At 57.4% G+C, this 54887-nt stretch carries 68 protein-coding genes (2 of these 68 cut by a window edge); 54 read left to right on the top strand and 14 right to left on the bottom strand.

The window, feature by feature from the left end; translation table 11 throughout:
- The 31 genes from tuf to bfr form a co-directional block, all read left to right on the top strand.
- A protein-coding gene (gene tuf / locus AWM69_RS00820) for an elongation factor Tu (RefSeq protein WP_131655137.1) crosses the window boundary here: on the top strand, window positions 1-430 show its end. Its footprint begins 764 nt before the window's first position; 430 of the gene's 1194 nt are visible here — the last part of the coding sequence; the start codon falls outside the window, past its left edge; it ends in the stop codon at window positions 428-430.
- Window positions 431-573: 143 nt separating this feature from the next.
- A complete protein-coding gene (rpsJ, locus tag AWM69_RS00815; RefSeq protein WP_003186070.1) occupies window positions 574-885 on the top strand; it encodes a 30S ribosomal protein S10 in 312 nt (103 codons plus the stop codon).
- 81 nt (window positions 886-966) lie between these two features.
- A complete protein-coding gene (rplC, locus tag AWM69_RS00810) occupies window positions 967-1602 on the top strand; it encodes a 50S ribosomal protein L3 (RefSeq protein WP_003444377.1) in 636 nt (211 codons plus the stop codon).
- A 12-nt stretch (window positions 1603-1614) separates the two neighbouring features.
- A complete protein-coding gene (gene rplD / locus AWM69_RS00805) occupies window positions 1615-2217 on the top strand; it encodes a 50S ribosomal protein L4 (protein ID WP_047277894.1) in 603 nt (200 codons plus the stop codon).
- Window positions 2214-2513 carry a 50S ribosomal protein L23 gene (rplW, locus tag AWM69_RS00800; RefSeq protein ID WP_003444375.1) on the top strand — a complete coding sequence of 100 codons (300 nt, stop codon included), beginning with the start codon at window positions 2214-2216 and terminating at the stop codon, window positions 2511-2513. The genes rplD and rplW overlap by 4 nt, the downstream gene beginning before the upstream one ends.
- 14 nt (window positions 2514-2527) lie before the next feature.
- Entirely contained in the window at window positions 2528-3352 is an 825-nt protein-coding gene (gene rplB, locus AWM69_RS00795) for a 50S ribosomal protein L2 (RefSeq protein WP_048378425.1), read from the top strand.
- Between the two features lie 16 nt (window positions 3353-3368).
- The gene (rpsS, locus tag AWM69_RS00790; protein ID WP_003232420.1) at window positions 3369-3644 is read left to right on the top strand and encodes a 30S ribosomal protein S19; all 276 of its coding nucleotides are present in this window, start codon (window positions 3369-3371) and stop codon (window positions 3642-3644) included.
- Window positions 3645-3657: 13 nt separating this feature from the next.
- Window positions 3658-3990 carry a 50S ribosomal protein L22 gene (gene rplV / locus AWM69_RS00785; protein ID WP_003444373.1) on the top strand — a complete coding sequence of 111 codons (333 nt, stop codon included), beginning with the start codon at window positions 3658-3660 and terminating at the stop codon, window positions 3988-3990.
- A gap of 13 nt (window positions 3991-4003) precedes the next feature.
- A complete protein-coding gene (gene rpsC / locus AWM69_RS00780; protein WP_003176422.1) occupies window positions 4004-4690 on the top strand; it encodes a 30S ribosomal protein S3 in 687 nt (228 codons plus the stop codon).
- Window positions 4691-4702: 12 nt separating this feature from the next.
- Window positions 4703-5116 carry a 50S ribosomal protein L16 gene (rplP, locus tag AWM69_RS00775; protein ID WP_003186052.1) on the top strand — a complete coding sequence of 138 codons (414 nt, stop codon included), beginning with the start codon at window positions 4703-4705 and terminating at the stop codon, window positions 5114-5116.
- Window positions 5116-5307 (top strand): 50S ribosomal protein L29, encoded by a 192-nt coding sequence (rpmC, locus tag AWM69_RS00770; RefSeq protein ID WP_003444371.1) that lies wholly within the window; start codon window positions 5116-5118, stop codon window positions 5305-5307. Before rplP ends, rpmC begins: the two co-directional genes overlap by 1 nt.
- Window positions 5308-5309: 2 nt before the next feature.
- Window positions 5310-5576 carry a 30S ribosomal protein S17 gene (rpsQ, locus tag AWM69_RS00765; protein ID WP_003176419.1) on the top strand — a complete coding sequence of 89 codons (267 nt, stop codon included), beginning with the start codon at window positions 5310-5312 and terminating at the stop codon, window positions 5574-5576.
- Between the two features lie 23 nt (window positions 5577-5599).
- Entirely contained in the window at window positions 5600-5968 is a 369-nt protein-coding gene (gene rplN / locus AWM69_RS00760; protein WP_002555479.1) for a 50S ribosomal protein L14, read from the top strand.
- Window positions 5969-5979: 11 nt separating this feature from the next.
- Window positions 5980-6294, top strand: coding sequence for a 50S ribosomal protein L24 (rplX, locus tag AWM69_RS00755; protein WP_042561341.1), 315 nt, complete (start codon window positions 5980-5982; stop codon window positions 6292-6294).
- 22 nt (window positions 6295-6316) lie between these two features.
- Entirely contained in the window at window positions 6317-6856 is a 540-nt protein-coding gene (gene rplE / locus AWM69_RS00750) for a 50S ribosomal protein L5 (RefSeq protein ID WP_003186044.1), read from the top strand.
- A gap of 13 nt (window positions 6857-6869) precedes the next feature.
- Window positions 6870-7175 (top strand): 30S ribosomal protein S14, encoded by a 306-nt coding sequence (gene rpsN, locus AWM69_RS00745; protein ID WP_218725565.1) that lies wholly within the window; start codon window positions 6870-6872, stop codon window positions 7173-7175.
- A gap of 212 nt (window positions 7176-7387) precedes the next feature.
- Window positions 7388-7780: a 30S ribosomal protein S8 gene (gene rpsH / locus AWM69_RS00740; protein ID WP_019409907.1), complete on the top strand. Its 393-nt coding sequence runs from the start codon at window positions 7388-7390 to the stop codon at window positions 7778-7780.
- A 12-nt stretch (window positions 7781-7792) separates the two neighbouring features.
- Complete coding sequence (gene rplF / locus AWM69_RS00735; RefSeq protein WP_003444365.1) at window positions 7793-8326, top strand: 50S ribosomal protein L6; 534 nt, start codon at window positions 7793-7795, stop codon at window positions 8324-8326.
- A gap of 10 nt (window positions 8327-8336) precedes the next feature.
- Entirely contained in the window at window positions 8337-8687 is a 351-nt protein-coding gene (rplR, locus tag AWM69_RS00730) for a 50S ribosomal protein L18 (RefSeq protein ID WP_003444364.1), read from the top strand.
- Window positions 8688-8690: 3 nt separating this feature from the next.
- A complete protein-coding gene (gene rpsE / locus AWM69_RS00725; protein WP_003186035.1) occupies window positions 8691-9191 on the top strand; it encodes a 30S ribosomal protein S5 in 501 nt (166 codons plus the stop codon).
- Between the two features lie 2 nt (window positions 9192-9193).
- Complete coding sequence (gene rpmD / locus AWM69_RS00720; protein ID WP_003444363.1) at window positions 9194-9370, top strand: 50S ribosomal protein L30; 177 nt, start codon at window positions 9194-9196, stop codon at window positions 9368-9370.
- A gap of 3 nt (window positions 9371-9373) precedes the next feature.
- On the top strand, window positions 9374-9808 hold the full coding sequence (gene rplO, locus AWM69_RS00715) for a 50S ribosomal protein L15 (RefSeq protein WP_048378424.1): 435 nt from the start codon (window positions 9374-9376) through the stop codon (window positions 9806-9808).
- Window positions 9809-11137, top strand: coding sequence for a preprotein translocase subunit SecY (gene secY / locus AWM69_RS00710; protein ID WP_131655138.1), 1329 nt, complete (start codon window positions 9809-9811; stop codon window positions 11135-11137). It begins immediately after the preceding gene.
- A gap of 28 nt (window positions 11138-11165) precedes the next feature.
- Window positions 11166-11282 carry a 50S ribosomal protein L36 gene (rpmJ, locus tag AWM69_RS00705; RefSeq protein WP_002555468.1) on the top strand — a complete coding sequence of 39 codons (117 nt, stop codon included), beginning with the start codon at window positions 11166-11168 and terminating at the stop codon, window positions 11280-11282.
- A 129-nt stretch (window positions 11283-11411) separates the two neighbouring features.
- Window positions 11412-11768, top strand: coding sequence for a 30S ribosomal protein S13 (gene rpsM, locus AWM69_RS00700; protein WP_016779184.1), 357 nt, complete (start codon window positions 11412-11414; stop codon window positions 11766-11768).
- 30 nt (window positions 11769-11798) lie between these two features.
- Entirely contained in the window at window positions 11799-12188 is a 390-nt protein-coding gene (gene rpsK, locus AWM69_RS00695; protein WP_002555466.1) for a 30S ribosomal protein S11, read from the top strand.
- 18 nt (window positions 12189-12206) lie between these two features.
- Window positions 12207-12827, top strand: a complete 621-nt coding sequence (gene rpsD / locus AWM69_RS00690) for a 30S ribosomal protein S4 (protein ID WP_003444359.1) — start codon at window positions 12207-12209, stop codon at window positions 12825-12827.
- 22 nt (window positions 12828-12849) lie between these two features.
- Window positions 12850-13851 carry a DNA-directed RNA polymerase subunit alpha gene (gene rpoA, locus AWM69_RS00685; RefSeq protein WP_003176403.1) on the top strand — a complete coding sequence of 334 codons (1002 nt, stop codon included), beginning with the start codon at window positions 12850-12852 and terminating at the stop codon, window positions 13849-13851.
- 42 nt (window positions 13852-13893) lie between these two features.
- A complete protein-coding gene (gene rplQ, locus AWM69_RS00680) occupies window positions 13894-14280 on the top strand; it encodes a 50S ribosomal protein L17 (protein ID WP_003444357.1) in 387 nt (128 codons plus the stop codon).
- Window positions 14281-14453: 173 nt separating this feature from the next.
- Window positions 14454-15902, top strand: coding sequence for a catalase (locus AWM69_RS00675; RefSeq protein WP_218725564.1), 1449 nt, complete (start codon window positions 14454-14456; stop codon window positions 15900-15902).
- A gap of 155 nt (window positions 15903-16057) precedes the next feature.
- Complete coding sequence (gene bfr, locus AWM69_RS00670) at window positions 16058-16522, top strand: bacterioferritin (protein ID WP_218725563.1); 465 nt, start codon at window positions 16058-16060, stop codon at window positions 16520-16522.
- A 127-nt stretch (window positions 16523-16649) separates the two neighbouring features.
- Here bfr and uvrA read toward each other — a convergent pair whose 3' ends face one another.
- A complete protein-coding gene (gene uvrA / locus AWM69_RS00665; protein ID WP_218725562.1) occupies window positions 16650-19484 on the bottom strand; it encodes an excinuclease ABC subunit UvrA in 2835 nt (944 codons plus the stop codon).
- 196 nt (window positions 19485-19680) lie between these two features.
- Here uvrA and AWM69_RS00660 point away from each other — a divergent pair, with 196 nt between their 5' ends.
- A complete protein-coding gene (locus AWM69_RS00660) occupies window positions 19681-21072 on the top strand; it encodes an MFS transporter (protein ID WP_218725561.1) in 1392 nt (463 codons plus the stop codon).
- 9 nt (window positions 21073-21081) lie between these two features.
- Window positions 21082-21606, top strand: a complete 525-nt coding sequence (locus AWM69_RS00655) for a single-stranded DNA-binding protein (protein ID WP_048378419.1) — start codon at window positions 21082-21084, stop codon at window positions 21604-21606.
- A gap of 96 nt (window positions 21607-21702) precedes the next feature.
- Here the strand turns inward: AWM69_RS00655 and AWM69_RS00650 are convergent, their stop codons facing one another.
- Complete coding sequence (locus tag AWM69_RS00650; RefSeq protein WP_218725560.1) at window positions 21703-22893, bottom strand: MFS transporter; 1191 nt, start codon at window positions 22891-22893, stop codon at window positions 21703-21705.
- 112 nt (window positions 22894-23005) lie between these two features.
- On the opposite strand from AWM69_RS00650, the gene AWM69_RS00645 reads away from it, so the two are divergent.
- The 4 genes from AWM69_RS00645 (at window position 23006) to AWM69_RS00630 (ending at window position 28182) form a co-directional block, all read left to right on the top strand.
- Window positions 23006-23914 carry a LysR family transcriptional regulator gene (locus AWM69_RS00645; protein WP_218725559.1) on the top strand — a complete coding sequence of 303 codons (909 nt, stop codon included), beginning with the start codon at window positions 23006-23008 and terminating at the stop codon, window positions 23912-23914.
- Between the two features lie 202 nt (window positions 23915-24116).
- Complete coding sequence (locus tag AWM69_RS00640; RefSeq protein ID WP_218725558.1) at window positions 24117-26231, top strand: mechanosensitive ion channel family protein; 2115 nt, start codon at window positions 24117-24119, stop codon at window positions 26229-26231.
- 144 nt (window positions 26232-26375) lie between these two features.
- On the top strand, window positions 26376-27260 hold the full coding sequence (locus AWM69_RS00635; protein WP_131655145.1) for a sugar nucleotide-binding protein: 885 nt from the start codon (window positions 26376-26378) through the stop codon (window positions 27258-27260).
- Window positions 27253-28182, top strand: a complete 930-nt coding sequence (locus tag AWM69_RS00630; RefSeq protein ID WP_131655146.1) for an NAD-dependent epimerase/dehydratase family protein — start codon at window positions 27253-27255, stop codon at window positions 28180-28182. The genes AWM69_RS00635 and AWM69_RS00630 overlap by 8 nt, the downstream gene beginning before the upstream one ends.
- 53 nt (window positions 28183-28235) lie before the next feature.
- Here the strand turns inward: AWM69_RS00630 and AWM69_RS00625 are convergent, their stop codons facing one another.
- The 5 genes from AWM69_RS00625 to AWM69_RS00605 form a co-directional block, all read right to left on the bottom strand.
- Window positions 28236-28934, bottom strand: a complete 699-nt coding sequence (locus AWM69_RS00625; protein ID WP_218725557.1) for an OmpW family protein — start codon at window positions 28932-28934, stop codon at window positions 28236-28238.
- Window positions 28935-29102: 168 nt separating this feature from the next.
- Complete coding sequence (locus AWM69_RS00620; RefSeq protein WP_218725556.1) at window positions 29103-29633, bottom strand: DUF3299 domain-containing protein; 531 nt, start codon at window positions 29631-29633, stop codon at window positions 29103-29105.
- Between the two features lie 10 nt (window positions 29634-29643).
- Window positions 29644-30909, bottom strand: coding sequence for an ABC transporter permease (locus AWM69_RS00615; RefSeq protein ID WP_131655149.1), 1266 nt, complete (start codon window positions 30907-30909; stop codon window positions 29644-29646).
- Between the two features lies 1 nt (window position 30910).
- Entirely contained in the window at window positions 30911-31621 is a 711-nt protein-coding gene (locus AWM69_RS00610; RefSeq protein WP_048378411.1) for an ABC transporter ATP-binding protein, read from the bottom strand.
- Between the two features lie 83 nt (window positions 31622-31704).
- Window positions 31705-32286, bottom strand: a complete 582-nt coding sequence (locus tag AWM69_RS00605) for a DUF2796 domain-containing protein (RefSeq protein WP_131655150.1) — start codon at window positions 32284-32286, stop codon at window positions 31705-31707.
- 134 nt (window positions 32287-32420) lie between these two features.
- On the opposite strand from AWM69_RS00605, the gene AWM69_RS00600 reads away from it, so the two are divergent.
- Entirely contained in the window at window positions 32421-32762 is a 342-nt protein-coding gene (locus tag AWM69_RS00600; protein ID WP_131655179.1) for a hypothetical protein, read from the top strand.
- A gap of 172 nt (window positions 32763-32934) precedes the next feature.
- Here the strand turns inward: AWM69_RS00600 and AWM69_RS00595 are convergent, their stop codons facing one another.
- Genes AWM69_RS00595 through AWM69_RS00585 form a run of 3 tightly spaced genes read right to left on the bottom strand, consistent with a single transcriptional unit; the run spans window position 32935 to window position 34980 of the window.
- Window positions 32935-33813 (bottom strand): co-chaperone YbbN, encoded by an 879-nt coding sequence (locus AWM69_RS00595; RefSeq protein WP_218725555.1) that lies wholly within the window; start codon window positions 33811-33813, stop codon window positions 32935-32937.
- A 31-nt stretch (window positions 33814-33844) separates the two neighbouring features.
- Window positions 33845-34534 carry a methyltransferase gene (locus tag AWM69_RS00590; protein WP_218725554.1) on the bottom strand — a complete coding sequence of 230 codons (690 nt, stop codon included), beginning with the start codon at window positions 34532-34534 and terminating at the stop codon, window positions 33845-33847.
- Window positions 34531-34980 (bottom strand): YbaY family lipoprotein, encoded by a 450-nt coding sequence (locus tag AWM69_RS00585; RefSeq protein ID WP_048352674.1) that lies wholly within the window; start codon window positions 34978-34980, stop codon window positions 34531-34533. Before AWM69_RS00585 ends, AWM69_RS00590 begins: the two co-directional genes overlap by 4 nt.
- 137 nt (window positions 34981-35117) lie before the next feature.
- On the opposite strand from AWM69_RS00585, the gene nrdR reads away from it, so the two are divergent.
- The 10 genes from nrdR to AWM69_RS00535 all read left to right on the top strand — a co-directional run bounded on the left by nrdR (window position 35118) and on the right by AWM69_RS00535 (window position 42778).
- Window positions 35118-35582, top strand: coding sequence for a transcriptional regulator NrdR (nrdR, locus tag AWM69_RS00580; RefSeq protein WP_162199342.1), 465 nt, complete (start codon window positions 35118-35120; stop codon window positions 35580-35582).
- Window positions 35579-36712, top strand: coding sequence for a bifunctional diaminohydroxyphosphoribosylaminopyrimidine deaminase/5-amino-6-(5-phosphoribosylamino)uracil reductase RibD (gene ribD / locus AWM69_RS00575; protein ID WP_218725553.1), 1134 nt, complete (start codon window positions 35579-35581; stop codon window positions 36710-36712). The genes nrdR and ribD overlap by 4 nt, the downstream gene beginning before the upstream one ends.
- A gap of 46 nt (window positions 36713-36758) precedes the next feature.
- Window positions 36759-37418 (top strand): riboflavin synthase, encoded by a 660-nt coding sequence (locus AWM69_RS00570; RefSeq protein ID WP_048378405.1) that lies wholly within the window; start codon window positions 36759-36761, stop codon window positions 37416-37418.
- 16 nt (window positions 37419-37434) lie between these two features.
- On the top strand, window positions 37435-38526 hold the full coding sequence (ribBA, locus tag AWM69_RS00565; protein ID WP_048378404.1) for a bifunctional 3,4-dihydroxy-2-butanone-4-phosphate synthase/GTP cyclohydrolase II: 1092 nt from the start codon (window positions 37435-37437) through the stop codon (window positions 38524-38526).
- 91 nt (window positions 38527-38617) lie between these two features.
- On the top strand, window positions 38618-39094 hold the full coding sequence (gene ribE, locus AWM69_RS00560) for a 6,7-dimethyl-8-ribityllumazine synthase (RefSeq protein WP_003444275.1): 477 nt from the start codon (window positions 38618-38620) through the stop codon (window positions 39092-39094).
- Window positions 39091-39591: a transcription antitermination factor NusB gene (gene nusB, locus AWM69_RS00555; protein WP_048378403.1), complete on the top strand. Its 501-nt coding sequence runs from the start codon at window positions 39091-39093 to the stop codon at window positions 39589-39591. Before ribE ends, nusB begins: the two co-directional genes overlap by 4 nt.
- A 15-nt stretch (window positions 39592-39606) precedes the next feature.
- The gene (gene thiL / locus AWM69_RS00550) at window positions 39607-40566 is read left to right on the top strand and encodes a thiamine-phosphate kinase (RefSeq protein ID WP_218725552.1); all 960 of its coding nucleotides are present in this window, start codon (window positions 39607-39609) and stop codon (window positions 40564-40566) included.
- Between the two features lie 381 nt (window positions 40567-40947).
- Entirely contained in the window at window positions 40948-41565 is a 618-nt protein-coding gene (gene ribA / locus AWM69_RS00545; protein ID WP_218725551.1) for a GTP cyclohydrolase II, read from the top strand.
- Window positions 41562-41981 carry an MFS transporter gene (locus AWM69_RS00540; protein ID WP_218725550.1) on the top strand — a complete coding sequence of 140 codons (420 nt, stop codon included), beginning with the start codon at window positions 41562-41564 and terminating at the stop codon, window positions 41979-41981. Before ribA ends, AWM69_RS00540 begins: the two co-directional genes overlap by 4 nt.
- Window positions 41981-42778, top strand: a complete 798-nt coding sequence (locus AWM69_RS00535; protein ID WP_218725549.1) for a cobalamin-binding protein — start codon at window positions 41981-41983, stop codon at window positions 42776-42778. Before AWM69_RS00540 ends, AWM69_RS00535 begins: the two co-directional genes overlap by 1 nt.
- A 45-nt stretch (window positions 42779-42823) precedes the next feature.
- On the opposite strand, the gene AWM69_RS00530 is transcribed toward AWM69_RS00535, so the two are convergent.
- The 4 genes from AWM69_RS00530 to AWM69_RS00515 form a co-directional block, all read right to left on the bottom strand.
- Window positions 42824-44713, bottom strand: coding sequence for a TonB-dependent receptor domain-containing protein (locus AWM69_RS00530; protein WP_218725548.1), 1890 nt, complete (start codon window positions 44711-44713; stop codon window positions 42824-42826).
- Between the two features lie 96 nt (window positions 44714-44809).
- Window positions 44810-46708, bottom strand: a complete 1899-nt coding sequence (gene dxs / locus AWM69_RS00525) for a 1-deoxy-D-xylulose-5-phosphate synthase (protein WP_218725547.1) — start codon at window positions 46706-46708, stop codon at window positions 44810-44812.
- A 131-nt stretch (window positions 46709-46839) separates the two neighbouring features.
- Window positions 46840-47727 (bottom strand): (2E,6E)-farnesyl diphosphate synthase, encoded by an 888-nt coding sequence (gene ispA, locus AWM69_RS00520; protein ID WP_048378396.1) that lies wholly within the window; start codon window positions 47725-47727, stop codon window positions 46840-46842.
- Complete coding sequence (locus AWM69_RS00515) at window positions 47724-47966, bottom strand: exodeoxyribonuclease VII small subunit (protein ID WP_048367754.1); 243 nt, start codon at window positions 47964-47966, stop codon at window positions 47724-47726. The genes ispA and AWM69_RS00515 overlap by 4 nt, the downstream gene beginning before the upstream one ends.
- Before the next feature lie 390 nt (window positions 47967-48356).
- Between AWM69_RS00515 and tssA the strand changes: the two genes are divergently transcribed.
- The 6 genes from tssA to tssG all read left to right on the top strand — a co-directional run.
- The gene (gene tssA, locus AWM69_RS00510; RefSeq protein ID WP_218725546.1) at window positions 48357-49913 is read left to right on the top strand and encodes a type VI secretion system protein TssA; all 1557 of its coding nucleotides are present in this window, start codon (window positions 48357-48359) and stop codon (window positions 49911-49913) included.
- A 31-nt stretch (window positions 49914-49944) separates the two neighbouring features.
- Window positions 49945-50451: a type VI secretion system contractile sheath small subunit gene (gene tssB, locus AWM69_RS00505; RefSeq protein WP_048378394.1), complete on the top strand. Its 507-nt coding sequence runs from the start codon at window positions 49945-49947 to the stop codon at window positions 50449-50451.
- A gap of 28 nt (window positions 50452-50479) precedes the next feature.
- A complete protein-coding gene (gene tssC, locus AWM69_RS00500; RefSeq protein ID WP_131655158.1) occupies window positions 50480-51955 on the top strand; it encodes a type VI secretion system contractile sheath large subunit in 1476 nt (491 codons plus the stop codon).
- 13 nt (window positions 51956-51968) lie between these two features.
- Window positions 51969-52376: a type VI secretion system baseplate subunit TssE gene (gene tssE, locus AWM69_RS00495; protein WP_218725545.1), complete on the top strand. Its 408-nt coding sequence runs from the start codon at window positions 51969-51971 to the stop codon at window positions 52374-52376.
- A gap of 69 nt (window positions 52377-52445) precedes the next feature.
- Entirely contained in the window at window positions 52446-54233 is a 1788-nt protein-coding gene (gene tssF, locus AWM69_RS00490; protein WP_218725544.1) for a type VI secretion system baseplate subunit TssF, read from the top strand.
- Window positions 54197-54887 carry the 5' portion of a type VI secretion system baseplate subunit TssG gene (gene tssG, locus AWM69_RS00485; RefSeq protein WP_048378390.1) on the top strand. Its footprint extends 317 nt past the window's final position, so the window shows 691 of its 1008 coding nt (coding positions 1-691); the start codon lies at window positions 54197-54199; its stop codon lies beyond the right edge, outside the window. The genes tssF and tssG overlap by 37 nt, the downstream gene beginning before the upstream one ends.

Raw genomic sequence — 54887 nt, 5'->3', positions numbered from 1 at the left:
TGTTACCACTTGCACCGGCGTTGAAATGTTCCGCAAGCTGCTCGACGAAGGTCGTGCAGGCGAGAACTGCGGCGTTCTGTTGCGTGGTACCAAGCGTGACGACGTTGAGCGTGGTCAGGTTCTGGTTAAGCCAGGCACTGTTAAGCCTCACACCAAGTTCACCGCAGAAGTTTACGTTCTGAGCAAGGAAGAAGGCGGCCGTCATACTCCGTTCTTCAAAGGCTACCGTCCACAGTTCTACTTCCGTACAACTGACGTGACTGGTAACTGCGAGCTGCCAGAAGGCGTTGAAATGGTAATGCCAGGTGATAACATTCAAATGACTGTTACCCTGATCAAAACCATCGCAATGGAAGATGGCCTGCGTTTCGCTATCCGTGAAGGCGGTCGTACCGTCGGCGCTGGCGTCGTAGCCAAAATCATCGAGTAATCGATGATTGCATGAAAAAGCCCCCGCTCAGCGGGGGCTTTTTTTATTGAGTTGACACCTAGTGGGGTCGTCTATAGAATTGCGCCTCCTTTTAACGGGCGTATTGCGCTCGGTGGGAATAGCAATCTGGAGTCTGAAATCCAATGCAAAATCAGCAAATCCGTATCAGGTTGAAGGCTTTTGACCATCGCCTGATCGACCAATCAACCCAGGAAATCGTGGAAACCGCGAAACGTACTGGTGCTCAAGTGCGTGGTCCAATTCCACTGCCTACCCGTAAAGAGCGGTTCACCGTTCTGGTCTCCCCGCACGTCAACAAAGACGCGCGTGACCAGTACGAGATCCGTACTCATAAGCGCGTACTGGACATCGTCCAGCCAACGGATAAAACCGTTGATGCACTTATGAAGCTTGATCTTGCGGCCGGTGTGGAAGTGCAGATCAGCCTCGGCTAAGACTTGGGTCTTAGTCGTGTAACGCTCTGAAATGGGCGGCCATAGCGGGTGAAAGCCCCGTACACTCATGAGGTTTACAACATGACTATTGGTGTAGTCGGTCGTAAATGCGGTATGACCCGTATTTTCACCGAAGAAGGTGTCTCCATTCCGGTCACGGTCATTGAGATCGAGCCGAATCGCGTCACCCAGTTCAAAACTGAAGAAACCGATGGCTATCGTGCAGTGCAAGTCACTGTCGGCGAGCGTCGCGCTTCGCGCGTAACAGCTGCCCAGGCGGGTCACTTCGCCAAGGCAAACGTTGCAGCTGGTCGTACCGTAATGGAATTCCGCCTTGAAGAAGGCGAGTACCAGGCAGGCGATCTGATCAACGCTGAAATCTTCACCGCAGGTCAGATGGTCGATGTGACCGGTCAGTCCAAAGGTAAAGGCTTCCAGGGTACGATCAAGCGTTGGAATTTCCGTGGCCAAGATAACACTCACGGTAACTCCGTTTCCCACCGCGTCCCGGGCTCTATTGGCCAGTGCCAGACTCCTGGTCGTGTATTCAAGGGCAAAAAAATGTCCGGTCATATGGGCGCTGAGCGCGTGACCGTGCAGTCCCTGGAAGTAGTGCGCGTCGACGCTGAACGCAATCTGTTGTTGGTCAAGGGTGCTGTTCCTGGCGCTACTGGCGGCAACCTGGTTGTACGTCCGGCGGCCAAGGCTCGCGGTTAAGGGGAAGCTGACATGCAATTAAATGTAAATGACGCTCAAGCGATCGAAGTTTCCGAACTGACATTCGGCGGCGAGTTCAACGAGACGCTGGTTCACCAAGCAGTCGTGGCCTACATGGCCGGCGGCCGTCAAGGTAGCAAGCAGCAAAAGACCCGTTCCGACGTTCGTGGTGGCGGTAAGCGCCCTTGGCGTCAGAAAGGTACTGGCCGTGCTCGTGCCGGTACTATCCGTAGCCCAATCTGGCGTGGCGGTGGTACTACTTTCGCAGCTCGTCCACAGGATCACTCTCAGAAGCTCAACAAGAAGATGTACCGCGCAGCAATGCGTTCCATCCTTGCTGAACTGGTGCGTACTGATCGTCTGGTCGTGGTTCAGGACTTCGCAGTTGAAGCGCCGAAAACCAAAGATCTGCTGAACAAACTGAATGGCATGGGTCTGACTGATGTCCTGATCGTGTCTGAAGTTGTTGATCAGAACCTGTACCTGGCTGCTCGTAACCTGCCACACGTTGATGTACGTGACGTGCAAGGTTCCGATCCAGTTAGTCTGATCGCATACGACAAGGTGTTGATCACCGTGTCGGCCGTGAAGAAATTCGAGGAGCTGCTGGGATGAACCAGGAACGCGTATTTAAAGTTCTGCTTGGCCCGCACGTTTCCGAGAAGGCTACGGTTCTGGCAGACAAGAAAGGCCAGTTCGTTTTCAAGGTTGCTACAGATGCAACCAAGCTGGAAATCAAGAAGGCCGTCGAAAGCCTGTTCAGCGTGAAAGTTGAGCGTGTTACTACCCTGAATGTTCTGGGTAAGAGCAAGCGCACCGCTCGCGGCGTGGGCAAGCGTAATGACTGGAAGAAGGCAGTAATCTCCCTTCAGCCAGGCCAAGATCTCGATTTCAGCAGCAGTGCTGAGTAAGGAAGGGGTGCATCATGGCAATCGTTAAATGCAAACCGACTTCCCCTGGCCGCCGTCATGTGGTCAAGGTGGTCAACCAGGAGCTGCATAAAGGCGCTCCTCACGCACCGCTGCTCGAGAAGAAATCGAAGTCTGGTGGTCGTAACAACAATGGCCGTATTACCACGCGTCACATCGGTGGTGGTCATAAGCAGCATTATCGTATGGTCGACTTCCGTCGCAACGACAAAGATGGCATTCCAGCCACTGTCGAGCGTATCGAATACGATCCAAACCGTACTGCTCACATTGCTCTTATGCTGTACGCAGACGGCGAGCGCCGCTACATCATCGCCCCTAAAGGCGTGAGTGCTGGCGACCAGCTGATCGCAGGTGCCCTGGCACCGATCAAGCCGGGCAACTCGTTGCAACTGCGCAGCATTCCAGTTGGTAGCACCGTACACGGCATCGAACTGAAGCCGGGTAAAGGCGCGCAAATCGCACGTTCCGCTGGTGCTTCGGCTCAGCTGGTCGCTCGCGATGGTGTCTATGTGACACTGCGTCTGCGCTCTGGTGAAATGCGTAAAGTATTGGCTGAATGCCGTGCAACGCTTGGCGAAGTCTCGAACTCCGAGCACAGCCTGCGTTCGCTGGGTAAAGCTGGTGCCAAACGCTGGCGTGGCGTTCGCCCAACCGTTCGTGGTGTTGCCATGAACCCGGTTGACCACCCACATGGTGGTGGTGAAGGTCGTACCTCTGGTGGTCGTCATCCGGTATCGCCATGGGGCTTCCCGACTAAGGGCGCGAAGACTCGTGGTAATAAGCGTACCGACAAAATGATCGTCCGTCGTCGCAAGTAAATAGAGGGATACGACAGTGCCACGTTCTCTGAAAAAAGGTCCTTTTATTGATCTTCACCTACTGAAGAAGATCGAAGTGGCGGCGGAAAAGAACGATCGCAAACCGGTGAAAACCTGGTCGCGTCGTTCGATGATCCTGCCACAAATGGTCGGTCTGACCATCGCTGTGCATAACGGTCGTCTTCATGTCCCAGTTCTCGTGAACGAAGACATGGTTGGCCATAAACTAGGCGAGTTTGCCGGTACCCGCACTTATCGTGGGCACGTGGCAGACAAGAAAGCCAAGCGTTAAGGGGTAAGGAACGATGGAAGTAGCCGCTAAGTTGTCGGGCGCTCGAATCTCCGCCCAGAAAGCCCGCTTGGTCGCCGACCAGATCCGCGGGAAGAAGGTGGGCGAAGCGCTCAACCTGTTGGCTTTCAGCAACAAGAAAGCCGCCGAGATCATCAAGAAAGTGCTGGAGTCGGCCGTAGCCAACGCCGAGCATAACGAAGGCGCAGACGTTGACGACTTGAAAGTCGCCACCGTTTTCGTCAACGAAGGGCGTTCGCTGAAGCGCATCATGCCGCGTGCCAAAGGCCGCGCTGATCGCATCGTCAAGCGGTCTTGCCATATCACTGTCAAGGTTGCTGACAAGTAACGGAGTCGAAGAGATGGGTCAGAAAGTACATCCCATTGGCATTCGCCTGGGAATCGTCAAGGAGCACACCTCCGTCTGGTACGCAGACGGCCGGACTTATGCGGACTATTTGTTCGCTGATCTGAAGGTGCGTGAATACCTCCAAGACAAACTAAAAAGCGCGTCCGTAAGCCGTATCGATATCCATCGTCCGGCCCAAACTGCACGTATCACCATCCACACCGCTCGTCCAGGTATCGTTATCGGGAAGAAAGGTGAAGATGTTGAGAAACTGCGTCAGGACCTGACCAAGCAAATGGGTGTGCCTGTGCACATCAATATCGAAGAGATCCGCAAGCCGGAACTCGACGGTATGCTGGTTGCGCAGAGCGTAGCTCAGCAGCTGGAGCGTCGTGTAATGTTCCGTCGCGCGATGAAACGCGCTGTACAGAACGCTATGCGCATTGGTGCCAAGGGCATCAAAATCCAAGTGAGCGGTCGTCTCGGCGGTGCTGAAATCGCACGTACTGAATGGTATCGCGAAGGTCGTGTGCCATTGCACACCCTGCGTGCCGACATCGACTATGCCAACTACGAAGCTCACACCACTTACGGTGTGATCGGTGTAAAGGTTTGGATCTTCAAAGGCGAAGTAATTGGTGGTCGCCAAGAAGAACTGAAGCCACAAGCACCAGCGCCTCGTAAAAAAGCTGCTAAGTAAGGGGTACGCCAAATGTTACAACCTAAGCGTACGAAGTTCCGCAAGCAGATGACTGGCCACAACCGTGGCTTGGCATTGCGCGGTAGCAAAGTCAGCTTCGGCGAGTTCGCGCTGAAGTCTGTTGCTCGTGGTCGTCTCACCGCTCGTCAGATCGAATCAGCGCGTCGTGCACTGACCCGTCACGTTAAGCGTGGCGGCAAGATCTGGATCCGTGTATTCCCGGACAAGCCTGTAACCAAAAAGCCACTCGAAGTTCGGATGGGTAAAGGTAAGGGTAACGTGGAATATTGGGTTGCCCAGATTCAGCCAGGCAAAGTCCTGTATGAAATCGAGGGTGTTTCTGAAGAGCTGGCGCGTGAGGCTTTCGCCCTGGCTGCTGCAAAGCTGCCGCTCGCCACCTCCTTTGTTAAACGGACGGTGATGTGATGAAAGCGAATGAACTTCGTGAAAAATCCGCACAGCAGCTGAACGAGCAACTGCTCGGCTTGCTGCGCGACCAGTTCAATCTGCGCATGCAGAAAGCAACTGGCCAGTTGGGGCAGTCGCATCTGCTCTCGCAAGTTAAGCGTGACATCGCTCGCGTGAAGACTGTGCTCAAACAGCAGGCAGGTAAGTAATCATGGCTGAAGCCGAAAAAACTGTCCGTACGCTGACTGGCCGTGTTGTCAGCGACAAGATGGACAAGACCATCACCGTATTGATCGAGCGTCGCGTTAAGCACCCGATTTACGGTAAATATGTTAAGCGTTCGACTAAGCTGCACGCGCACGACGAAACCAATCAGTGCCACATCGGCGACAAAGTCACTATTCGTGAAACTCGTCCGCTGGCCAAGACCAAGTCTTGGGCACTGGTTGATGTTCTCGAACGCGCTGTGGAAGTCTAAGGACTAGGGGTCGGAGAAATTATATGATTCAGACTCAATCCATGCTCGATGTGGCCGATAACAGCGGCGCTCGCCGTGTTATGTGCATCAAGGTGCTGGGTGGCTCCCATCGTCGTTACGCTGGTATCGGTGACATCATCAAAGTTACTGTCAAGGAAGCAATTCCGCGCGGTAAAGTGAAAAAAGGCCAAGTGATGACTGCTGTTGTAGTCCGCACTCGTCACGGCGTACGCCGTGCAGATGGCTCCATTATCCGCTTTGATGGCAACGCTGCTGTTCTTCTGAACAACAAGCAAGAGCCGATCGGCACCCGTATCTTTGGGCCAGTGACCCGTGAACTTCGTACTGAGAAGTTCATGAAGATCGTCTCGCTCGCCCCAGAAGTGCTGTAAGGAGATCCGACATGCAAAAGATTCGTCGTGACGACGAGATCATCGTGATCGCCGGCAAAGACAAAGGTAAGCGCGGTAAGGTGCTTAAGGTTCTCGCTGACAACCGTCTGGTTGTTGGTGGTCTGAACCTGGTTAAGCGTCATACCAAGCCTAACCCGATGTCGGGCGTACAAGGCGGTATCGTCGAAAAAGAAGCGCCATTGCACGCTTCTAACGTCGCCATTTTCAACGGCGAAACCAACAAGGCTGACCGCGTTGGTTTCAAAGTAGAAGAAGGCAAAAAAATTCGTGTCTTCAAGTCGACCCAAAAAGCGGTTGATGCTTGAACACTGCTAGGTAGATAAGACCATGGCACGACTAAAAGAGATTTACCGGAAGGAAATCGCTCCGAAACTTAAGGAAGAACTTAAGCTTTCGAACGTGATGGAAGTTCCGCGCGTTACCAAAATCACCCTGAACATGGGTTTGGGCGAAGCGATCGGTGACAAAAAAGTCATCGAGCACGCTGTTGCTGATTTGGAAAAGATCACGGGTCAAAAAGTTGTTGTGACCTACGCTCGCAAGTCCATCGCTGGCTTTAAAGTTCGCGAAGGCTGGCCGATCGGCGTCAAAGTGACTCTGCGCCGTGAGCGTATGTATGAATTCCTGGATCGTCTGCTGTCGATCTCCCTGCCTCGGGTTCGCGACTTCCGCGGCCTGAATGCCAAGTCCTTCGATGGTCGTGGTAACTACAGCATGGGCGTGAAAGAGCAGATCATTTTCCCGGAAATCGACTACGACAAGATCGATGCCCTTCGCGGTCTGGACATTACCCTGACCACCACTGCTCGGACAGATGATGAAGGTCGCGCATTGCTGCGTGCTTTCAAATTCCCGTTCCGCAACTGATTGGAGTAGGAAAATGGCCAAGATGAGCATGAAAAACCGCGAGCTGAAGCGTCAGCTCACGGTTGCCAAGTTCGCCAAGAAGCGTGCTGAGCTTAAAGCTATTATCGTTGATCTGAACGCAAGTCCAGAAGTGCGTTGGGAAGCTCAAGTAGCTCTGCAGAAGCAGCCACGTGACGCAAGCGCTGCGCGCATGCGTAACCGCTGCCGCCTCACTGGTCGTCCGCATGGTGTTTACCGCAAGTTCGGCCTCGGCCGTAACAAATTGCGTGAAGCAGCAATGCGCGGTGACGTACCAGGTCTGGTTAAAGCCAGCTGGTAAGGCGTACAGGCAAAGTTGTCGCTGGCAGGGTCGCAAGATCCTGACAGCCGGTGACCTTGAATATGAATCAAGCCCCTATTGGGGCTTGATTCATTTCTGCCGTATGTCTAGAATGACCGGCTCGCCTGAGCCCGTGCTTTTTAAGCATTGAGTCACTCGGCGACAGTTGTAGCCGCAAGGCTAATTCTTTTTGTATCAGGAGCGTCTAGCCCATGAGTATGCAGGACCCGTTAGCGGACATGCTAACTCGAATCCGTAATGCCCAGATGGCTGAAAAGTCCGTCGTAAGCATGCCATCTTCCACGTTGAAGGTAGCTGTAGCCAAAGTTCTCAAAGACGAAGGTTACATCGCGGATTATCAGATCAGCAGCGAAATCAAACCACTGCTGTCTATCGAGCTGAAGTACTTCGAAGGCCGTCCGGTTATCGAAGAAGTTAAGCGCGTTAGCCGTCCAGGCCTGCGTCAGTACAAGTCCTCCGATGATCTGCCAAAAGTTCGTGGCGGTCTCGGTGTGTCTATCGTCTCCACCAACAAAGGTGTGATGACGGATCGTGCTGCGCGCGCTGCCGGTGTCGGCGGCGAAGTTCTTTGCACTGTGTTCTAAGGGGGGATAAGCATGTCACGCGTCGCTAAGAACCCCGTTAAGCTGCCAGCTGGTGTCGAAGTAAAATTCGCCGGCCAACAGCTTTCGGTGAAGGGTGCCAAGGGCACTCTAGAACTGAACATCCATTCGTCCGTTGAGATCGTTGAAGAAGCTGGTGAGCTGCGTTTCGCTGCTCGCAATGGCGATCAACAAACTCGCGCAATGGCTGGTACCACTCGTGCGCTGGTAAACAACATGGTCCAAGGCGTAAGCCAAGGCTTCGAGCGCAAGCTCCAGCTGGTCGGTGTTGGTTACAAAGCGCAAGCAAAAGGCACAGTGCTGAACCTGGCTCTTGGCTTCTCGCACCCAGTGGATTACGAATTGCCGGAAGGCATCACCGCTGAGACTCCTAGCCAAACCGATATCCTGATTCGGGGTATTGATAAGCAGCTGGTAGGTCAGGTGGCCGCTGAGATCCGCGGTTTCCGTCCGCCAGAGCCTTATAAAGGCAAGGGTGTACGTTACGCGGACGAAGTCGTCCGTCGTAAAGAAGCCAAGAAGAAGTAGGGCATAGCAAATGACCGACAAAAAAGTTACTCGACTGCGTCGCGCTCGCAAAGCACGTCTGAAAATGCACGAACTAGAAGTCGTGCGTCTCTGCGTGTTCCGCTCGTCTCAGCATATATACGCCCAGGTCATCTCGGCCGACGGCAGCAAAGTCCTGGCAAGCGCCTCGACTTTGGACAAAGAACTGCGTGATGCTGCCACTGGCAACATCGACGCGGCCACAAAGGTTGGCCAGCTGGTCGCTACGCGTGCAAAAGCCGCTGGCGTCTCGCAGGTGGCTTTCGACCGCTCTGGCTTCAAGTACCACGGCCGCGTGAAAGCGCTGGCTGAGGCTGCTCGTGAAGCTGGGCTGGAGTTCTAAGTTATGTCAAATAACGACCAAAAGCGCGACGAAGGCTACATTGAGAAGCTGGTTCAAGTTAACCGCGTAGCCAAAACCGTTAAAGGCGGCCGTATCTTCACTTTCACCGCGTTGACCGTGGTTGGTGATGGTAAAGGGCGCGTTGGCTTCGGCCGTGGCAAGTCACGTGAAGTGCCTGCTGCGATCCAGAAGGCAATGGAAGCTGCTCGCCGCAACATGATTCAAGTGGACCTTAACGGCACCACTCTGCAGTACGCCATGAAATCCGCCCACGGCGCTTCCAAGGTTTACATGCAGCCTGCTTCTGAAGGTACCGGTATCATCGCTGGCGGCGCTATGCGTGCTGTCCTCGAAGTTGCTGGCGTTCAGAACGTACTGGCTAAGTGCTACGGCTCGACTAACCCGGTAAACGTGGTTCACGCCACTTTCAAAGGTTTGAAAGCTATGCAGTCTCCTGAATCTATTGCCGCCAAGCGTGGCAAAAGCGTCAAGGAGATCTTCTGATCATGGCTACCGTTAAAGTAACGCTGATCAAAAGCATGACCGGCCGCATCCCTAATCACAAACTGTGCATTAAGGGTCTGGGTCTGCGTCGCATCGGTCACACTGTAGAAGTACTTGATACTCCCGAGAATCGCGGGATGATCAACAAGGCTTACTACATGCTGCGTGTAGAGGGTTAATCGATGAAACTCAATGATCTGAGTCCAGCGCCGGGTTCCCGTCGCGAAAAGCATCGTCCGGGCCGTGGTATCGGTAGTGGTTTGGGTAAGACTGGTGGCCGTGGTCACAAAGGTCAGTCCTCCCGCTCCGGTGGCACCATTGCTCCAGGCTTTGAAGGCGGTCAACAGCCGCTGCATCGCCGTCTGCCTAAGTTCGGTTTCGTTTCCCTGAAAGCCATGGATCGCGCAGAAGTGCGTTTGTCCGAGCTGGCTAAAGTGGAAGGCGACATCGTAACTGTGCAGACTCTGAAGGATGCCAACGTGATCAACGTCAACGTTCAACGTGTGAAAATCATGTTGTCCGGTGAAGTGACTCGCGCTGTCACCATCAAAGGTATCGCAGCCACCAAAGGTGCGCGTGCGGCTATCGAAGCAGCTGGCGGCAAGTTCGAGGAATAAATGGCTAAGCAAGGTGCTCTCTCAGCGCTCAGCAAAGGCGGGTTATCCGAGCTCTGGGCTCGTCTGCGTTTTCTATTCCTGGCGATTATCGTCTACCGGATAGGCGCACACATCCCAGTTCCTGGTATCAACCCGGACCGGCTGGCGGACCTGTTTCGACAGAATGAGGGGACCATTCTTAGCTTGTTCAACATGTTTTCCGGCGGTGCGCTGGAGCGGATGAGTATTTTTGCGCTGGGGATCATGCCGTACATTTCGGCATCGATCATCATGCAGCTTATGTCCGCTGTCAGCCCGCAGCTGGAGCAGTTGAAGAAGGAAGGTGAAGCTGGTCGTCGCAAGATAAGCCAGTACACCCGCTACCTCACTGTCGTTCTTGCTCTTGTCCAGGCTATTGGCATGTCCATTGGTCTGGCAGGGCAGGGCGTAGCGTTCACTGGTGACCTAGGCTTCCATTTCGTTGCAGTAACCACTTTTGTGGCGGGTGCAATGTTCATGATGTGGCTGGGTGAGCAGATTACTGAGCGTGGTGTTGGCAACGGTATCTCGATGTTGATTTTTTCGGGTATCGTCGCCGGTCTTCCGAGAGCAATCGGGCAGTCTTTCGAGTCTGCACGTCAGGGCGATATCAATATCTTCGCCCTGGTTGCTATCGGTTTGCTGGCAGTAGCGATTATCGGTTTCGTGGTGTTCATTGAGCGTGGTCAGCGTCGTATTGCTGTTCACTACGCCAAGCGTCAGCAAGGCCGCAAGGTGTTTGCTGCGCAGACTAGCCACCTACCGCTGAAAGTGAATATGGCCGGTGTTATTCCTGCTATCTTCGCGAGCAGCATTTTGCTGTTCCCGGCTTCGTTGGGTGCCTGGTTCGGTCAGTCTGAAGGTATGGGCTGGTTGCAGGACCTCTCGCAGTCGATCGCTCCTGGTCAGCCGTTGAATATTCTGCTGTTTAGTGCAGGGATTATTTTCTTCTGCTTCTTCTATACGGCGTTGATGTTCAATCCGAAAGACGTAGCGGAAAACCTGAAGAAGTCCGGTGCCTTTATTCCGGGTATCCGTCCAGGTGAGCAGTCGGCACGCTATATTGATGGCGTTTTGACTCGTTTGACTCTGTTCGGTGCTCTTTATATGACGGCCGTGTGCCTGTTGCCCCAGTTCCTGGTGGTTGCGGCAAACGTTCCGTTCTACCTTGGCGGGACCTCGTTGCTGATCGTGGTCGTGGTTGTTATGGACTTCATGTCCCAAGTACAATCGCACCTCGTTTCGCACCAGTACGAATCCCTGATGAAGAAAGCCAACCTGAAGGGCTACGGCAGCGGCATGCTTCGCTGAAGTACCCATAAGGTGAGAGGAGTTGGTGATGAAAGTTCGTGCATCGGTGAAAAAGCTGTGCCGTAACTGCAAGATTATTCGCCGCGAAGGTGTTGTTCGGGTAATTTGCAGCGCGGAACCACGTCACAAACAGCGCCAAGGCTGAGTGTGATCTGTTTGAAGCCCAGCAGCTAGTGCGCTGCTGGGTTGATTATTTGTTATTACAGCGATATTATCTCGCGCCCTATTTCTTGGCTTCCGGGGCGTAGGTAGCTGTCAATTGGAGTCCCACTGAATGGCCCGTATTGCAGGCGTTAACATTCCAGATAACAAGCACACTGTTATCTCGCTGACCTACATCTATGGTGTTGGTCGCACTACCTCACAGAAAATCTGTGCGGATGCTGGTGTAAACCCAGCCGCTAAGATCAAGGATCTGAGCGACGAGCAGATTGAGTTGCTGCGTGGCGAAGTGGCAAAGTTCACCACTGAAGGTGACCTGCGTCGTGAAGTCAACATGAAAATCAAACGCTTGATGGACTTGGGCTGCTACCGCGGTCTGCGCCATCGTCGTGGTCTTCCAGTACGCGGTCAGCGTACCAAGACCAACGCGCGTACTCGCAAAGGTCCGCGTAAGCCGATCCGCAAGTAATCGCACCAGCGAATCGACAGGAATTTAGTCATGGCAAAACCTGCTGCTCGTCCTCGTAAAAAAGTAAAAAAGACAGTGGTTGATGGCATCGCCCACATCCACGCGTCTTTCAACAACACAATCGTGACCATCACCGACCGTCAGGGTAACGCGCTTTCTTGGGCTACCTCCGGTGGTTCGGGTTTCCGCGGTTCTCGCAAGTCCACCCCGTTTGCTGCTCAAGTAGCTGCTGAACGTGCTGGTCAAGCTGCGCTGGAATATGGCCTGAAAAACCTTGACGTTAACGTTAAGGGCCCAGGTCCAGGTCGTGAGTCCGCTGTCCGTGCTTTGAACGGCTGTGGCTATAAGATCGCCAGCATCACCGACGTGACGCCAATCCCGCACAACGGGTGCCGTCCGCCGAAGAAGCGCCGCGTGTAATCCAGGAGACTGTAAAGAATGGCTCGTTACATTGGTCCAAAATGCAAACTGGCACGTCGTGAAGGCACCGATCTCTTCCTGAAGAGTGGTGTGCGCGCTATCGAATCGAAGTGCAATATTGAAGCTGCTCCAGGCATCCACGGCCAACGCCGCGGTCGCCAATCCGACTACGGCACCCAACTGCGTGAAAAGCAGAAGGTCCGTCGTATCTACGGCGTTCTCGAGCGTCAGTTCAGCGGCTACTACAAACAAGCTGCTGGCAAGAAAGGTGCAACTGGCGAAAACCTGTTGCAACTGCTCGAATGCCGCCTGGATAACGTCGTATACCGTATGGGCTTCGGTTCTACTCGTGCCGAATCCCGTCAGTTGGTATCGCACAAGTCGATCAGCGTAAACGGTCAAACCGTTAACGTACCGTCCTACCAGGTTCGTGCTGGTGACGTGGTCGCTATCCGCGAGAAAGCAAAGAACCAGCTTCGCATTGTCCAAGCTCTCGATCTGTGTGCCCAACGTGGCCGCGTAGAATGGGTAGAAGTAGACACTGAGAAGAAGTCGGGCGTTTTCAAGAACGTTCCTGCTCGCAGTGATCTGTCCGCCGACATCAACGAAAGCCTGATTGTCGAGCTCTACTCCAAGTAAGGGCTAGAAAATAGGTGCATCCATGCAGATTTCGGTAAATGAGTTCCTGACACCCCGCCACATTGATGTGCAGGTTGTCAGTCCAACCCGCGCCAAAATTACGCTCGAGCCTCTCGAGCGTGGTTTCGGCCACACCCTGGGCAACGCGCTGCGCCGCATCCTGTTGTCCTCAATGCCAGGCTGTGCAGTAGTCGAGGCCGAGATTGATGGTGTGCTCCACGAGTACAGCGCCATCGAAGGTGTACAGGAAGACGTAATTGAAATCCTGTTGAACCTTAAAGGTCTGGCTATCAAGCTGCACGGCCGTGACGAAGTTACGCTGACCTTGTCGAAGAAGGGTTCGGGGGTGGTTACCGCTGCCGATATTCAGCTGGATCATGATGTCGAGATCGTTAATCCCGATCACGTAATCGCCAACCTGGCGTCTAACGGCGCCTTGAACATGAAGCTCACCGTAGCTCGTGGTCGTGGTTATGAACCAGCAGACTCGCGTCAGAGCGATGAAGATGAAAGCCGCAGCATTGGTCGCTTGCAGCTTGACTCTTCGTTCAGCCCGGTTCGCCGTATCGCATACGTGGTGGAAAACGCCCGTGTCGAGCAGCGTACTAACCTGGACAAGCTGGTTATTGATCTGGAGACCAACGGTACACTGGATCCTGAAGAGGCTATTCGCCGTGCTGCAACCATCCTGCAACAGCAGTTGGCTGCATTCGTCGACCTCAAAGGTGACAGCGAGCCAGTGGTTATCGAACAGGAAGACGAGATCGATCCGATCCTGCTTCGTCCGGTTGACGATCTGGAACTGACCGTGCGTTCGGCCAACTGCCTTAAGGCGGAGAACATTTACTACATCGGTGACCTGATTCAGCGCACCGAAGTAGAACTGTTGAAGACTCCGAACCTGGGCAAGAAGTCCTTGACTGAAATCAAGGATGTTCTGGCCTCCCGTGGTCTGTCCCTCGGCATGCGCCTCGACAACTGGCCGCCTGCAAGTCTTAAGAAGGACGACAAGGCGACTGCCTGATCGTCGTAATCACCGAACGTTGTGTTTGGTAAGGAATGAACCATGCGTCATCGTAAAAGTGGTCGTCACCTGAGCCGCACTAGCTCCCACCGCAAGGCTATGTTTCAAAACATGGCAGTGTCGTTGTTCGAGCACGAGCTGATCAAAACGACTCTGCCGAAAGCCAAAGAATTGCGTCGCGTTGCTGAGCCGCTGATTACTCTGGCCAAGAATGATTGTCTGGCTAACCGCCGTCTGGCCTTCGACCGTACGCGTTCGAAAGCCATCGTTGGTAAGCTGTTCAACGATTTGGGCAAGCGTTATGCAACTCGTGAGGGTGGCTACCTGCGCATCCTCAAGTGCGGTTTCCGTGCTGGCGACAATGCGCCTATGGCGTACGTCGAGTTGGTTGATCGTCCAGTTGGCGGTGAAGCTGTATCCGCTGAGTAAGACGTCAGTCTCTACAAAGAACCGGGCCTAGTGCCCGGTTTTTTGTGTCTGCTCAATTATTTTTTTCTATTGAAATGCATTATTTAATGAATTTGCTGATGTAGATTCCATGGTCAATACTCCTCTTCAGCCGATTAGCCGGCAGCTTCAAGACTGACTGAGGAAGGACCAGCATGAGCCAGACCAAAACGCTTACGACCGCCAGCGGCGCCCCTGTTGCTGATAACCAGAACTCCCGATCGGCTGGCCCTCGTGGCCCGTTGCTGCTCGACGATTTTCACCTGATCGAAAAGCTTGCTCATTTCAACCGCGAAAACATTCCAGAACGTCGTGTACACGCCAAAGGTTCGGGTGCTCATGGCACGTTCACGCTGACCCGGGATATGACGCAGTACAGCAGTGCCAAGCTGTTTGACACGATCGGTAAGCAAACCCCAACCTTTCTGCGCTTCTCGACTGTTGGCGGTGAACGTGGTTCAGCCGACACTGAGCGCGATCCGCGCGGCTTTGCGCTGAAGTTTTATACTGAAGAAGGTAACTGGGACATCGTGGGTAACAACACCCCGGTGTTCTTCATCCGCGACCCTCTGAAGTTTCCTGACTTCATCCATACCCAAAAGCGTTTGCCTCAAAGCAATTTGAAAAGTGCGCAAATGATGTGGGACTTCTGGTCGCATTCTCCGGAAGCGCTGCACCAGGTCACCATCCTGTTCTCTGATCGTGGCATTCCTGATGGCTACCGTCACATGCACGGGTTCGGTAGTCATACCTACAGCCTGATCAATGCGGCCGGTGAGCGTCATTGGGTCAAATGGCACTACAAGACCAAGCAAGGCATCAAGAACCTGCCACCGGCTGAAGCCGCACGCCTTGCAGGCACTGACCCGGATTACGCCCAGCGTGACCTGTTTACTGCCATTGAGCGTGGGGATTTCCCTAAGTGGCGCGTGTGCATGCAAGTCATGACTGAAGCTCAAGCCGCAGCGCATTACGAAAACCCGTTTGATGTAACCAAAACCTGGTCCCAAAAAGAGTTTCCGTTGATTGAAATTGGCGAGCTGGAACTGAACCGCAATCCGCTGAACTACTTTGCGGAAGTGGAGCAGGCTGCTTTTGGCCCAAGTAACATGATTCCGGGTGTTGGACTCTCGCCTGACCGCATGCTCCAGGGCCGTGTATTCGCCTATGCCGATGCACATCGCTACCGTGTAGGTACCAACCACCAGCACCTGCCAATCAACGCTCCGCGAGTACCTGTGCACACTTATCAGCGTGATGGGGCAATGGCTTTTGGTAACAATGGTGGCGCTGCGCCGAACTATGAACCGAACAGCTACGCCGATGCTCCCAAGCAGGCCCCACAATACGCTGAGCCGCCGTTGGCTCTCAGTGGTGCGGCGGATCGTTACGATCACCGGGAAGACACGGACTACTACAGCCATGCAGGGGCCCTGTTCCGTCTGATGAACGACGAGCAGAAAGCGCTGCTGATCAACAACATTGCCGGTGCAATGGCGGGCGTATCCGACGACGTAGTACAGCGTCAGTTGCCGCATTTTTACAATGCCGATCCGGCTTACGGCGAAGGTGTTGCAAAAGCGTTGGGTGTACAGCGTAACTAACTCTAAGTGAGAAGCAGAACCGCCCGCAGTTGGGCGGTTTTTGCGTTTTTTAGCCCTGTTTTCTCGTCAAAATAGGGTATTTCTTGCGATTTTACCGTGACCTCTCCGCAGGCTTGGTTCAAACTACAGACTTTAAAGCAGGGAGATGTGGGGCGATGCAAGGGCACCCGGACGTAATCGATTATCTCAACACGTTGCTCACCGGTGAGCTGGCTGCACGTGACCAATATTTTGTCCATTCCCGTATGTACGAGGATTGGGGCTTTACCAAGTTGTATGAACGCATCAACCACGAAATGGAAGAAGAGGGACAACACGCTGATGCGTTGATGCGCCGGATTCTGATGCTCGAAGGCACTCCACGCATGCGTCCGGATGATCTGGATGTGGGAACGACGGTGCCGGACATGTTTGCTGCTGACCTGCGTCTTGAGTACAAGGTGCGTGCCGCACTGTGCAAAGGGATTGCGTTGTGTGAGCTGCACAAGGACTACGTGAGCCGCGACATGTTGCGCATCCAGCTGGCAGACACAGAAGAAGATCACACCTACTGGCTTGAAAAGCAGCTGGGTTTGATCAAGTCGATTGGTCTGCAAAACTACCTGCAGTCGCAGTTCTGATCACGACCAAAACCAGTGTGACTGTACCCTTTGCATAGCGAGCAAGCGTGCTACTGCCAAGTGTTGGTCAATGCCAAGAAAAGCCCCTGCCATCGAGAGATGACAGGGGCTTTTTTCATGCGCAGATTTAATCTCTGTCGCGTATCAGCAAGGGCTTCAAGTAAAAGCCCGTGTGAGATTGCGTCATTTCGGCAACCTCTTCCGGTGTGCCGACCGCAATGATCTGACCGCCTTTGGAGCCGCCTTCAGGCCCCAGATCCACCAGCCAGTCAGCCGTCTTGATCACGTCCAGGTTGTGCTCGATCACCACCACGGTGTTGCCGTGGTCGCGCAGACGATGCAGTACATCCAGCAACTGCTGTATGTCGGCAAAGTGCAGACCTGTCGTAGGCTCATCGAGGATATACAGCGTCTTGCCTGTATCGCGCTTGGACAGTTCGCGGGATAGCTTGACTCGCTGCGCCTCACCGCCTGACAACGTCGTGGCTGACTGCCCCAGCTTGATATAGGAAAGACCTACATCCATCAGGGTTTGCAGCTTACGCGCCAGAGCCGGTACGGCATCGAAGAACACCCGGGCTTCCTCGATGGTCATCTCGAGGGTTTCGTGGATGCTCTTGCCCTTGTATTTGATCTCCAGGGTTTCACGGTTGTAGCGCTTGCTCTTGCACACGTCGCACGGCACATAGATGTCCGGCAAAAAGTGCATTTCTACCTTGATCAAGCCGTCGCCCTGACACGCCTCACAGCGGCCGCCCTTGACGTTGAACGAGAACCGGCCAGGTCCGTAGCCCCGGGAGCGTGATTCCGCTACACCGGCAAACAATTCGCGAATCGGGGTAAACAGCCCGGTGTAAGTCGCAGGGTTGGAGCGAGGGGTACGACCAATCGGGCTCTGGTCGATATCCACGACCTTGTCCAGATGTTCCAGGCCTTTGATGCTGTCGTGAGCCGCCGCTTCAAGAGTGGTTGCACCATTCAGGGCTGTGGCACTGAGCGGATATAGCGTGTTGTTGATCAGTGTCGACTTGCCCGAGCCCGAAACCCCGGTCACGCAGGTCAGCAGCCCAAGCGGAATTTCCAGGTCCACATTGCGCAAGTTGTTGCCGCGGGCGCCCTTGAGCGACAACGTCAGCTTTTTATTGCGCGGTGTGCGTTTGGCGGGAACGGCGATCTTCACCCGGCCCGACAGGTATTTGCCGGTTAACGAGTCAGGGTGTGCCATCACCTCGGCGGGTGTGCCTTCAGCAACAATGTGTCCACCATGAACCCCGGCGCCGGGGCCGATATCCACCACATAATCAGCCAAGCGAATGGCATCTTCATCGTGCTCCACCACGATCACGGTGTTACCGATGTCACGCAGATGCTTGAGTGTTCCCAGCAGACGGTCGTTATCGCGTTGATGCAAACCAATGGATGGCTCGTCGAGGATATACAACACACCAACCAGGCCAGCACCGATCTGGCTGGCCAGACGAATACGCTGAGCTTCACCGCCCGACAGGGTGTCGGCGCTGCGGTCCAGTGACAGATAGTCGAGGCCCACATTCACCAGGAACTGCAGGCGCTCGCGAATTTCCTTAAGGATCTTGTCGGCAATTTCGCCACGACGTCCGGTCAGGCTCAGCGTACTGAAATACTCGGTAGCATCACCAATCGGCATGTTGGTCACGGCCGGCAGGGTTTTCTCGCCCACCCACACGTGACGGGCTTCGCGACGCAGGCGCGTGCCCCGGCAATCAGGGCAAGACTGGGTGCTGAGAAACTTGGCCAGTTCTTCGCGTACGGTGGCTGATTCGGTCTCGCGGTAGCGGCGCTCAAGGTTCGGCACGATCCCTTCAAAGGGGTGCGCCCGCTTCACGATGTCACCGCGATCATTCAGGTAGCGGAAATCAACGTTTTGGGTGCCGCTGCCATACAGAATGACTTTTTGCTTGTCGGCCGCCAGTTCACTGAACGGCACCTCGAGGCTGAAGTCGTAATGCTTGGCCAGCGCCCCGAGCATCTGGAAGTAATAAACGTTGCGCCGGTCCCAGCCGCGTATTGCGCCTTCGGCAAGGGTCAGCTCACCATTGACCAGGCGTTTGATATCGAAGAACTGCTTAACACCCAATCCATCACAGGTAGGGCAAGCGCCAGCCGGATTGTTGAAGGAAAACAGCTTGGGCTCGAGCTCACTGATTGCGTGGCCGCAGATCGGGCAAGCGAAGCGGGCGGAGAAGATCATCTCTTCGCCTGGCTCATCGTCCATCGGTGCAACCAGGGCAATGCCGTCAGCCAGCTTCAGCGCGGTCTCGAACGATTCCGCCAGACGCTGTTGCAGGTCTGCACGGACCTTGAAGCGGTCAACTACCACATCGATGGTGTGCTTCTTCTGCTTGTCGAGCTTGGGCAACTCGTCCAGCTCGCACAGCTTGCCGTTTACCCGCGCCCGTACAAAGCCCTGAGCCCGCAACTCTTCAAACACCGAAAGGTGCTCGCCCTTGCGCTCGCGAATGACCGGTGCGAGCAGCATGAGCTTGCTGCCTTCGGGCTGGGCCAACACCAGGTCGACCATCTGGCTGACAGTCTGGGCTTCCAGTGGAATGTCGTGATCTGGACAGCGCGGAATGCCGACGCGTGCATAGAGCAGGCGCAGGTAGTCGTAAATCTCGGTAATGGTGCCGACAGTGGAGCGGGGGTTGTGCGAAGTGGATTTCTGTTCGATGGAAATAGCGGGTGAAAGACCTTCGATGGTATCGACGTCGGGCTTTTCCATCATCGACAGGAACTGACGCGCATAGGCCGACAGCGACTCAACGTAACGGCGCTGGCCTTCGGCATATAAAGTGTCAAACGCCAGGGATGATTTGCCGGAGCCAGACAGTCCGGTGATGACGATCAGTTTGTCCCGTGGCAGGGTCAGGTCGATGTTCTTCAAGTTGTGGGTTCGTGCCCCACGTATCAGGATCTTGTCCACTGCGGCCTCGCTTGGCGGGCATAACGTAAACGAATGAGTATACGGATCTGTGCGAAAGCTGTGCAGGTCCTTAATGGCACGTAGTCATTATCGGCCTTTATAACTTTTGCGTGACAAAGCGTCGCGCATCCCTCGTGTGTGTGCTGTTACTCGATGGGACTGGTAGAATCGCCGCCGGTTCACATGAGGTTTTTCCATGCACGATCCCTACAGCGAACGCATGAGTGGCAGCGAGACCCGAGCAGCAGGCGGTCTGGCCCTTGTGTTTGCCTTCCGTATGCTGGGCATGTTTATGGTGTTGCCGGTTCTGGCGACCTATGGAATGGACCTGGCAGGAGCGACGCCGGCCCTGATTGGTTTGGCAATTGGCGCTTATGGCCTGACTCAGGCGATTTTTCAGATTCCGTTCGGGGTTATCTCTGACCGTATTGGCCGTCGTCCTGTGATCTATCTGGGATTGATCGTCTTCGCGTTGGGTAGCGTGCTGGCGGCGAATTCAGACTCGATCTGGGGGGTCATCGCCGGACGTATCCTGCAAGGTGCCGGTGCTATTTCTGCTGCGGTGATGGCGTTGCTCTCGGACCTGACTCGCGAACAACATCGCACCAAGGCCATGGCCATGATCGGCATGACCATTGGTTTGTCGTTTGCTGTCGCGATGGTGGTGGGGCCTTTGCTGACCCGGGCCTTTGGCTTGTCGGGATTGTTTTTGGCAACGGGCGTGATGGCGCTGGTAGGGATTGTGATCGTCATGTTCATGGTGCCGCGTTCAACCGGCACCTTGCAGCATCGTGAGTCCGGCGTAGCCAGGCAGGCCTTGCTGCCGACTCTGCGGCACCCGGACCTGCTGCGACTGGACCTGGGCATTTTTGTGTTGCACGCCATGTTGATGTCGAGCTTCATCGCATTGCCGCTGGCGCTGGTCGAAAAAGCCGGCCTGCCCAAAGAGCAACATTGGTGGGTCTACCTCACGGCCTTGTTGATTTCATTTTTCGCCATGATTCCGTTCATCATCTACGGCGAAAAGAAACGCAAAATGAAACGAGTTTTACTCGGCGCCGTCGTGACGTTGATGCTCACTGAGCTATTCTTCTGGCAGTTCGGCAATAGTTTGCGAGCGCTGGTGATCGGAACCGTGGTGTTTTTCACGGCGTTCAACCTGCTGGAGGCATCACTGCCTTCGCTGATCAGCAAGGTGTCACCGGCAGGCGGCAAGGGCACCGCGATGGGGGTGTACTCGACCAGTCAATTCCTGGGGTCGGCACTGGGCGGCATTCTCGGCGGCTGGTTATTCCAGCATGGCGGTTTGTCGGTTGTGTTCCTCGGATGCGCAGGTCTGGCTGCACTCTGGCTTGTCTTTGCTGTTACCATGCGCGAACCGCCGTATGTGACAAGCCTGCGTTTGCCGTTATCGCCTGAGGCGCTTCGCGAAGCAGGTCTGACCGAACGTCTAAAGGCTGTTGCTGGCGTGACAGATGCAGTAGTGGTAGCCGAAGAGGCTGCCATTTATATCAAATTGGACACCGAACTATTGGATCGCGCGACACTCGAGCAGTTGGTTAACCCAGCGCCGACGTGCGAAGCCTAGGAGAACGTTATGGCCCGTGGGGTTAACAAAGTTATATTGGTCGGCACATGCGGCCAGGATCCCGAAGTTCGCTACTTGCCTAACGGTAATGCCGTGACCAACCTGAGTCTGGCAACCAGCGAACAGTGGACCGACAAGCAAACCGGTCAAAAAGTCGAAAAAACCGAATGGCACCGTGTGTCGATGTTCGGCAAGGTCGCTGAGATCGCGGGTGAATACCTGCGTAAAGGTTCGCAGGTCTACATCGAAGGCAAGCTGCAGACCCGCGAGTGGGAAAAAGACGGTATCAAGCGTTACACCACTGAAATCGTGGTCGACATGCAAGGCACCATGCAACTGCTGGGTGGCCGTCCTCAGGGCGACCAACAAAACCAGGGCGGTGGTAACAACTACCAGCAATCCGCTCCGCGCCAGCAGGCTCAACGCCCTGCGCCGCAACAGCAGCCGCAGCGCGAGTCGCGTCCAGCGCCGCAACAGCAGGCAGCACAACCTGCTCCGGATTTCGACAGCTTCGATGACGATATCCCGTTCTAGGTTGCATGAGGTCAGGCTGCAGCTCACGAGCTGAATGCCCAACCCCAAAAAGGCCCGCCGCTGATTCAGCGACGGGCCTTTTTTTTGGGTGCGGTTTTACGTGCGGCGCATGAGTAACAGGGCGACCACGATTGCGAGGCCGGCGATGCCTGCCGAGATCACGCCCAATGATTCCAGCCCGAAGTGACGAATGCCCAGTCCGCCCAGAATCGCGCCCAATCCGATCCCGGCATTGGCGGCCGAGATGTTCATGGTGGCCGCGAGTGCCTGAGCCTTGGCACCTGCACGCATGACCCGAACCTGGCATATCGGGAACAGCGCGGTATAGGCGATGCCCCACACAATCAGTGCCACGATCAGCCATGCGTGTTGCGATGCCAGCGGCGTGGCAGCCAGCATGCCGATGGCCAGCAAGACCAGAAACAGTACCGTTGAGCCCAGCGGGCTCCGGTCAACCAGACGCCCGCCGAAATGATTGCCGAGCATGCCCACGGCACCAAAGCCCATCAGCCACCATCCGACTTGACCCGGCGCGATCCCCGCCAGTCGTTGCAAGGTGTCAGCCAAATAGGTGTAGGCGGTGAACATGGCGGTGAACGCCAGGGTAGAAAGCGCAACGTGAGCCAGAAAACGCGGGTCTTTGAAAATCCCGGTCTGCTTATCTCCCGTAGTGCGTTGGGGCGCTGATGGCAGCGCGGGCATAAAGAGGCGGATCAACAGGCCTATCAGCAAGCACAGGGCGGCCAGGATCCAGAAGCTCCCGCGCCAGCCTACGGAGTCCGCGGCCAGGGTGCCCAGCGGGATACCAAACACCAGCGCAGCGGAAATGCCCATATAAACGTTGGCAACGGCTTTGCCGGCATGTGCCGGACCGGCCAGTTGCCCGGCGGTTTCGCTGGCGGTGCCCCAAAACACCGGTAGCAATAGCGCTGGAATAAAACGAGCGAGTGCAAGTACCCAAATATTGGGCGCCAGGGCTGCCAGAACATTGGATGCCGCGAACACCAGCAGGATGCAGGTGAACAGTTGTCTGCGATCGATATGAGCAAGCCGGGCGGTCAGGATGGGACCGAACAGCATCACGGTGAAAGCGAACAGCGTCACCAGTTGGCCCGCCATGGCGATGGAGACACCCAGGTCATTGGCCAGCGCAGGCAGTAGACCGATGATCAGAAACTCGGTGGTCACAATCACGAATGCGGCAATGGCCATGATGGTGATTTGCAGGCCCGTTTTTGATCGGGTGGCGCAACTGACTATGGGGGCGGTCAAGGATGAAGAGGGCATGTGTGTTGCTCTATGAAAAAAATCAGGGCGTCAGTTTATTGGAGAAGTAAATTCATATTGAGGCTATAAACTACACAATGATGTGAATTAAAATCGCTAATGGTGCGCTGCCATGTTCTCTTCCGAACGCCTGAAAGGCATTGATGTATTTGTCTGTGTTGCAGAAACAGGCAGCTTTACGGCCGCGGCCGAGCGTCTGAATTTGACCGGTTCAGCCATCAGCAAAGGCATTGCTCGATTGGAGGCGCGACTCGACATTCGACTATTCAATCGAACCACCCGCAGGCTCTCGCTGACCGATGCCGGGGTCAGGTTTTACCGGACCTGCACCAACGTGCTGGGAGAGTTGGAGGAGGCCGAAATGGCCCTCCATGCCCAGAACACCGAACCCATGGGGCGCGTGCGCATCGACTTGCCAGCCGCCTATGGTCGCCTGCATGCACTGGGAATTATTTTGCGATGCGTTGCAGACCATGCATTGCTGCTTCCCCATATCTCGTTCTCTGATCGCTTCGTTGATCCTGTCGAAGAAGATATCGATATTGTCGTGCGCATAGGTGGGTCGGATATTTGGCCGGATGCCCTGGGGCGGCGTTACCTGGGGACGGAGCGCCTGGTTTTTTGTGCCTCGCCACACTATTTGATGAAGCACGGTGAGCCCCGGGCTGAGCATGATCTGGAACACCACAGTTGCGTGGTGTACGGCCGAGCTGACGGCATGGTCAACCCTTGGCACTTCGCCGGTACTCATGGCGGCGGCGCCGAGCGTCGCGTGCTGCCTGCACGTATTGCCGTCGGGGACGGCGAAGGTCAGGCGGCAGCCGTCCTGGCCGGGCAGGGCATTGCGCAACTTCCGACCTGGCTGATCAAACAGGCGCTTGAGGCGGGCACGCTGGTGGAAGTCTTGCCGCATTTGGCCACCGACGGCTCGCCGCTGAATCTGGTCTGGCTCAAGCGCCGGCAGTCGCAACCCAAGGTCAGCGTGTTGCTGGAGGCGCTGGGTGCATCATTGACCTCCTGATCAAACCCGGGCGAGCCGTTTGGGCATATGTTGGTTCAGGACAGGCATTGTCATGTGTCATGGGCCGGTTTCTGAACGAAGTTACGGACTCCCTCCGACAGTTGGCTACGCTGTAACTCAAGAAAAAGGACGATCGGGCTGAGAAACGGCGTGGTTGTCCACTTTCATTCAGTTCAGCGATGTCCAGGGGGGACCACCGGTTTTGTTTAAATTCAAAACAGCTATTTTGCTCATCATCCTGCTGCTCACAGGGAATGGCATCCTTCAGGCAGCCCCCACGCTGGCTTCCGTGATCAAGGCTGAAGAAGCCGATGGCAAGCCGCCTGTGCTGGTCGACGGTGGGTTGCTTGGGGCACTGGGTGCTGGAATGGATGAAGTCCAGGGGCGGTTGGGCTTGAGCATGCATCTGCTGGATGGCTGGCGCTTGCGTACAGCGCGGGCAGGGGAAGAGGTTGAAGTGCTCGCCGAGCAGGCCTATGAACATCCCTCCTGGAATGCGGCCGCCGATTTCCTCATCGTATCCGTCACCTGGTTTGCCGCTTTCATAGGGTTAATGCTGCTCGCACGGTTGGTGCTCAACTATGTGTGTAGCCGTCGCGTGACGCAAAACAAGGTCCGGGTGAAGTCACTGCTGGGCTATGCGCTGCCGTATCTGTTTCCGGCGATGATCGCTTTGCCATTGACGTTGTCGGTCAGTCGTTTTTTACAGGACTCAATGGGTGTCTCGCTGGCGCTCAGTCTCGCGTATGCCAGCAGTGGCGGGGTTTTCTGTGCGGCGCTGGTGCTGGCCATGAATGCAATGTTTGATGTCGGGCACAAGCGCCGCGCAGTGGACATCATTCGCCGGACGGCTCCGCGTTCTTTGTTTGTAATCGGTTTTTCTGCGGCCCTGAGTGATGCGCTTAACAGTCTGAAAATCGCCTGGCAAATAGGTGTCAATCTCGCCAGTTGCTTGTCGGTTGTGGCAGGACTGATTGCGTGTATCGCATTTGCTCATTTGGTGGTCAGGTTGCGGCGTCCGGTGGCGCACCTGATTCGCAACCGGGCATTGGCACAGCGTTTGGGGCAGCCAGCGCTTCAAGAGTCCCTGCGGATCTTTTCAGTGCTGTGGTATTGGCCCATTCTGCTGATGCTGCTGGTGTCGGCGTTCAACCTGCTGGGGGTGGGCGAAAGCAGCGAGCGAACCTTGCGCAACGCCTTGATGACTTCGGGCTTGCTGATTGGCACCGTGTTTTTAAGTACCACGATGCATCATTGGTTCAGGACCGCCCCTCGAAGCAGCGGTGCGTATAAAGTGCGTTTGCTTAATGTGATGTATGCCGTGCTGCGGATTGTCCTGGCCGTGACCTTTATCGAGCTGCTGGTACAGATCTGGGGTTTTTCCCTGCTGGCGTTTGCTTCAGACAGCAGTACGGGCAAGGTCATCAGCGATTCACTGGGGCATATTTTATTGATTTTGCTGGTGACGTGGCTGACCTGGGTGGTGCTCGATACCGCGATCCAGCAGGCCTTGCAGCCTACCGTTAGCCGAAGGGGGAGCCGGGAGCCGAGCACCCGCACCAAGACCATCCTGCCGTTGTTGCGCAACGCGATCAAAGTGATTCTGGTGGTGGTGTGTACCATCACCACCATGGCCAACCTGGGGGTCAACGTCGCGCCCTTTCTTGCCGGTGCCGGGGTGATCGGGCTGGCAATCGGCTTTGGTTCTCAGCAGTTGGTACAAGATGTGATCACGGGGCTGTTCATTATTATTGAAGACACCATTTCGGTCGGCGACTGGGTAGTGGTGGACTCCAATCATTCTGGCACCGTCGAGGGGCTGACCATTCGCACCTTGCGTTTGCGCGATTCTCGCGGCTTTGTACACTCGGTTCCGTTTGGCCAGATCAAGGTGGTCATTAACCATTCTCGTCAATTTGCCTACGCTTTCTTTTCGGTGCAGTTCACCTATGACTCCGATATGGACAAAGCTACTGAGGTGATCCGCGAGGCCGGCCAGCAGATCAGTGATGACCCTTTGCTCAGTCTTAGCCTGCAAGGTTCACTGACCATTTTTGGGGTCGATAGCATGAGTCTGGACGGCGTGGTGATTACCGCGCAGTTCCGTACCGTCTCCGGTGCCCAGAACACCATCAGTCGTGCCTTCAACGCCCGGCTTAAAAAGCTTGTGGATAAGTCGGCGGATGTACACTTCGCACAACATTATCCACAGGGCTTTCTCATGCCGGTGCGAGAGACCGAAGGACGCGCTGAATCGGCCACGGTCGGGCAGCAGCCTGCGGTGTTACTGACCGACATCCCGCCACAGTCACAATGATGGCCAATGACCCGGGGCACAGTTTGTCAGTGACGACAGGCAGATAAACCCGCAAAATACGTGGGTCATAAACATGACCAACAGTTTGCACGGTTGGTTTCTGGTATATATCACCGTTCTGAATAGACTGAGCCTGCACACTCTATGCGAATGCGCCTTATGTTATTGGGCGGCGGAAATGCTCTCGGGCAGGCGCTGATTCGTCTCGGTGCCGAGGAAGACATCAACTTCCTGGCCCCGCGTCCGCCGCAAGACGGTTGGGACGCTGCGAGCCTGACGCAACTGCTGGATGACACCCGCCCGGATGCCGTTATCAACCTTGCGTACTACTTCGACTGGTTTCAGGCGCAGGCAGTGAGCGAGACCCGCCTTGCTGGTCAGGAACGTGCTGTCGAGCGTTTGGCAGAGCTGTGCCAGCACCACAACATGATTTTGCTGCAGCCTTCCAGTTATCGCGTTTTCGATGGCTCGCGTGCGACGGCCTACAGTGAAAAGGACGAACCTGTTCCGCTGGGGCTACGCGGCCAGGCGCTGTGGCGCATCGAGCAAAGTGTGCGGGCCATTTGCCCGCAACACGTCCTGCTGCGCTTCGGCTGGTTACTCGACGACAGCGCCGAAGGCACCCTGGGACGCTTTCTGGCCCAGGCAGAAAAGCCTGAGCAATTGTTGATGGCGGATGACCGTCGGGGTAACCCGACGCCCGTCGATGATGCGGCCCGCGTTATCATCTCGGTCCTTAAGCAACTGGACTGTGCAGCACCGCTCTGGGGTACTTATCATTACGCCGGGCATGAGGCGACCACGCCACTGGCGCTGGGACAAGCGATTCTCAGCGAAGCTCGCCATCTGCACCCGCTGGCCATCGAAGCGCCGACGCCCCAGGCCCATGCCGCACGCCCGGATGCCGCCGAAGAGCCGCAGCATGCCGTACTGGCCTGCAAAAAAATTCTACACACGTTCGGGATCAAGCCTCGCGCCTGGCGCGCAGCACTTCCGACATTACTGGACAGGTTTTATCGTCATGGTTGATGCACCCGTTTTAATCACTGGCGGCGCCGGCTTCATTGGGTCCAACCTCGTGGATGTCCTGCTGGCCAAAGGATATTCCGTACGGATCCTCGACGACATGTCGACCGGCAAGCGCAGCAACTTGCCCATGGACAACCCGAAGCTCGAACTGATTGAAGGTGACGTGGCGGATGCAGCGCTGGTGGCCAAGGTGATGGATGGCTGCAGTGCAGTGGTTCATCTGGCTGCTGTCGCCTCGGTGCAGGCGTCGGTGGACGACCCGGTGCGCACTCATCAAAGCAACTTTATCGGCACTTTGAATGTTTGCGAAGCCATGCGTAAAGCGGGCATCAAGCGGGTTGTATTTGCCTCTAGTGCCGCGGTTTACGGTAACAACGGGGAAGGCGAGTCGATTGTTGAAGACACCCCCAAGGCGCCGCTGACACCTTACGCGTCAGACAAACTGTCCAGTGAGTACTACCTGGATTTCTACCGCCGGCAACACGGTCTTGAGCCGATCATTTTCCGTTTCTTCAACATTTATGGCCCACGGCAGGACCCTTCTTCTCCGTACTCAGGCGTCATCAGCATCTTTAGCGAGCGCGTAGAAAAGGGCCTGCCCATCACCATCTTTGGCGATGGTGAGCAAACCCGCGACTTCGTATACGTCGGTGATCTGGTGAAGATCCTGTTGCAGGCCATCGAGGCCCCGGATGTTGAAGAGGGTGCAATAAACGTTGGGCTGAACAAGGCTGCCAGCATCAAGCAAATGCTCGAAGCGCTGCGTGAAGTCGTTGGCCAGTTGCCGGTGATCAGCTACGTGCCGGCCCGCCCGGGAGATATCCGTCATTCGCGTGCTGATAACAGCCGCCTGCTGCAACGCTTCAGCCTCGGCCAAACCACGCCGATGAGCGAAGGCCTGGCGCGTTTGCTCGGTCGTTAATACGCAACCCACAAAAAAGGCGCCTTTCGAGGCGCCTTTTTTAGGTGTCTGATTTAGAACTTGTAGCCCAGACCTACCATGTAAACCCACGGATCCACGTCAACGTTGACCTTGGCCCGGGTGCCACCGGCGACGGCGTTGTTATCCACATAGGCTCGGGTGTCGATGTCGATATAACGGGCCTGGGCGTTGATCATGATGTTGTCAGTCAGCATGTAGTCCGCGCCCAACTGCCAAGCCATGCCCCACGAGTTTTTCGCCCGGAAGTTGTCAAAGCCTTCAGCGCTGGCGCGGCTGCCCACGTGCTCGTCATAGATCCAGGTGTAGTTGATGCCGGCACCCACGTAAGGCTGGAACACCGATTTGGAGTCCAGTGGGTAATAGACGACGCTCAGGGTCGGTGGCAGGTGCTTGAGAGTACCGAGCTTGCCGTTGGCCGCGGCCAGGCCGGTGCCTTTGAGTTTGACGTCATGCTCGAACGGCGTCGCAGCCAGCAGCTCGATACCGATGTTGTCGGTGATCATGTACGCAAAGTTGAGGCCCAACTGAGTGTCGCTGCTCATGGTCGCCTTGCCGCCCAGATCGGCGCCCGCCAACGGACCGCGATCAACCTTGACGCTGGAGCTGTCGGCTTTCGGGTTTACCGTAATTGCACCGGCGCGGACGATTATGTCGCCTTCAGTGTGCGCGTGGGCAAGCGGGGCGGCGACGGCGAGCGCCAGGATCGCGGCACCGAGCAAAGACTTGTGCATGGAGGGCTCCATTGGGATATTTAAAAGTTATAACCAATGGTAATGAGCACGGGGCTTCGCTCAGTTGACCCAGCTCAATGAAATTGTGAAGTTGTGAAAAATTCGTTAATTGACACCCGCACCTCCCACCCGCGCCAGGCCGGAGGGAGCGGTGCATGAGCTTTTGAACTACTCCGGTAATTCGTAGACCAGGATTTTCTGGGCATCCATCTGATAGCCCGCATCGGCCAGATCGCTGGTGCTAGGCTTGACCTGCATCGCGCCTACGATCCAGTAGGGTTGGTATAACTCGTCGAGCTTGACCCCTTCCTTGCTGGTCACGTGCACGATCTGGTTCGACGGCGGGGGCGGCACATGGATGCAGGCACCAAAGTACGGCACCAGCAGGAAGTCCGTGGTGCGACCTTCTTCGTTCACTTCAAGCGGGACGATATACCCCGGTAAACGAATCACCTGACCGTCCAGCGCAGGGACAACCGGCGCATTGGGCATACCTTGCCTGGCAGCGGGGGCCGCTTCCGGGTCAAGGTTGCCCAACTGAGACAGGTCGTGCATCGGAGCCATGTCGGGGGCTTCAGAGGGCGCGTCCGGCGGCACCATCTCTGACCATGTCAGCTCTCTCGGCTGGGCTGCCCACAAGGGCGTGGTAACCAGTAGCAGTAGCGCCAGCAACAGGCGCGATATCGACGTGCTTTTCATAAACCGATGCTCATAAACGAATGGACAGGCCATCGGCCAGCGATTGCCGGTAAGCGCGCCATGCGGGCACGCAGCCCATTAGCAGGGCGGCCGCCAGAATACCGCCGAGCAGCGTCCATTCATATTCACTTGGCCACGCCAAGGGCAAATAGAGCCCGTAATTTGATTGCACGTAACCTTGGGCCACAGCGATACACACATACAACAACCCGACGCCGGCAACGACGCCCGCCAATGCCAGCGCCAGGGCTTCGAACACCAGCAGGGTTGCAATATGCCAGGGTCGGGCGCCGACCGAGCGCAGAATCGCCATCTCGCGTCGGCGTTCATTCAAGCTGGTCAGAATGGCAGTAAGCATGCCGATCAACCCGGTCAGTACGACGAACAGTGACACGACAAACAGCGCCTTTTCAGCGGTGCTCATCAAACTCCAGAGTTCCTGCAATGCGACGCCGGGCAAGATCGCCATCATTGGTTCGCCGCGAAACTCATTGATTTCCCGTTGCAGGGCAAAGGTCGAGATCTTGCTGTTCAGGCCCAGCATGAATGCGGTGATGGCCTGTGGGGTGAGGTCAAGGTTGCGCGCTTGATCGGCGCTGATGCGCCCCGCACCACGGGCAGGAACGCCGTTTTTCCAGTCGATATGGATCGCCTCCATACCGCCGAGGCTGATGTGCAGCGTGCGATCCACCGGAGTCCCGGTGCGCTTGAGAATACCGACGACGGTAAAGGGCTTGTCGTCATGCTTGACCAGGCTGACGGCGGCTACGCCGTGAGCCAGCACCAGTTTGTCGCCCAGTTTGTAATGCAGTGCGTCAGCCACTTCGGCACCGAGTACCACCTCAAACGGATCACTGACAAACGCGCGACCGTCGGCCAGTTGCAAGTGTTGTCGATGACCGTATTGGTAGTGCTCGAAATACGCTTCGCTGGTGCCCATCACCCGATAACCGCGATGGGAGTCGCCGAGAGACATGGGAATGGCCCATTTCACTTTCGGGTTGTGGGCGAAGTGCTCAAAGCTGTCCCAGCGAATATTGTTGGTGGCATTGCCGATGCGAAACACCGAATACAACAACAGATTGACCGACCCCGAACGTGCGCCGACGATCAGGTCGGTGCCGCTGATGGTACTGGCAAAGCTGGCGCGGGCTTCGGTGCGCACACGTTCGACCGCCAGCAGCAGGCACACTGACAGGGCAATGGCGAACGCCGTCAGCACTGCGGTAAAACGGCGGTTAGCCAGGCTGGCCAGGGCTAGACGAAACAAATACATCTCAGACCTCAGCCGACAGAGCGGCACGATTGAGTTCAGACAACGACAGGTGACGGTCGAAAAGGGGTGCCAGGCTTTGGTCGTGGCTGACAAACAGCAAGCTGGCACCGGCCTCGCGGCATTCGGCGAACAGCAACTGGATAAACGCTTCGCGCGCGTCGGCATCGAGGGCCGAAGTGGGTTCGTCGGCAATCACCAGCTCGGGCTGACCGATCAGGGCGCGGGCGGCCGCGACCCTTTGCTGTTGGCCGATGGACAGCGAATCGGCACGGCGACCCAGCAGTGCCGGGTCTTTCAGGCCCAGATGCGCCAGCAGCGTCCGGGCGGCGTTATCGACGCTGCCATGACGCTGTACCGCGCGGCTGGCGCGCAATTTGGAGAAGTGACACGGCAACTCAACGTTCTCGCGCACCGACAAGAAGGGCAGCAAATTGAATTGCTGGAAGATATAGCCTGTGTGATCGACCCGAAAACGATCGCGAGCCCCCGAGCCGAGTTCACTCAATTCCTGGCCCAGCAAACGGATACTGCCGCTGTTGGCCTTTTGCACGCCGCCGAGCAACCCCAGCAATGTAGTTTTGCCGCTGCCGCTTGGGCCTTTGAGAAACAGGGTCTCGCCCGCTTCCAGGCGAAATGCTGGAATATCCAGCAGCACGGGATGTCCCGGCCAGCTGAAACTCAGGTCGCTGAGTTCGATCAGTGCTTGGGTCATGGAGAAAAAATATCGCCTGCAATGGGATGGGTGCGCTTTGTCGCCGTTGCCTGGGGCCGCGACGACGCACGCATGATCATCGGTTAAAACTTCAATGTGGCTGCTTTCGGCGTGACGTCCACACCTTGCTGGCCGCTTGGGCCGATCAGTTGTACCTGAATTTTTTGCGTGGCGGGGAAGGTCTTGAAGAGCTGAGTCAGGTCCAGGGTTTTCAGCGCCGCCGGGCTGCTGCACGTGAACTCATAGCTGGCGTGGATTTCACTGTGCTGGTGTTTGCTTTCGTCGCTGGCGTGAGCATGTTCGGGCGCATCACCGAACAGCGGGCTTTCCAGTTCTTGCGCGGTCTCAACGCACCCGGCAGCTTGTGGCAGGCTGAACAGCACCGTTGATTGTTCCAGTTTGGCGCGTGCGTCCGTGACTTTTTTCTTGTCAGCGGCGGTGCTGGCTTCGTGCTCGAAACCCACCAGATTCATGGCCGGGCTTTCGAGCTCCAGTTCCAGGGTCTGGCCATCCAGCGCCGCATTCAAGCGTGCCACCCCATGTTCATGAGCCTCGAGGCTGCCATGTTCATGTTCATGTTCATGGTCGTGATCATGTTCGTCGGCTGCGTGAGTCATGGCCAGCGGCAACAGGGCGAACGGCAAGGCGAGAAGAAAACGGCGCATAGCGTGACTCCGGCAGGGAAGATGAACGATTTGTTATGTGATCTTATAACAGTGTTGCGAGAGTTTGCCCGTGTGCTTGGCGATACGCAAGGCGCGTGGGAGCATGGCGTCATGAAACTTTTGGAGCAGCAATGATGGTACGCATACGCGGAACGATCGGTGACTGGCCGGTGGACCTGACGGTGGAGCTGGATGAGAACGACTGGGCGCAACTGGGCGCGCAGGTACAGACAAGCGCCCCTGCCAATGCGGCAGTAGTGGCCAGGCCGGTCAGTCAGGACGATGCGGTATGGGACATGACCAAGGAGTTGTTGCGTAAGGCGGGGCAGATGACCGGCCCCGAACTGCTCGGACAACTGGAGGCGCTGACGGGCAGCACAGCGTCCGGCAAGCGTTTGCTGGTGCGCCTGCGCCACAGCAGCGAGGTGAAGGTGGTGAGCGGCGAGGACTCGCCGGTGTACAGCTGGATCGAGTAGCACGCCGCAAACGCGACAGTCCTGTAGATACTCTGTTGCCAGGCAAGCACCGCAGACTTCGTACCTCGGCTACCTGGCTTCGCCAACGACGGATTTGGGAGGATTCTGTAGCCGCTGGCTCTAGCTGCGGAGGATCGCAGCCTGCGCCAGCGTATATGGGTAGCGTTCGGGATCAGTACAGCGCGGCAAACAGCTTGCGGCGGTAAGTGGTGACGAGCGGATGATCGTTGCCCAGCAGGTCGAACACTTGCAGCAGCGTCTTGTGGGTGATGCCTTCGTTATAGCTGCGGTTGCGGATAAACAGCTTCAACAGGCCTTCCAGCGCGCCTTCATATTGCTGGCGTGCCAGCTGTTGAATCGCCAGTTGATAGGCGGCTTCATCGTCCTGCGGATTCTGCGCCACGCGGGTTTTCAAGTCGGCGACATCAGGCAAGTCCGCAGCCTGACGCAAAAATGTCAGTTGGGCCTTGGCACCTGCCAGCTCGGCTTTGTGTTCGTCGCTTTTGACCGCATCCAGCACGGCCTGAGCTTCAGTCAGCTCACCGCGCTCGGCCAGGCAGCGGCCGTACAGGATCAGTGCTTTAGCGTTGCTGTTGTCTTCGGTCAGGATGCTTTTGAGCAAGGCTTCGGCATCTGCGAAGCGGCTTTCGGCAAACAGGGCCTGGGCTTGCACCATCGGATCTTCAGCAGACGGCTCCGGCATCACGACGTGCGGTGCGAGCATGGCGCGGATGGCCGAGTCCGGCTGTGCTTCCTGGAAGCCGTCGACCACTTTGCCGTCTTTAAACAGCACCACTGTGGGCAGGGTTTGAATCCCGATGCGTCCAACGATGTCCTGTTCGGTATCACAGTTGACCTTGGCCAGCAGTAACTCGCCCTGATAGTCCTCGGCAATTTGTTCCAGAAGGGGCAGCATCACTTTGCACGGTGCGCACCACTCGGCCCAGAAATCGACCAGAACAGGTTGCTCGAACGAGGCTTCGATCACCTGCTTGTCAAAGTCTGCTGACGTTACGTCGAAGCTATAAGAAGTAGGCTTGGGCTGATTCATTGTGGTTCTCGAAACAGGTAAATGAGGGCAACTATAAAGGCTGGATGGGCTGGCTGAAAGCCGCGCGACCGCGTTGTGCGTGGTACAGGCTCACGTTGCGAAACTCATGGGGTTCGGCCAGGTCAGGCAAGGTCAGTGCCTTGAGCATTTCCAGTGGTTGATACAGCGGGTGCCTGAAGTCCCGTACCCGAGAGTCGGCGACCAGCGCCTGCTGGCCGCGGGTCAAAAACTGATCCAGCAGCGGCAGGTTCTCTCGATCGTAGAGCACGTCGGCCACCAGGATCAGATCAAAACGGTCGGCCTCGGCGAAGAAGTCGCTGGAATAGCCGAGCTGCACCCCATTGAGTTCGGCGTTCGCCCGGCAGGCGCTCAATGCCAGCGGATCAAGATCGCAGGCGAGCACCTCGAGGGCACCCGCCTTGGCGGCTGCAATCGCGGCGACACCGGAGCCGGCACCAAAATCCAGTACCCGCTTGCCGTACACCCACTGCGGCTGCTCTGCCAGATAACGTGCCAGCGCCAGGCCGCTGGCCCAGCAAAAAGCCCAATAAGGCGGCTCGTAGAGGATGCGCCGGGTCTCGTCCGGAGTGAAGGCGCGATCCATGTTCCGGGCGTCGATCAGCCACAGTTTCAACGAGGTTTCTGGCAAGTCCGTGATGACCAGGCGGGCATCGCCCAGCAGTTCACTCAATGACAGTTGCAGGTCGAGCGGTGTATTCATGGTGCTTTGACAAGGGCCAGAGTCCCCAGCGTTTGGGTCGTGGGCTGGTTGATGATTCGGGAAGGCAAATGCAGGATCAACTGTCCTGACTGGCTGGCACGCCCGCGCAGTTCGACCCGTGCGCCGGCCGGAAAAGCCTGGGGATTAAAGCGCAGCTTGAAGGGCAGCGGCTGGTTATTGCCGGCAATCTTGCTACTGGCCATCAGCCCCTGTGGCCGTCCGCGCTCGTCAACGATCAACATGGCCAGCTCAACCTCGGCGCCCGCCGGAACCCCGGTCAACACGCCACTCAGCTCGCGCTGGTAGGCGGGTAAAGGCCCCAGGTCTGCCGGTGCATCGGTTTTAGGCTGGGGCAGCGACTGAGGCTGTGCCGATTTTGGCGGTTCACTGCTGCACGCGACCAGTAAACTCGCCAGGCACAGCAAAACAATCGTTCGTAGCGGCATACAAGGCTCCACGGCAAGTCAGTCGATGCATCAATTGGGTAAAACATAGTCGGACGACTGTATACCGTAAAGCCTATGGCTTGTCTTGCCAGTGGGATGCGCTAACATGGCGCTCCCCATTTTTGTTGGCTGCCACCATGCACTGTCCCTTCTGCGGTGCCAACGACACTAAAGTCATTGACTCGCGTCTGGTTGCCGAGGGCGATCAGGTGCGTCGCCGGCGTGAATGCCTGGCCTGTGGTGAACGTTTCACCACCTTTGAAACAGCTGAGTTGGTCTTACCGCGCCTTATCAAGCAAGACGGCAGTCGTCAGCCGTTCGACGAAGACAAACTGCGTGCCGGCATGCAGCGTGCGCTGGAAAAACGCCCGGTGAGTGTCGAGCGTCTTGAAGCCGCGCTGGCTCATATCAAGAGCAAGCTGCGCGCCACAGGCGAGCGCGAGGTCAAATCGCTGGTCGTCGGTGAGCTGGTCATGAGCGAACTGCAAAAGCTCGACGAAGTGGCCTATATCCGTTTTGCCTCGGTCTATCGACGTTTTCAGGACCTCAACGAGTTCCGCGAAGAGATCGACCGACTTGCCCGTGAGCCATCAAACAAATGACTGTGTCCACTGAGCAATCTGTTTTGGATGCCCATTACATGACACGTGCCATCGAATTGGCGCGCAAAGGGCTGTACACCACCCATCCCAATCCCCGCGTGGGTTGCGTCATCGTGCGTGACGGCCAGATTGTGGGCGAGGGCTGGCACGTTCGCACGGGCGAGCCGCATGCCGAAGTCCACGCCCTGAGGGCGGCGGGCGAACGGGCGCGAGGGGCCACGGCCTACGTCACGCTTGAGCCCTGCAGCCATCATGGGCATACGCCACCATGTGCCGAAGGGCTGATCAATGCCGGTGTGGCGCGGGTGGTTGCCGCCATGCAGGACCCTAACCCGGAAGTCGCCGGCCGAGGTCTCAAACGCCTGGCCGATGCCGGCATCGACGTGTGCAGCGGCGTGCTCGAGGCCGACGCACGAGCGTTGAACCCGGGCTTTCTCAAACGCATGGAACACGGCCTGCCATTTGTACGGGTCAAGATGGCCATGAGCCTTGATGGACGCACAGCGATGGCCAGCGGTGAAAGCCAATGGATCACTGGGCCTGCTGCACGTTCAGCCGTGCAACGTCTGCGTGCCCAGGCCAGCGTGGTATTGACCGGTGCCGATACGGTACTGGCCGATGGTGCGCGATTGACCGTTCGCGGCGATGAGCTGGGCCTGGATGCCGAGCAGACCGCATTGGCCTTGAGTCGCCCGCCTTTGCGGGTGCTGGTCGACGGGCGCTTGCGAGTGCCGCTGGATGCACCGTTCTTCAAGGCCGGCCCGGCGCTGGTCGCCACCTGCGTGCCTCCCGCCGAGCAATACCGCACGGGCCCGGAATGCCTGGTGATTCATGGCACCAACGGTCAGGTCGACTTGCGTCAATTGCTGGTGGCACTGGCCGCCCGCGGGGTCAATGAAGTTCTGGTAGAGGCGGGGCCGAGCCTGGCAGGTGCTTTCGCCGAACAAGACCTGGTGGATGAGTACCAGATCTTTTTTGCGGCCAAGTTTTTGGGTTCAACGGCGCGGCCCTTGCTGGAGCTACCATTGACCCGGATGAGCGAAGCAACAGAGCTCAAGATCATTGAAATGCGAGCGGTGGGTGATGACTGGCGAGTCACAGCCATACCTGTGCCATCAGCCCGCGTATAATTCTCAGCCTCCGTTTAACGCAGGCTTGGTTCTCAAGGGGAACGCCATGTTTACCGGCATCATCGAATCGATCGGCACCATCCGTGCACTGACGCCTAAGGGCGGGGATGTGCGGGTTTCAGTGGACACTGGCAAGCTCGACCTGAGCGACGTCAAACTCGGCGACAGCATTGCGATCAATGGCGTTTGCCTGACCGCAGTAGAGCTGCCGGGCAATGGTTTTTCGGCTGACGTCAGCCGCGAGACACTTGATTGCACCGCCTTCAATGCGTTGAAAAGCGGAAGCCGGGTCAATCTGGAGAAGGCCCTGACCCCGACCACGCGTCTGGGTGGCCATCTGGTGAGCGGTCATGTTGATGGTGTGGGCGAGGTGATCTCCCGTGAAGAGAACGCTCGTGCCATCGAGTTTCGTATTCGTGCGCCCAAAGAACTGGCCAAATACATCGCGCACAAGGGTTCGATCACCGTCGACGGTACCAGCCTGACCGTGAATGCCGTGAATGGCGCCGAGTTTTCGCTGACGATCATTCCGCATACCTTGAGCGAAACCATCATGGACGACTACCGTCCGGGTCGCCGGGTCAACCTCGAAGTCGACCTGCTGGCGCGTTACCTTGAGCGCCTGCTGCTGGGTGACAAGGCGGCCGAACCGACGGGCACCATCAGCGAAAGTTTTCTGGCCGCCAACGGCTACCTAAAATCCTGAAATAAGGGGGTGCCGCGTGGCGCTCAACAGCATCGAAGAACTGGTCGAAGACATCCGCCAAGGCAAGATGGTTATCCTGATGGATGACGAAGACCGCGAGAACGAAGGCGACCTGATCATGGCCGCCGAGTGCTGCAAGGCCGAGCACATCAACTTCATGGCGCGCTTTGCCCGTGGCCTGATCTGCATGCCGATGAGCCGTGAGCGCTGCGAGCTGCTGAAGTTGCCGTTGATGGCGCCGCGCAACGGTTCCGGCTTTGGCACCAAGTTCACGGTGTCGATTGAAGCTGCCACCGGCGTCACCACCGGGATTTCCGCCGCCGACCGTGCGCGTACCGTGCAAGCGGCCGCTGCCCGCGATGCCAAGGCTGAAGACATCGTCAGTCCGGGCCATATCTTCCCGCTTATGGCTCAGGCTGGCGGCACCCTGGCCCGTGCCGGCCACACTGAAGCTGCCTGCGATCTGGCGCGCATGGCCGGCTTTGAGCCGAGCGGTGTGATCTGTGAAGTCATGAATGATGACGGCACCATGGCCCGTCGGCCCGAGCTGGAAACATTCGCCGCTGAACACGGCATCAAAATTGGCACCATTGCCGACCTGATTCATTACCGGATGATCCATGAACGTACCGTTCAGCGGATTGCCGAGCAGCCACTGGACAGCGAACTGGGCCAATTCAACCTGGTGACCTATCGTGATTCAGTGGAAGGTGATGTGCACATGGCACTGACCCTGGGCAATATTTGCGCCGACGAACCGACGCTGGTGCGTGTGCACAACATGGACCCGCTGCGTGACCTGCTGATGGTCAAACAGCCCGGCCGCTGGAGCTTGCGCGCCGCCATGAGTGCGGTGGCCGAGGCCGGCAGCGGTGTGGTGCTGTTGCTGGGGCATCCGCTGGATGGCGATGTATTGCTGGCACATATCCGCGAAACGGCCGATTCGTTGCCGGTGAAAAAACCGACTACTTACAGCATCGTGGGTGCCGGTTCGCAGATCCTGCGTGACCTCGGTGTGCGCAAAATGCGCCTGATGAGTTCACCGATGAAGTTCAATGCCATATCCGGTTTCGATCTGGAAGTTGTAGAATACGTGCCCTCCGAATAAAGACCTGACATTTTCAGCCTTGAATTCGTGGCCCAATATCCTAAAGAACGCACGCGAGTGCGTTCTGGCTCTTTAATACGAGACATACCGAATGACCCTGAAGACCATCGAAGGTACCTTCATCGCCCCTAAAGGCCGCTACGCACTCGTAGTGGGCCGCTTCAACAGCTTCGTCGTCGAAAGCCTGGTGAGTGGTGCCGTTGATGCCCTGGTTCGCCACGGTGTGAACGAAAGCGACATCACCATCATCCGTGCTCCGGGTGCGTTCGAAATTCCACTGGTTGCGCAGAAGGTTGCCCAGCGCAACGAATTCGCCGCCATCATCGCCTTGGGCGCCGTGATTCGTGGCGGTACTCCGCACTTCGAATACGTTGCCGGCGAATGCACCAAGGGCCTGTCCCAAGTGTCCATGCAGTTTGGCGTACCGGTTGCGTTCGGCGTGCTGACAGTTGATTCGATCGAACAAGCGATCGAGCGTTCCGGCACCAAGGCCGGTAACAAAGGCGCTGAAGCTGCCTTGTCTGCCCTTGAAATGGTCAGCCTGTTGGCACAGTTGGAGGCCAAGTGATTTCCGACGAAAGCGATCGTTTCAACCCGCGCGATCCAAAGCCTGCGGACGCTGGCAAGCCCTCCAAGAGCGCCAAGCGCCGTGAAGCGCGTCAGCTCGCAACTCAGGCACTGTATCAGTGGCACATGGCCAAGCACTCGTTGAACGAAATCGAAGCGCAGTTCCGCGTCGATAACGACTTCACCGACGTCGATGCGGCCTACTTCCGCGAGATCCTGCATGGCGTGCCTGCACACCGTGGCGAAATCGATGCGGCCCTGGTGCCGTGCCTGGACATCACCCTGGATGAGCTGGACCCGGTTGAACTGGCCGTGCTGCGCCTGTCTACCTGGGAGCTGATCAAGCGTGTCGATGTGCCTTACCGCGTTGTGATCAACGAAGGCATCGAGTTGGCCAAAGTTTTCGGTTCCACCGACGGACACAAGTTCGTCAACGGTGTACTCGACAAGCTGGCGCCACGCCTGCGTGAAGCTGAAGTAAAGGCTTTCAAGCGCTAAATTGCGCTGTCGGCCATGGGCGAGTTTGAGCTGATCCGCAATTTCTTCGCCGCCGCGCCTTGTGCGCAAGGCGGCGAAGGCGTTGCTCTGGGCATCGGCGACGACTGCGCCCTGCTAAGCGTTCCCTCCGGGGAACAGCTGGCAATCTCTACCGACACCCTGGTAGCCGGGGTGCACTTCGCAGATCCTTGCGACCCTTTCTTGCTCGGTCAGCGTTCGCTGGCGGTGGCGGCCAGTGATTTGGCGGCCATGGGCGCAACACCTCTCGCGTTTACCCTTGCTCTGACGTTGCCGACGGTTGAAGCCGATTGGTTGCAGGCCTATGCCCATGGTTTGAACCACATGGCCCAGCGCTGCGACCTGCGTCTGATTGGCGGTGATACCACGCGTGGTCCGCTGTGCCTGACGCTGACAGTGTTTGGCCGGGTGCCGGCTGGCCTGGCCCTCACCCGTAGCGGTGCACAACCGGGCGACCTGCTGTGCGTGGGGGGCGAGCTGGGCAACGCGGCGGGGGCCTTGCCGCTGGTGTTGGGGCAATGCAGCGCCGATCCGGCGATTGCCGAGCCGTTGCTGGCGCATTACTGGTCGCCGCAACCGCAGCTGGCGTTGGGCCAGGCACTGCGCGGCAAAGCGACAGCGGCCCTGGACATCTCGGATGGCTTGCTCGCCGATTGCGGTCATATTGCCGCCGCTTCGCGGGTCGGTTTACGGATCGAAAACCACCGTGTGCCGACCTCGGCCGCGTTGCAGGCCTTTTTGGGTGCTGCACAGGCGCAGCAGGCCGCGTTGAGTGGCGGCGACGACTATGTGCTGGCATTCACCCTGCCGGCCGCCGAGTTACCGGCCCTGCAAGCCGAAGGCTGGCCCGTTCATGTGATTGGCCGGGTGGTTGAAGGGCAGGGCGTTGGCTTAGTTGATGAGCAAGGCCAGGACATCACCCCGGCGATCCGTGGCTACCAGCATTTTCGTGCTTAACGCCTGACTCCGTAGATACCGTCGTGACCCTTATCGCTCGTCCGTTGCTAGGCCCATCGCAGCCTTCGGCAGCGGCTACAGGGTCACCCAAAATCAGTAGGCTGCGAAAAGGCCCGAAGGGTCTTCAAGATTTCAGGCTCCCCCCAAACCCGCAGCCGCCGTGAAGTCTTTCGCTCACTCAGAAAAGCCTCGCGATCAGGATTCATGTGCGTTCCGCAATCGGACGCAGCCTGCGGCACTTGCTACGGATTCAGGTTGCAGCGAAGCCATCAAACTTTTAGATATTTATCTACCATAATTCAGCATAAGCGCCTGTAGGAACGTCCTGTTACAATGCCGCCTCTGCGAATCTCCAGTCCTCATACTGATCAGGAGCACACGGTGCCCGTCGTTTTCGTTGCCGCTTGCAAACTACCCACTCCTTTTGCTGAATTCACCATGCATGGCTTCCTTGAGAAAGCCACGGGACGTGAACACGTTGTGCTCAGTTTGGGCGACGTGGCGGATGGCGCTCCAGTATTGGGCCGAGTGCATTCTGAATGCCTGACCGGCGATGCTTTGTTCAGCCAGCGTTGTGACTGTGGCTCGCAGCTGGACGCCGCCTTGCAGGCGATTGCCCGCGAAGGCCGGGGCGTATTGTTGTATTTGCGTCAGGAAGGCCGTGGCATCGGTTTGCTGAATAAAATTCGCGCCTACGAACTTCAGGATGGCGGTGCCGATACCGTCGAGGCCAATGAGCGCCTGGGTTTTGCCGCTGATCAGCGTGATTACGCCATCTGCCTGCCGATGCTTGAGCACATGGGTGTCAAGTCGTTGCGCTTGATGACCAACAACCCGCGCAAGGTCAAAGCGTTGACCGACATGGGGATTACCGTGTTCGAGCGCGTGCCGCTGCACACCGGCCATAACCCGCACAACAAACTGTACCTGGCGACCAAGGCCAACAAGCTCGGCCACATGATGGGTAACCAGCACCAGAATGAGGCTGATCCGGCGTGACCCGAGGTCAGATCCGTCGCCGGTTAAGTTTCAGTGGAGTGGGGCAGCTGGTTTTAACCGTGTTGCCGCTGTTGCTGGTCAATGGTTTTTTCGGAAAGTCCGAACCGTTGCTCCCGGGATTGGCCATGCCTTTTTTCATCGCAGGCATGCTCTCGATGTTTGTCAGTCTGCGATTTTTCGGGGCTTACAAGCGTGGTCTGATAGCCACGCAAAAAGCCCTCGATACCCCGCAAGAACCTGAGGCTTGGGCGCAATTGGCACGTGTGCGTCACCGGGCGCTGCTGGTCGCAGGGTTGCCGACCTGGATCGCCACTCTGGGGGTGTTTTTCGGCCTGGAAGGCGTGCCGTTATTTTTGTTGTCGGTGTCGACGCTGGTTCTGTTCTACCTCTATCGCATCCCGCGTCAGCTCGGCTGATGCGCCTCTGGCTGGCGCTCTTGCTGCTGGCTGCGGCCGCGGGCGCTCCAGTCATGGCGGCCACGCGCGTGGTCAGCCTGTCACCTTCCTTATCTGAAATGGTTGTCGAGCTGGGCGCCGCCGATCTTCTGGTCGGGCGGCTCGAGGCCGGTGAACCATCGCCGGAGCTGCTCAACATCCCCTCTGTGGGCCGCTACGGTCAGTTGGACATGGAGCGCTTGCTCAGCCTGCAACCTGATCTGCTTTTGCTCTGGCCTGGCAGTGTGGGGGCCGGGCAGCGCGAGCAGCTACGGCGCCTCAATATCCCGACCTACACGGCTGAGCCCAAGACCCTCGACCAACTGGCCGACCAGATCGAAGCCTTGGCGGTGACGCTGGGGCGGCCTGAGCGGGGGCGTGAGCTGGCCAATCATGTGCGCCAGCGTCTGCTCGAACTGCGGGCAGAGCATCGGCGAGACCAGCCGCTGCGGGTGTTTTACCAAGTGTGGGATCAGCCGCTGTATACCCTTGGCGGCGGGCAAATCATCAGTGATGCCTTGAAGGTGTGCGGGGCGAGCAATGTGTTTGCCGACCTGCAGTTGCCCGCCCCGCAGGTCAGCCTGGAGTCGGTTTTGCAGCGTAATCCCGACGTGATCATTGCCGGCAATCAGGCCCAGCTCGACGCGTGGAAAGCCTGGCCGCAGATTGATGCTGTCAGGCACGGGCGCTTGCTGTTATTGGCTGACAAGGGGCTGGAGCGCCCGAGCGGGCAGATGATTGAGGCGACCGCCAGGTTGTGTCAGCAGTTGGCGGATTGATGCTCACTGGTAACCGATGCGGCAGCGGTTACAGGTTTTTGCTCATTAGAGGGTTGGGGTCCAGGTCACAGCCAGCTGAACACTGCGGCGTTCTTCGCGGTATCCGTAGTAGCTGCCGTCGAAGCTGTAGAGCGCACGGGTGAGGGTTTTATCCAGCAGGTTGTCGACTTTGAGGTCCAGGCGCATCTGCGGGCTGGCCTGCCAGTTGCCTCGCAATCCCAACAGTCCATAGCCAGCAATCGGTTGTGTATTGTCTTCGTCGTTAAAGCTGCTGCTCACCGCTTGCCAGCTGGCGCCGACACCCAGCCGGTCAAATTGTCGATCAAGATCCAGACTCAACGTGCGCCGGGCGCGACGACCAAGCGTGTGGCCGCTTTCGCGGTCGCGCGGATCGATAATCGCGATCCCCAGGCTGCTCTGCCAGCCAAACCATTGCTGATGCAATGCACTTTCAAAACCCGTGACCCGGGCTGCACCGATGTTTTGCTGGATAAAGTCAGCATCGGCCACAATCGCGTCGCGGATGTCGGTCCGGTACAGCGACGTTTCCAGCCGGCTGCCCTCGCTAAGCTGACTGCGCCATTGCAGTTCGTAGCTCTTTGAATGTTCAGGCTTGAGCCTCGGGTTACCAAACTGTGGGTAGTACAGGTCGTTAAATGTCGGAGCGCGAAAGCCCTCACTGTAAGACAGCAATACGTCGTTGCTGGCATTCAGCGGCACTGTCAGGCTGGCGCTCCACGTATTCTGGTTGCCGAACTGCTGGTTCTGATCATGGCGCAGACCCAGCTCGGTGGAAAAGTAATCGCCCTGAAACCGGTGCTGGATAAACGCTGCACGGTTCCAGCGGCTGTCTTCGTCGAATACTGTGCTGCTGCGTACGCGGTCTTCATAGGCGTCGGCGCCCACGATCAGGCTGTGCTGATCGGTGAGTGTCAGATTGTTTTGCCAGTTCAACGAGTCGCGGTAGGTATTGAAGCTGGCGATGTCCGGGCTGAGCTTGTCGCGGGTTTTTTCGCGGTTTTCGCTGTGGCCCAGTTCAAGGCGTGAGTTCCAGCGCTCGGTGAGTTGTGCATCGATAAAGCTCGACACACTGCTGATATCGAAGTCGCTGTACAGCTGTTGCCCACTGACGCTCGAGGTTTCCGGGTCCCAGCGGCCAAACCCGTTGTCGAGTTCTGTCTTGCCGGTGTTTTTCAACGCCGACAGGCCGACTTCGATGTCATCGCTCAGGGTATGGCTCAGGTTCAGGCTTAGGGATTTATTACGGTAAGCGTCGTGGTCGCTATCGCTGGGGAAGGATTCATGGGTACGGTTCACCCCTGCGGTTTCTTCCAGGCTGGTGCTCAGGTTAAAGCGCGTCAGTGCATCGCCACCCGAAATTCCCGCGCTGTTCTGAGAGCTGCCATAACTGCCCACGGCACTGCGCACACGCAGCTGCGGGGCCTGATCGGCGCCCCGACGGGTGAACACCTGAATCACCCCGCCAATGGCATCGCTGCCGTAGATCACCGAGCGCGAGCCACGCAGGACTTCAACCCGCTCGATCTGATCGATGTTCAGGTACTGCAGGTTACTGTCGGCCGACGTGGCATTGGCCATGCGCTGGCCGTCGACCAATACCAGGCTTTGTGCGGATTTTGTGCCGCGAATATAAATCCCCGGCAGGCCGCCGCGTCCACCGCTGCGTGCTATTTGCACGCCGGGTACTCGACCCAGCAGGTCGGTAAGACTGGTGGGCTGCAGGCGGTCGATGTCATCTCGGGTGAACACGCTGTTGGCGCTGCTGCTGTCGGAACGCGTCTGCACCTGGCGGTTGCCGGAGATCAGGGTTTGCGGGAGTTTGAGCGCATCTTCGCGTTCTGGATACGTATCGGCAGCCAGCAAGGGACTGGCCGGGACAATCCCGAGTAACAAGGCGAAGCGAAGGACTTTCATGGTTTCTCGATTCAAAGCAGGTAGCCGCTGCCACAGATTTCGATAAGGCCCGAAGGGCCTTCAAAACCTGCGACAGCGGCTACAAGGTTCGTCGGATCAGAGCCCGAGCAACTGCATGCGCTGGCGAACTGAAGCTTCAATGCCGGCGGCGTCCAGCCCGCATTCGGCAAGCATCTGATTCGGCTTGGCGTGTTCGACGTACACGTCCGGCAGTCCCAGGTGCAGAACCGGCTTGAGCACGTTTTCACGGGCCAGGAACTCGCTGACAGCCGCGCCCGCGCCGCCCATGATGGCGTTCTCTTCGACGGTTACCAGCAGTTCATGGCTATCGGCCATTTCCCGCACCAGCGCCTCATCCATCGGTTTGACGAAGCGCATGTCGACCACGGTGGCGTCGATTTTTTCCGCTACTTGCAGGGCTTCAGCCAGTTGTACGCCAAATACCAGCATGGCGACCCTGGACCCTTGGCGACGAATCACCCCTTTGCCGATTTTCAGCGGCTCGAGGGTTTTCTCGATGGTTGCATTCGGGCCGGTGCCACGCGGGTAGCGTACGGCCGCCGGGCCGTTGTACAGGTGCCCGGTGGTGAGCATCTTGCGCAGTTCGTTCTCATCGCTCGGGGTCATGATGACCATGCCCGGAATGCAGCGCAGATAAGACAGGTCGAAGCTGCCGGCATGGGTCGGACCGTCTTCGCCGACCAGACCGGCGCGGTCAATGGCGAACAGTACGTCCAGATTTTGAACGGCCACGTCATGTACCAACTGGTCGTAGCCGCGTTGCAGGAACGTCGAGTAAATCGCGACCACCGGCTTGGCGCCTTCGCAGGCCATACCGGCGGCAAAGGTCACTGCGTGCTGTTCGGCAATCGCCACATCGAAATAGCGCTGCGGGTAACGTTCGCTGAATGCGATCAGGTCCGAGCCTTCTTTCATGGCGGGCGTAATGCCGACCAGGCGCGGGTCGGTTGCGGCCATGTCACACAGCCATTCGCCGAACACCGCCGAGTATTTCGGCCCGCTGTCTGCCTTGGGGACCACTTTGGGCGCATCCAGCGGATCGAGCTTGGTGATGGCGTGGTAGCCAATCGGATCCGCTTCAGCCGGGGCAAAACCTTTGCCCTTTTTGGTGACGATGTGCAGGAACTGCGGCCCCTTGAGATCACGCATGTTGCGCAGCGTGGCGATCAGGGTTGGCAGGTCGTGGCCATCGATGGGGCCGATGTAATTCCAGCCCAATTCTTCGAACAGGGTTCCGGGCACCAGCATGCCTTTGGCATATTCCTCGGTGCGGCGGGCGATTTCCCAGGCACCCGGCAAGCGCGACAGTACTTTCTTGCTGCCTTCGCGCATGCTGGCGTAGGTGCGGCTCGAGAGAATTTTGGCCAGGTAATTGGACAAGCCCCCGACATTACGCGAGATCGACATGTCGTTGTCGTTGAGGATCACCAGCATGTTGGCATTGACTTCAGGGGCGTGGTTCAGCGCCTCGAAGGCCATGCCTGCTGTCAGTGCGCCGTCACCGATCACGGCGATGGCCTTGCGCTCACTGTTTTGCAGGCGGGCAGCAATGGCCATGCCCAGCGCAGCACTGATCGAGGTGCTGGAGTGGCCTACGCCGAAGGTGTCGTACTCGCTCTCGGCGCGGCGCGGGAAGGCGGCAACACCGTCCTTCTGGCGCAGTGTGGACATCTGCTCGCGACGACCGGTGAGGATCTTGTGCGGATACGCCTGATGACCTACGTCCCACACCAGACGATCGTCCGGGGTATCGAACACGTAGTGCAACGCAATGGTCAGTTCAATGACGCCCAGGCCTGCCCCAAAGTGCCCACCCGTCTGGCCGACGGTATAGAGCAATTCCTGGCGCAATTCATCGGCCAGGCTTTCCAGCTCGGCTTCGGCTAATCGGCGCAGGCCCACAGGTGTGCCCGCTCGGTCGAGCAGGGGCGTAGTAGGGCGGCTGCGGGGAATCTCATGAAACGTCGTTGGCATCAGGCGAATCGTTATAGGTATAAGAAGAGGCGGCAGTTTACCTTATGCAACGTAAGCTGCCCACGAAGTCTGGCATTCGTTAGTCAGACGTCGGTATTAAACGCCGTCCGATATGGCCCTGCATTACGCCTTTAGTGGCGGCGTTTGACGATATAACGCGCCAGCTCACGCAACGGCTCGGCATCTGCTTCAAAAGGTCGCAGGGCATTGAGCGCCTGGTCGCGCAGCTCCAGTGCGTAATGCTTGGCCTGCTCCAGCCCCATCAGCGCCGGGTAGGTTGGCTTGTCCCGGGCGATATCCGCGCCCTGGCGTTTGCCCAGGGTTTCTGTATCGCTTTCCACATCCAGGATGTCGTCCTGCACTTGAAATGCGAGGCCGATGGCGCGCGCATAAACGTTCAGTGCCTGCAGATTCTCGACCGTCGCCTTGCCGCTGGCCAATGCGCCCAGCTGCACGCTGGCCTCGATCAGTGCGCCGGTCTTGTGCCGGTGCATGTATTCCAGGGCTGCCTGATCCAGCTTGATACCGACAGAACCGAGGTCAATCGCTTGCCCGCCCACCATGCCGGCCGGGCCTGCCGCCAGCGCGAGGGCTGACACCATGCGCAAGCGTGTTTCGGCGTCCAGAGCGGTGAGTTGCGGATCGATCAGGGTGCTGAACGCCAGGCTTTGCAGGCCATCGCCCGCCAGAATGGCGCAGGCTTCGTCATACGCTTTATGGGTCGTTGGCAGGCCGCGGCGCAGATCGTCATCGTCCATCGCGGGCAAATCATCATGCACCAGCGAATAGGCGTGGATCAGCTCCACCGCACAGGCTGCGCCATTAGCGTGCTCGGGCGCACTGCCCAAGGCCTCGCAGGCTGCATAGGCCAGCAGCGGGCGTACCCGCTTGCCACCATTCATCACGCTGTAGCGCATGGCCTCGTAGAGGCGTGCCAACTCTGGCGCCGGAGCGATAAACAAACGCTCGAGAGCCGCATTGACACGGTCCTGGCTGCTGGCCTGGTAGGCATCGATCATTCGGGCTGTTCCGCATCAAAGGGTTCTTGTGCCAGCTCACCGTCACGCTCAAGCAGGATTTGCACCTTCTGCTCGGCTTGGGCCAGTGCGCCCTGGCAATCACGGGTCAGGCGAATGCCTTGCTCGAAGGCGGTCAGCGAGTCTTCCAGCGACAACTCGCCATTTTCCAGACGCTCGACCAGCGTTTGCAGGTCAGCGAGGGATTGCTCGAAATCCAGGGAAGCTTTTTTGCGGGCCATGGCGGCGCTCTCGGTAGGCGTTAAAACCGGCTGACACTAGCAGACAGCGGGTTTTGGGGCAAATCGGGGGAGGGTTTAAGGCGTGTACAGAAAGGCCAGAGCCATTAAACAGAATCCGCTGTGCAGCTCGGACGGGGCTTACCGTTTGATCCGGTAATTGTGTGGGAATGAGTTTGTTGGTGCAGCGGCAAGACACTCATATGAAGTGTTTTTAGGTGCTTTTCCTGCGCGGGGAAGATTCGTACCGAATTGCGGATTTTTCCGACATTTTTCTTTTGGGCTTTCCCCTATCGTCTCGCCACTTGAATGGACTCGGTACTGTGAAGTGATCAACTCCCCCTATCGCGTGATAACCCTCGTTGTTTGCCCCGTGGCTGGAGCCGCGTCGCGATGACGTATTCCAGCAAGTTGTTTGCATCCTTGATCGACCTGGCTAAAACGCCGGTCTTCAAAGACTGCTTTGCCGGCAGTGACGTGCGTTTTTCCAATGAGTTTGAAGCCTTGGAACGCGAGCTGGGCAAATCGCAGTCCATGTATGAAAACAACCAGATCGACTGGTTTTGGGTCAAGGAACACAGCGAGGCGCTGTTACGCGATCAGTCGAAGGATCTGCGAGCGGGTGTCTGGCTGACGTGGGCCTTGTACCAGCGTGAGTCTTTCCCGGGACTCGTGGCGGGACTGGGATTGGTGCATTACCTGTGCAAGCACCATTGGGATTCAGTTCACCCGCTCAAGTTGCGTACGCGAGGCGCGACGATCAGTTGGCTGGCTTCGCGCCTCGATCAGGTACTTAACGAGAACATCCCCATCCAGGAGCAACTGCCGCTTTTTCGGCACATGCTTGAGCTCCTGCAGGAACTTGAAGGCCTGCTGGCCGGGCACCTGGGTGATGAAGTGCCCTTGTTGCTGCCCATTTGCCGGCGCTTGGGCCGCTGGATACAGCGCGCCGCAGACAGCCAGCCCGAGCCCGGCTCACTGGCCGCGGTAGTGGCTCAGGTCAAGCAGGCCGCCACCCAGTTGATTGAGCCCAATCCGCCCCTTGATAACGAAAAGGATGCACACAAAGCCCTGCGTGCCCAGCAAGACAGTGCCCGCCCTTTGTGCGCCTGGTGGTTGAAGCAAAAGGCCAGCGACCTGCGCGCCCTGCGTTTGAACCGGACCCTGACCTGGCTATCGGTCGAGGTGGCCCCCGAGCGCAACGCCGAACACATCACGCCATTGCGCGGGCTGCCGGCAGACAAGCTTAAAAGCTACCGCGAGCGCTTTGACCAGGGGCAATTCGCCGATTTGCTGGTGGAGCTGGAAGCCAGCCTGACCAAGGCCCCGTTCTGGTTCGATGGTCAGCGCATGGTCTGGGAGTGTTTGCACGGATTAAAGGCCGAGCAGGCGATGCGTGAAGTTGAGCACCATTTGGCTCAGTTGCTTCAACGTCTGCCGGGAGTGGCGGAACTGCGTTTCAGCGACGGCGCACCGTTTGCCGACCCGTCGACCCAGGCATGGATCAATGCCCGGGTGATGCCTCATCTGCAGTCGCCAGTCGAGTCCGGAACGGTGACATTCGCGATCGACAAACCCCTCTGGGAAATTGCCCTCGAAGAGGCTCTCGAGATGTTCCGCGACAGCGGTTTCAAGGCCGCCGTACAAGTCCTGAAACGTGGGCTGAACACTGCGCGGGGCGAACGGGAGCGCTTTTTCTGGCAACTGACCCTCGCCCGATTGTGTTTCCAGAGCAAGAAATACGAACTCGCCAAAACCCAGCTCGAAATGCTCGACCAGTTACTCCATCGCTCCGGCCTCGAGGCCTGGGAGCCGGATCTGGTCCTGGAAGTATTGCGCCTTCTGCATCGCTGCTGCGAGCTCCTGCCGCAGAACCACGAAGTGCGAGAACGCAAGGACGAGATGTATCGCAGGTTGTGCCACCTCGATCTCGAAGTGGTACTCGAATAGGCCTCAGGGTCACACACGCAAGGAAAAAAGCATGGCCAAAGAAAGCTCGGTTGCCCCCAAGGAACGTATCAACATCACGTTCAAACCCGCTACAGGTGGCGCTCAAGAAGAGATCGAACTGCCACTGAAACTGCTGGTGCTCGGTGACTACATCCATCGACTTGACGATCGCAAGCTGGAAGACCGCAAGCCGATCGCCATCGACAAAATGACCTTTGACGAAGTGCTTTCCAAGCAAGGGCTGGAGCTGAGCCTCAACGTGCCCAATCGTCTCCAGGAAGACAGCGGCAATGAGGAGCTGGGGATTGCCCTGCGCGTCAATGCGATGAAGGACTTCAATCCGGCGAGTCTGGTCGAGCAGATCCCCGAACTGAAAAAACTGATGGAACTGCGCGATGCGCTGGTCGCGCTCAAGGGCCCGCTGGGCAATGCACCGAGCTTTCGCAAGGCGATTGAAAGCGTTCTGGCCACAGATGAATCGCGCGCTCGTGTGCTGAGCGAACTGGACCTGACCGACGCGCCTGCCACGGACGTTTGAGCCCCCCATCAGCAAAGGAAATCACATTATGAGCACGCATGGCGCACAGCAAAAAGACGATCAAAATACCGCGTACAGCATCCTTGACGACATCATTACCCAAACTCGGCTGACGCCCGAAGACGAGGCTTATGGCATTGCCCGGCGTGGTGTCGCGGCGTTTATCGAAGAGCTGCTAAAGCCGCAAAACAAGGGCGAGCCGGTCAAGAAAGCCATGGTCGATCGCATGATCGCCGAGATCGACGCAAAACTGAGCAATCAGATGGATGAAATCCTTCACCATCCGTCATTCCAGGCATTGGAGTCGGCCTGGCGTGGCCTGCAATTGCTGGTTGATCGCACCAACTTCCGTGAAAACATCAAGATCGAAATCCTCAATGTGTCCAAAGAGGACCTGCTGGACGATTTCGAGGATTCGCCGGAGGTCATGCAATCCGGTCTCTACAAACATATCTACACCGCCGAGTACGGCCAGTTCGGTGGCGAGCCCGTAGGCGCCATCATTGCCAACTACTTCATGACGCCCAGCGCGCCTGACGTGAAGTTGATGCAATACGTGTCGAGCGTGGCCTGCATGTCCCATGCGCCGTTTGTCGCCGCTGCCGGGCCCAAGTTCTTCGGACTCGAAAGCTTTACCGGCATGCCGAACCTCAAAGACCTGAAGGATCACTTTGGCGGGCCTCAGTTCGCCAAATGGCAGAGCTTTCGCGAATCTGAAGATGCACGCTACATGGCCTTGACCGTGCCGCGCTTTTTGCTGCGCAACCCTTACGACCCCGAAGAAAACCCGGTCAAGTCCTTCGTCTACAAAGAAACCGTCGCCAACAGTCATGAGCACTACTTGTGGGGCAACACGGCTTATACCTTCGCCTCCAGGTTGACTGACAGTTTTGCCAAGTTCCGCTGGTGCCCGAACATCATTGGCCCGCAAAGCGGTGGTGCTGTCGAAGACCTGCCGCTGCATCACTTCGAAAGCATGGGTGAAATCGAAACCAAGATTCCGACCGAAGTCCTGGTTTCAGACCGTCGTGAATACGAGCTGGCCGAGGAAGGTTTCATTTCCCTGACCATGCGCAAGGGCAGCGACAACGCTGCGTTTTTCTCGGCCAACTCGGTGCAAAAACCGAAGTTCTTCGGCATCAGCGCAGAAGGCCGGGCAGCCGAGCTGAACTACAAGCTCGGCACGCAGCTGCCTTACATGATGATCGTCAACCGCCTGGCGCATTACCTGAAGGTCCTGCAGCGCGAGCAACTGGGGTCGTGGAAGGAGCGCACGGACCTTGAGCTGGAACTTAACAAGTGGATTCGTCAGTACGTGGCGGACCAGGAAAACCCTGGCGCTGAGGTTCGTGGCCGTCGTCCGCTGCGCGCTGCCCAGATCACCGTCAGTGATGTCGAAGGCGAGCCTGGCTGGTACCGCGTCAGCCTGAATGTGCGCCCGCACTTCAAGTACATGGGCGCGGACTTCACCTTGTCGCTGGTCGGCAAGCTGGACAAAGAGTAACGGGAGGCTGGGCATGACCGCATACGGCAGCCTTTTTGAACGCCTGGGCGGGGACGCGGATCAGCGTCTTGGCACGACCCGTGAAACCCGCGCCCTGGCGTCGGTGGCCGCTCATTTGGCGAAGATGCTCAGCACTCGCGCGGGCAGCGTGCAAACGCTGCCCGACTACGGGCTTCCCGACCTCAACGACATGCGCCTGAGCCTGCATGACTCGCTGACCCAGGCTCGTCAGGCCATCGAAACCTTTATTGAACGTTATGAGCCGCGCCTGAGCCAGGTACGGGTTATTTCCTTGCCCCGGCATGACGATTTGCTACGGCTTGCCTTCAGCATTGAAGGCTGGCTGGAGATCGAGGGGTGCAAGCGTCAGGTGAGTTTCTCGGCATGGCTCGATGGCAGTGGTCAGGTCAGCGTCCGTTAAGGCCATGGTCTGTTCGAACCCAATCCGTTTTTCGGCATTTGATGCTGTCGACATTTAACAGGTAGCGCTGTGTCCTTTAATCATTACTACCAAAGCGAGCTCACTGCATTGCGGCAGTTGGGTAGCCGTTTCGCCGAGCGTAGCCCTGCGCTGGCGCCGTTTCTTGGCCAGGCGGGACGCGACCCTGATGTGGAGAGGCTGCTCGAAGGGTTTGCGTTTTTGACGGGGCGTCTGCGTCAAAAACTGGATGACGAATTACCGGAACTGAGCCATTCGCTGATGCACTTGCTGTGGCCCAACTACATGCGTCCGTTGCCGGCGTTCAGCATGCTGCAATTTGATCCGCTCGTACGCCCCGGGCCTGCGCTGCGTGTCGAGCGCGAGACTCAGGTGGAAGGCAAGCCGGTCGACGGCGTGAATTGTCAATTCAGGACCTGTTACCCGACAGACGTCTTGCCGCTGCAACTGGAGTCGCTCAAATACTCGGTGAAAGGCGAGGGCTCAATGTTGAGCCTGTGTCTGCAAATGACCTGTGACGGTCATGCCGGGGAGCTGGACCTGAGTCGCTTGCGCCTGCATCTGGCAGGTGAGCGCTACATCAGCCAAATGCTCTACCTCGGCCTGTTGCGCCACTTGCACGACATTGTACTGGTGCCTCTGGATGCGCAAGGGCAAGGCCTGAGGAATGAAGACAACGTGCCGCTGACCTTCATCCTTGGCCCTGAGAACATCCAGCCTGTGGGCTTTGCCGAAGACGAAGCGTTGATACCTTATCCGCTGAACACGTTTCGGGGTTATCGCTACCTGCAGGAGTATTTCGCCTTTCAGGACAAGTTCCTGTTTGTTGACCTGAGCGGTCTGGAGCGTCTCAAAACACTCCCCGCAGACACCCTTAAACAGGTTCGTGGCCTGGAGCTGCGCTTCGATATCCGCAAGAGCAGCACCCAGCGCCTGCGCCCGACCCTGGAGAACGTGAAGCTGTATTGCACGCCCATCGTCAATTTGTTCAAGCACGATGCGATGCCCATCCGGCTGGATGGCAAGCAGGACGAATACCTGCTGATGCCCTCGCGCATCGGCCTGGAGCATTGCGGTGTATTCAGCGTCGATAACGTAACCGGCTGGCGTGTCGGAGGTGCAGGATCCCAGACGTATGTGCCGTTTGAGTCGTTCGAGCATGACCCCAGTTTCGATGTCCCGAACCCGCACGCCCATTACAGCGTTCGGCAGCGGACGGCGTTGCTGCACGAAGGCCTGGACACCTACCTCAGTTTTGGCTCGCGTCAGCCCGATGAGAGCGAAACCCTCTCGGTCGAACTGACCTGTACCAACCAGAATTTGCCCCGGCGCCTGCACAAGGGCGATATCTGTCTGCCCAGTGAAGGCACCCCCGAATTTCTTACCTTTCGCAATATCGGGCCGGTGACGTCCAGCCATGCACCGCCGCTCACCCGTGACTTCCTCTGGAAGCTGATCAGCAACATGTCCCTCAACTACCTGTCGCTGGCCAACGTGGATGCCTTGAAGGTGATTCTCGAAACCTACGATCTGCCGCGTTACTACGACCAGCACGCGGAGCGTGTCAGCAAATGCCTGCTCAATGGCCTCAAGTCGATCCGTCACGAGCACGTTGACCGGCTCCATCGGGGCCTGCCACTGCGCGGTTTGCGCACCGAGCTGACGATCGACCCGCAGGGCTATGTGGGGGAAGGCGATCTGTTTGTTTTTGCCTCGGTACTGAACGAGTTTTTTGCCCTTTACGCCAGCCTCAATTCGTACCACGAACTGCGGGTGAAAAGTACACAAGGAGAGGTTTACCAATGGACACCCCGCATGGGTCTTCAGCCCCTGCTTTAAGCGGGCTGGCGCAAAACATACGTGAGTACTCGCTGTTTCAGTCCGTGCTGCTGGTGATTGACCGGCTTCGCCAGAGCGACCCGCAGAGCACCGAAGACGAGCTCTACGATCGCGTGGAGTTTGTAGCCAATCCCGGACTTGGATTCCCGGGTAGTGATGTCGACAGCGTGGAGTTTTTTGTGGAGCACGGACAGGCCCGTGCGCGGCTGCGCTTCAACCTGATGGGGCTGGTGGGCTCGGGCTCGCCCTTGCCGGCGTTCTACGGCGAGCAGGCTCTTGGTGACAGCGAAGAGAGCAATCCGACCCGAGAATTTCTGGATGTATTCAACCATCGCTTGCAGCGCCTGATGCTGCCGATCTGGCGCAAATATCGCTATTGCGCCCGTTTTGAACGTGGGGCAACAGACCCGTTTTCCAGCCATTTATTTGCGCTGATCGGGTTGGGTGGAACGACCATTCGCAATGCCGAAGAACTGAACTGGCGACGCCTGTTGCCCTATCTCGGCCTGCTGAGCCTGCGAGCGCATTCGGCCGCCCTGATTGAGTCGGTGCTGCGTTACTACTTCAAGCATGCCGAGCTGACGATCGAACAGTGTATCGAGCGCCGTGTCGCGATCCTGCGTGAGCAGCTCAACCGTCTGGGGCGGGCCAACA

It is taken from the genome of Pseudomonas sp. D1HM (assembly GCF_019266105.1).
GTDB classification, from domain to species: domain Bacteria; phylum Pseudomonadota; class Gammaproteobacteria; order Pseudomonadales; family Pseudomonadaceae; genus Aquipseudomonas; species Aquipseudomonas taetrolens.
This window is presented reverse-complemented; position numbering and strand designations above follow the sequence as displayed.

Coding starts and splice junctions, on each gene's coding strand:
- rpsJ (WP_003186070.1), top strand. CDS start 574: ATGCAAAATCAGCAAATCCGTATCAGGTTGAAGGCTTTTGACCATCGC.
- rplC (WP_003444377.1), top strand. CDS start 967: ATGACTATTGGTGTAGTCGGTCGTAAATGCGGTATGACCCGTATTTTC.
- rplD (WP_047277894.1), top strand. CDS start 1,615: ATGCAATTAAATGTAAATGACGCTCAAGCGATCGAAGTTTCCGAACTG.
- rplW (WP_003444375.1), top strand. CDS start 2,214: ATGAACCAGGAACGCGTATTTAAAGTTCTGCTTGGCCCGCACGTTTCC.
- rplB (WP_048378425.1), top strand. CDS start 2,528: ATGGCAATCGTTAAATGCAAACCGACTTCCCCTGGCCGCCGTCATGTG.
- rplV (WP_003444373.1), top strand. CDS start 3,658: ATGGAAGTAGCCGCTAAGTTGTCGGGCGCTCGAATCTCCGCCCAGAAA.
- rpsC (WP_003176422.1), top strand. CDS start 4,004: ATGGGTCAGAAAGTACATCCCATTGGCATTCGCCTGGGAATCGTCAAG.
- rplP (WP_003186052.1), top strand. CDS start 4,703: ATGTTACAACCTAAGCGTACGAAGTTCCGCAAGCAGATGACTGGCCAC.
- rpmC (WP_003444371.1), top strand. CDS start 5,116: ATGAAAGCGAATGAACTTCGTGAAAAATCCGCACAGCAGCTGAACGAG.
- rpsQ (WP_003176419.1), top strand. CDS start 5,310: ATGGCTGAAGCCGAAAAAACTGTCCGTACGCTGACTGGCCGTGTTGTC.
- rplN (WP_002555479.1), top strand. CDS start 5,600: ATGATTCAGACTCAATCCATGCTCGATGTGGCCGATAACAGCGGCGCT.
- rplX (WP_042561341.1), top strand. CDS start 5,980: ATGCAAAAGATTCGTCGTGACGACGAGATCATCGTGATCGCCGGCAAA.
- rplE (WP_003186044.1), top strand. CDS start 6,317: ATGGCACGACTAAAAGAGATTTACCGGAAGGAAATCGCTCCGAAACTT.
- rpsN (WP_218725565.1), top strand. CDS start 6,870: ATGGCCAAGATGAGCATGAAAAACCGCGAGCTGAAGCGTCAGCTCACG.
- rpsH (WP_019409907.1), top strand. CDS start 7,388: ATGAGTATGCAGGACCCGTTAGCGGACATGCTAACTCGAATCCGTAAT.
- rplF (WP_003444365.1), top strand. CDS start 7,793: ATGTCACGCGTCGCTAAGAACCCCGTTAAGCTGCCAGCTGGTGTCGAA.
- rplR (WP_003444364.1), top strand. CDS start 8,337: ATGACCGACAAAAAAGTTACTCGACTGCGTCGCGCTCGCAAAGCACGT.
- rpsE (WP_003186035.1), top strand. CDS start 8,691: ATGTCAAATAACGACCAAAAGCGCGACGAAGGCTACATTGAGAAGCTG.
- rpmD (WP_003444363.1), top strand. CDS start 9,194: ATGGCTACCGTTAAAGTAACGCTGATCAAAAGCATGACCGGCCGCATC.
- rplO (WP_048378424.1), top strand. CDS start 9,374: ATGAAACTCAATGATCTGAGTCCAGCGCCGGGTTCCCGTCGCGAAAAG.
- secY (WP_131655138.1), top strand. CDS start 9,809: ATGGCTAAGCAAGGTGCTCTCTCAGCGCTCAGCAAAGGCGGGTTATCC.
- rpmJ (WP_002555468.1), top strand. CDS start 11,166: ATGAAAGTTCGTGCATCGGTGAAAAAGCTGTGCCGTAACTGCAAGATT.
- rpsM (WP_016779184.1), top strand. CDS start 11,412: ATGGCCCGTATTGCAGGCGTTAACATTCCAGATAACAAGCACACTGTT.
- rpsK (WP_002555466.1), top strand. CDS start 11,799: ATGGCAAAACCTGCTGCTCGTCCTCGTAAAAAAGTAAAAAAGACAGTG.
- rpsD (WP_003444359.1), top strand. CDS start 12,207: ATGGCTCGTTACATTGGTCCAAAATGCAAACTGGCACGTCGTGAAGGC.
- rpoA (WP_003176403.1), top strand. CDS start 12,850: ATGCAGATTTCGGTAAATGAGTTCCTGACACCCCGCCACATTGATGTG.
- rplQ (WP_003444357.1), top strand. CDS start 13,894: ATGCGTCATCGTAAAAGTGGTCGTCACCTGAGCCGCACTAGCTCCCAC.
- AWM69_RS00675 (WP_218725564.1), top strand. CDS start 14,454: ATGAGCCAGACCAAAACGCTTACGACCGCCAGCGGCGCCCCTGTTGCT.
- bfr (WP_218725563.1), top strand. CDS start 16,058: ATGCAAGGGCACCCGGACGTAATCGATTATCTCAACACGTTGCTCACC.
- AWM69_RS00660 (WP_218725561.1), top strand. CDS start 19,681: ATGCACGATCCCTACAGCGAACGCATGAGTGGCAGCGAGACCCGAGCA.
- AWM69_RS00655 (WP_048378419.1), top strand. CDS start 21,082: ATGGCCCGTGGGGTTAACAAAGTTATATTGGTCGGCACATGCGGCCAG.
- AWM69_RS00650 (WP_218725560.1), bottom strand. CDS start 22,893: ATGCCCTCTTCATCCTTGACCGCCCCCATAGTCAGTTGCGCCACCCGA.
- AWM69_RS00645 (WP_218725559.1), top strand. CDS start 23,006: ATGTTCTCTTCCGAACGCCTGAAAGGCATTGATGTATTTGTCTGTGTT.
- AWM69_RS00635 (WP_131655145.1), top strand. CDS start 26,376: ATGCGAATGCGCCTTATGTTATTGGGCGGCGGAAATGCTCTCGGGCAG.
- AWM69_RS00630 (WP_131655146.1), top strand. CDS start 27,253: ATGGTTGATGCACCCGTTTTAATCACTGGCGGCGCCGGCTTCATTGGG.
- AWM69_RS00625 (WP_218725557.1), bottom strand. CDS start 28,934: ATGCACAAGTCTTTGCTCGGTGCCGCGATCCTGGCGCTCGCCGTCGCC.
- AWM69_RS00620 (WP_218725556.1), bottom strand. CDS start 29,633: ATGAAAAGCACGTCGATATCGCGCCTGTTGCTGGCGCTACTGCTACTG.
- AWM69_RS00615 (WP_131655149.1), bottom strand. CDS start 30,909: ATGTATTTGTTTCGTCTAGCCCTGGCCAGCCTGGCTAACCGCCGTTTT.
- AWM69_RS00610 (WP_048378411.1), bottom strand. CDS start 31,621: ATGACCCAAGCACTGATCGAACTCAGCGACCTGAGTTTCAGCTGGCCG.
- AWM69_RS00605 (WP_131655150.1), bottom strand. CDS start 32,286: ATGCGCCGTTTTCTTCTCGCCTTGCCGTTCGCCCTGTTGCCGCTGGCC.
- AWM69_RS00600 (WP_131655179.1), top strand. CDS start 32,421: ATGGTACGCATACGCGGAACGATCGGTGACTGGCCGGTGGACCTGACG.
- AWM69_RS00595 (WP_218725555.1), bottom strand. CDS start 33,813: ATGAATCAGCCCAAGCCTACTTCTTATAGCTTCGACGTAACGTCAGCA.
- AWM69_RS00590 (WP_218725554.1), bottom strand. CDS start 34,534: ATGAATACACCGCTCGACCTGCAACTGTCATTGAGTGAACTGCTGGGC.
- AWM69_RS00585 (WP_048352674.1), bottom strand. CDS start 34,980: ATGCCGCTACGAACGATTGTTTTGCTGTGCCTGGCGAGTTTACTGGTC.
- nrdR (WP_162199342.1), top strand. CDS start 35,118: ATGCACTGTCCCTTCTGCGGTGCCAACGACACTAAAGTCATTGACTCG.
- ribD (WP_218725553.1), top strand. CDS start 35,579: ATGACTGTGTCCACTGAGCAATCTGTTTTGGATGCCCATTACATGACA.
- AWM69_RS00570 (WP_048378405.1), top strand. CDS start 36,759: ATGTTTACCGGCATCATCGAATCGATCGGCACCATCCGTGCACTGACG.
- ribE (WP_003444275.1), top strand. CDS start 38,618: ATGACCCTGAAGACCATCGAAGGTACCTTCATCGCCCCTAAAGGCCGC.
- thiL (WP_218725552.1), top strand. CDS start 39,607: ATGGGCGAGTTTGAGCTGATCCGCAATTTCTTCGCCGCCGCGCCTTGT.
- AWM69_RS00535 (WP_218725549.1), top strand. CDS start 41,981: ATGCGCCTCTGGCTGGCGCTCTTGCTGCTGGCTGCGGCCGCGGGCGCT.
- AWM69_RS00530 (WP_218725548.1), bottom strand. CDS start 44,713: ATGAAAGTCCTTCGCTTCGCCTTGTTACTCGGGATTGTCCCGGCCAGT.
- dxs (WP_218725547.1), bottom strand. CDS start 46,708: ATGCCAACGACGTTTCATGAGATTCCCCGCAGCCGCCCTACTACGCCC.
- ispA (WP_048378396.1), bottom strand. CDS start 47,727: ATGATCGATGCCTACCAGGCCAGCAGCCAGGACCGTGTCAATGCGGCT.
- AWM69_RS00515 (WP_048367754.1), bottom strand. CDS start 47,966: ATGGCCCGCAAAAAAGCTTCCCTGGATTTCGAGCAATCCCTCGCTGAC.
- tssA (WP_218725546.1), top strand. CDS start 48,357: ATGACGTATTCCAGCAAGTTGTTTGCATCCTTGATCGACCTGGCTAAA.
- tssB (WP_048378394.1), top strand. CDS start 49,945: ATGGCCAAAGAAAGCTCGGTTGCCCCCAAGGAACGTATCAACATCACG.
- tssC (WP_131655158.1), top strand. CDS start 50,480: ATGAGCACGCATGGCGCACAGCAAAAAGACGATCAAAATACCGCGTAC.
- tssE (WP_218725545.1), top strand. CDS start 51,969: ATGACCGCATACGGCAGCCTTTTTGAACGCCTGGGCGGGGACGCGGAT.